The following is a 54795-nucleotide window of genomic DNA, read 5'->3' as shown; positions in this document are numbered from 1 at the left end:
TCCATGAATTTCAGGTAATTGACGTAATACACCACGCCGCCGGCATCGGTATCTTCGTAATAGACACGACAACGATGTGCGAACGGCTCTAGCTCATTTTGCGCGCGCATACTCTAGTGCTAACTCCTCAGCTTGCCAATCCGCCCCGGCAACTGTTTTTCATCGATTATGTCGTATTGCCAGCGCGACTGAGGCATGCCCGCGGATAGGACCACAGAAACGCTGGATAAATCTGTCATTCATCGGCCTGGGCGGAAAAACCCTCGCCACTGATCGATTCGCCCAGGCGATTGGGAATGTTCAGGCCGAAGTGCAGGTAGGCATGACGGGTCACCACCCGGCCCCGTGGCGTGCGCATGATGTAGCCCTGCTGGATCAGGTAGGGCTCGAGCACGTCTTCGATGGTGTGACGCTCTTCGCTGATGGCCGCGGCCAGGCTGTCGACCCCCACCGGGCCGCCGTCGAACTTCTCGATCATGGTCAGCAGCAGGCGCCGGTCCTGGTGATCGAAACCACGCTCGTCGACGTCCAGCAGGTTCAGCGCCATGTCGGCCACCGGCTTGGTGATATGGCCCTTGCCGCGCACTTCGGCGTAGTCGCGCACCCGCCGTAGCAGGCGGTTGGCGATTCGCGGCGTGCCGCGTGCCCGGCGGGCGATCTCGAAAGCGCCTTCGTCTTCAATAGGCAGGCCGAGAATGCCACCGGAACGACTGACGATGGTCGCCAGGTCCTCGGTGTTGTAGAACTCCAGGCGCTGGACGATGCCGAAGCGGTCACGCAGCGGGTTGGTCAGCATGCCGGCACGGGTGGTGGCGCCGACCAGGGTGAACGGCGGCAAGTCGAGCTTGATAGAACGCGCCGCCGGCCCCTCGCCGATCATGATGTCGAGCTGGAAGTCTTCCATGGCCGGATACAGCACTTCTTCGACGATGGGCGACAGCCGATGGATTTCGTCGATGAACAGCACATCGTGAGGTTCGAGGTTGGTCAGCAAGGCGGCCAGGTCACCCGGGCGCTCGAGGATCGGCCCGGAAGTGCTCTTGATCGACACGCCCATCTCCTGGGCAATGATATTGGCCAGGGTGGTCTTGCCCAGGCCCGGCGGACCGAAGATCAGGGTGTGATCGAGGGATTCGTTGCGCCCGCGGGCGGCCTGGATGAACAGCGCCATCTGTTCACGCACCACCGGCTGGCCGATGTACTCGGCCAGGCGCAACGGGCGGATCGCCCGGTCCTGGACCTCTTCACGGTCGCGCCCGGTGGCGGCTATCAGTCGATCGGCTTCAATCACTTAGATCATTCCCTTCAGGCTGCGACGGATCAGCTCTTCGCTGCTCAGGCCCTTGGCATCCACGGCGGCGACCGCCTTGCTCGCTTCCTGGGGCTTGTAGCCCAGGGAAATCAGCGCGCTGACGGCATCGGCCTCGGCGCTGGAAACGCTGGCAATCGGCAGTGGACCATTGGGTACAAGGGCAAACATGGCCGGGGAGGTTTCCCAGGCCTTGAAGCGGTCCTTGAGTTCGACCAGCAGGCGTTCGGCGGTCTTTTTACCAACCCCCGGCACCTTGACCAGGGCCGAAGCATCCTGGGCCTGGACACAGCGTACCAGTTCGTCGACCTCCAGGCCCGACATCAATGCCAGGGCCAGCTTGGGCCCCACGCCATTAAGGCGGATCAGTTCGCGAAACAGCTCGCGCTCGCGCTTTTCATGGAAGCCATACAGCAAGTGGGCGTCCTCGCGCACCACCAGGTGGGTGTGCAAGGTCACCACTTCGCCAACCTTGGGCAGGCGGTACAGGGTGGTCATCGGCACTTCGAGCTCGTAGCCCAGGCCGTTGACGTCGACAATCAGGTGCGGCGGCTGTTTTTCAGCCAGGGTGCCGCGCAAACGTCCAATCACGTTCCGATCCTTCCTCATGGGTACCGGCAAGCGACCGGTCAACCCTAACAGCAAATGCAATGGCCGATGGCATTGCCCAGGCAAAATTTGTTTCAGCAGATGATGCTATCAGAGCCGCAAGCGCCCGCTGCGGCTGCGTGCCGTACCCAGGCCATGGGGCACCAGGCTTGAGCGGGTATGGGCATGGCACAAGGCGATGGCCAGGGCGTCGGAGGCATCAATCTGCGGCTTTTGAGTGAGTTTGAGCAGGTGCATGACCATCATCTGCACTTGCTCCTTGTTGGCCCCACCGGTGCCGGCCACCGCCTGCTTGACCTGGGTAGCACTGTACTCGGCAATCTCCAGGCCTTCTTCGATGGCGGCGACGATCGCCGCGCCGCGGGCCTGGCCGAGCTTGAGCGCCGAGTCGGCGTTGCGCGCCATGAACACCCGCTCGATGCCCATGGTCACCGGGCCATGCTGGCGGATGATCTCGCGTACACCGCGAAACACGATCTGCAGACGCTCCGGCAGCTCGCCGGCGCCGGTACGGATGCAGCCGGAAGCCACGTACTCGCAGCCCCGCCCGCTGTGGCGCACCACGCCATAGCCGGTAATGCGCGAGCCGGGGTCGATGCCAAGAATCAGAGTCATACGTCTTTGCGCCGTAGTAAAAACAGAAGCCGGACCGGCTCGCAGGTGCAATGCAACTGCAGGCAGATCCGGCCTAAGGCCGGTAGGAGCGGGCTTGCCCCGCGATTGCGAACTACCACCCAATCGCATCGCGAGGCAAGCTCGCTCCCACCTAAATGAACAACTTGAGACTAGCCGAGCTGTTCCATGACTTCGTCAGGAATTTCGGCATTGGAGTAGACGTTCTGTACGTCATCCAGGTCTTCAAGCATGTCGATCAGCTTGAGGACCTTCTGCGCGCCGTCCAGGTCGAGTTCGGCACTGGTGGTCGGCTGCATGACGATTTCCGCGTCCGCGGCCTTGAAACCGGCCTCTTCCAGGGCGTTGCGCACGGCATAGAAGCTGTTGAACGAGGTAAACACGTCGAGCGAACCGTCCTCGTTGCTGACCACGTCGTCGGCATCGGCTTCCATCGCCGCTTCCATCAGCGCGTCTTCGTCGACGCCGGCAGCAAAGCTGATCTGCCCCTTGCGCTCGAACAAGTAGGCCACCGAACCGTCGGTGCCGAGATTGCCGCCGCATTTGCTGAAGGCATGACGCACAGCGGCTGCGGTGCGGTTGCGGTTGTCGGTCATGGCTTCGACCATGATCGCCACGCCGCCCGGGCCGTAGCCTTCGTAGCTGAGCTCTTCGACGTTGTCGGCTTCGGCCGTGCCAGCACCGCGGGCAACCGCCCGGTCGATGATGTCGCGGCTCATGTTCGCCCCCAGCGCCTTGTCCAGGGCCAGGCGCAAGCGCGGGTTGGAGGTAGGATCGCCGCCGCCCTGCTTGGCGGCAACGGTCAGCTCACGAATCCACTTGGTGAAGATCTTGCCTCGCTTGGCATCCTGGCGCTCTTTGCGGTGCTTGATGTTTGCCCACTTGGAATGACCTGCCATAACGCACTCCGAATCCTTTGTAACAATGCCACGCCGCGGCCGCGCTCACGCCCGGCCGAGACCTTTAAATTCATGCGCCTTAACGCAAAGGCGCATCCATGTGGATGCGCCCGGGGCCTGCTTACTCAGCCTTGGGCTGTTCGCGCAGACGGATGTGCAACTCACGCAGGGCCTTGGCATCGACCAGGCCAGGAGCCTGGGTCATGACGCACGCGGCGCTCTGGGTTTTCGGGAAGGCAATCACTTCGCGAATCGACTGCGCGCCGGTCATCAGCATCACCAGACGGTCAAGGCCGAAGGCCAGGCCGCCGTGCGGCGGTGCGCCGAACTTCAGGGCGTCGAGCAGGAAGCCGAATTTCTCTTCCTGTTCAGCCGCTTCGATACCCAGCAGACGGAAGACCGCCTGTTGCATCTCTTTGCGGTGGATACGGATCGAACCGCCACCCAGCTCGGTACCGTTGAGGACCATGTCGTAAGCACGCGACAGCGCGGTGGCCGGGTTGGCCTCGAGCTCTTCGGGGCTGCATTTTGGCGCGGTGAACGGGTGGTGCAGCGCGGTGAAGCTGCCGTCGTCGTTCTCTTCGAACATCGGGAAGTCAACCACCCACATCGGGGCCCACTCGCAGGTGAGCAGGTTGAAATCGTTACCGACCTTGATACGCAGGGCGCCCAGCGCCTCGCTGACGATCTTGGCCTTGTCGGCGCCGAAGAACACGATATCGCCGTCGACCGCGCCAACGCGATCGAGGATCACGTTGAGGTTGGCCTCCGGGATGTTCTTGACGATCGGCGACTGCAGGCCTTCAACGCCCTTGGCGCGCTCATTGACCTTGATGTAGGCCAGGCCCTTGGCACCGTAGATGCCGACGAACTTGGTGTACTCGTCGATGCGGCTGCGCGGCATGCTCGCGCCACCTGGCACGCGCAGGGCGGCAACACGGCTCTTCGGATCGTTGGCCGGGCCGCTGAACACCTTGAATTCGACGTCCTTGAGCTGGTCGGCAACGTCGACCAGTTCCAGCGGGTTACGCAGGTCAGGCTTGTCGGAACCGTAGCGGCGCATGGCTTCTTCGAACGTCATGTGCGGGAATTCGCCGAATTCCAGGTCCAGGACTTCCTTGAACAGCTTGCGGATCATGCTTTCGGTCAGGCCCATGATCTCGGACTCATCGAGGAAGCTGGTCTCGATGTCGATCTGGGTGAATTCCGGCTGACGGTCGGCGCGCAGGTCTTCGTCACGGAAGCACTTGGCGATCTGGTAGTAGCGGTCGAAACCGGCAACCATCAGCAGCTGCTTGAACAGCTGGGGCGATTGCGGCAGGGCGAAGAAGCTGCCGGCGTGGGTACGGCTCGGCACCAGGTAGTCACGCGCGCCCTCAGGGGTGGCACGGGTGAGGATCGGCGTTTCGACGTCGAGGAAGCCGTTTTCGTCGAGGAAGCGACGGATGCTGGTGGTGATGCGCGAACGCAGACGCAGCTTCTCGGCCATCTCCGGACGGCGCAGGTCGATGAAGCGATAGCGCAGGCGGGTTTCTTCGCCAACGTCGGAGTATTCGTTGAGCGGGAACGGCGGGGTTTCCGCTTCGTTCAGCACGGTCAGCTCGTAACCCAGCACTTCGATGGCGCCAGAGGCCATGTTGGCGTTGACTGCGCCAGCCGGACGCGGACGCACCTTGCCGGTGATCTGCACCACGTATTCGCTGCGCACGCGATCGGCGGCGGCGAAGCTTTCTGCGCGATCCGGGTCGAAGACGACCTGGGCCATGCCTTCGCGATCACGGATATCGAGGAAAATCACCCCGCCGTGGTCGCGGCGACGATGGACCCATCCGCAAAGGGTAATTTCCTGACCTTCCAGGCTCTCGTTCAGTTGGCCGCAATAATGGCTGCGCATCATGATGGTGGTTTCGCTTCTCGTCATTCGTATGTTCAGTGGAGGCCTTGCAGCCCCAAAGGGCTAATAGTGCAAGACCCTGCCGGTGCAATCAACTCAGTCGGCCTTGTCGCCGCCTGCCAGGTTCTTTTTCGCACCGGTCTTGAAGTCGGTTTCGTACCAGCCGGTACCCCCCAGGCGGAAGCCCGGGGCCGAAATCAGCTTCTTCAGCGCTGGCTGCTCACACGCCGGGCAATCGGTCAGCGGCGCGGCGCTGAGCTTCTGGAGGACTTCCATCTGGTGGTTGCAGGAAGCACATTGATAGTCGTACATGGGCATAGGCGTGTCTCGTTAACCACAGCGCAAGCTGGTTCAGGCAGTAAAGCGCGGGATTATATATGGTTAAGGAGTGCTGTGCAGCCCGGCAACCGACTAGCGTGCCACCGGCAACCCCAGCAAATAGGCCACGCAGACCACGCGGATCAGCCCGCTGAAATTTTTTACCCCGCCATGACGCAGGTGCACCTCACGATCAACGTACGACAGCACGGCGTTGACCGAACACTGGTTGGCCTTGGCAATGCGTTCGAGAATAGTCCAGTAGATCTCCTCCAGGCGCAGACAGGTGGCAAAGCCGTTGAGGCGTACCGACCGTGATAGCGGCTGGGCCAGGCCCATGTTGAAATTTGCCTCGAAAGGATCGACGCCATCCTTGTGCGGCACGCTGGCTGCGCGCCCCGTGCGATTCATCCATGCCGACATAGTCGTACCACGCCACTGTTTAACCGGGAAACAAACCCGCGCGCGTTGAACACGCGGGAACATGTCCTTAATAAAGCGCCGTGTTACGGGGCGATGCCAGCAGACGCACCAACTCTGAACGTAGGAATACTCGGCACTGGAGCCGGTACTTTAAAACACCGGAAAGTGCTTCCGTACTAACCGAAATGCCCGAACCTCCTACAGAAGTTCGGGCATTCAAACAGCATTGGTAAAAACTGCCGGTTACTTGCCTTCGAGTAGCGAGCGCAGCATCCAGGCGGTTTTTTCATGCACCTGCATGCGCTGGGTGAGCAGATCGGCAGTGGGCTCGTCGCTGACCTTGTCGAGCAGCGGGAAAATGCTGCGCGCCGTGCGGGTGACCGCCTCCTGGCCTTCGACCAGTTGTTTGATCATTTCGTCAGCAGGCGGCACGCCCTCTTCTTCCTTAATAGAAGAAAGCCGCGCGTAGATCGAATACGCCCCGGGTGCCGGGAAGCCCAGCGCGCGAATACGCTCGGCGATCGAGTCGACCGCCAGGGCCAGCTCGTTGTACTGCTCTTCGAACATCAAGTGCAAGGTACGAAACGCAGGGCCAGTGACGTTCCAGTGGAAGTTGTGGGTCTTCAGATAAAGTACGTAGGTATCCGACAACAGGCGCGACAAACCATCGACGATGGACTTGCGATCTTCTTCGCTGATACCGATATCGATTGCCATGCAGTTCCCCTTTCCTTAGTGCTTGCTGATCAAGCGGGTACAAACCACTGTACCAAGAGTTTTCCACCCCTGCAGCCTCATGCCTGCGACACAAGGCTGCAGGCCGCGCGACACACGGTTGGCCGCTGATTTGAGAAGCCCGGGGCTTTGCTGTTAAATAGGCAGCGTGCCGCCCGTGCCGATTGTCATTGCCCGGGCGCATAGGCTGGCCTTCTCACGTTTTTGCGCTTTTTTACCCGTGCGCGCCGTGAAGCCAGCTCTTCCTGTGATCCGCCTTATCAATGTGAGCCAACCAACATGTTCAAGATCGTCCACCTGTTGACGGGCGTTGCAGCTTTGCTGCTGTCCTTCATACCCAGCCTCAGAACCGAAGCCATACCCTTCCTGCAGCAACCGGAGGCGGTTTACCTGGCGCTTTTCGGCCTGCTCAACCTGCTCATCGCTCCTGTGCTCGCGCAGCACTACCGGGGCGTGCGCCAGCAACTGCAGCGCGCTGCCAGTACTTTGCTGGTGCTTACCGTGATCCTGCAGACCGTGACCTTGCTGGCCCGTCCGGAGCTTGGCAACCTGCCAGCCCTGGCTTGCGCCCTGCTGGCCACTGTCCTGCACCTGGTTGCCGGCTTTGCCAAAAGCACTGGATCGCGGAACCAGAACACCCAGTACGACATGTCCAACCGCGATACCGGCACGGTGAAGTGGTTCAACACGTCCAAGGGTTTCGGCTTTATCTCCCGTGATTCGGGCGATGACATCTTCGTCCACTTTCGCGCCATCCGTGGCGAAGGCCACCGGGTACTGGTCGAAGGCCAGCGCGTCGAGTTCTCGGTGATGAACCGCGACAAAGGCCTGCAGGCCGAAGACGTGATCGCCGCCCCACGGCGCTGATCGGCAGCAACAAAAAAACCGCGACGGCATCACTGCCCATCGCGGTTTTTCTCGCCCCCGAATCAGTAATGCGGCGGCGGCGCCTCTTCTTCACTGGCCTCGTACTGGCCGACCATCTCTTCATAGCGCTTGAGCAGTGCTGCCATCTGCAACTGCAGGCGCTCAACGACACGTTGCTGTTCGACCAGCACATCATTCAAGGCCAGCAGGGTATCGTCCTGAAAGGCCAGCCGGCTTTCCAACTCGGTCACGCGCGCTTCAAGGGTCATGATTCAAGCCTCCGCGAACTGAAAGTCGTCAACCAATACCTCGGCCAGACGCAAACGGATGTCAGTCAACTGTTGTGGCGCATATTCAACTGCAGGTTTATTCCCCCACACGGGTGCCGGCCAGGCCGGATCAGAACGATGACGAACAATCACATGCATATGTAGCTGGCTAACTACATTGCCGAGGGTTGCCACATTCATCTTGTCGGCGGCAAAGACGTCCTTGAGGATCTGGGCCAGGGCGTTAGTTTCTTTCCAGAGTTGCTGCTGATCGCTGTCATCAAGTTGAAACAATTCACTGATTTCGGCCCGACGCGGCACCAGGATAAACCAGGGATAGTTGCCATCCCTACTCAGCAACAGACGACAAAGAGGAAAGTCCCCCAGGCAAAAGGTGTCTTGTTGAAGACGTTGATCCAGAACAAACACTACGAAATCTCCTACAACAGCTTAATACCTTGCTCACACAACCCTCCGTGAGCCACTGCCAGCAGGATACTCCTGATCGCTCGTCGGGGCATTGCCTGCCGCCTTATTAATGAAGCAATGCACCGATTTAGCCCCTTCCGCTCATCCAAAAGGCCTATGCGTACGCCAGTGTTACGCTGCCCGGCCAAGGAAACGCTACTTTTCGCACCAAAATGAAGCCGTCCGTCGGCGTTTCGCCCAGTGAACATCCACAAACTACTCAGCTTTAGCCTTCAACGGTAACGCTTTGACTTTACGGGCAACTTTTGCCCTTATTCCAACGGGATCGGCCACGGCGAACCAAAAGTTCTTTGACCCCCGGTTTATCGGCACCTGAGGCCCCTGCAGCGGCAGAAAAGTGAAAATTTCGTGAAGCCGTTCGATTTTGTGCACGCTTGTTGCATTGTCATCGGCCACAGTCGGCACGCCCTCTGCAGTGATGCAGCGAGCGGCGACAAATAACAACAGCTGCATGGGTTAACCAGGGAGTTTCGGGGGACAGGGGCTAGATTGTTTTTACCTATCCTTAATCCGCTTGAAACAGCGCTGGAGTTGTACGGCCCGCGAAACCCGGGGCGTGGTTTGCGACAAGGACATAACTGTTAGCGACATGACCGTAAAGTTACCGAAAGGTTCTCAACAGCCATATCGCCAACGCCGGTCAGCGTGATATACATTTCCGCCGACACAAAAAGAAAGAGCCGCGCTGTATAAAAAAACCAAACAGCGACGGCAGTACTCTTCCTAAAAACCAAAGGAGCAAATCACGATGCGCGTGATGAAGTGGAGCATAATCGCCCTGGCTGTTGCAGCCGGCACCTCGCAATTGGCAGTGGCCTCTTCTCAGGATGAGTCCAAGGGTTTTGTTGAAGACAGCAAACTCAATGTCAAAACCCGCATGCTGTACTTTAGCCGTGACTTCCGTAACGTGCCTAACGACGAGCAAAGCCGCGTTGAAGAAACCGGCCTGGGCTTCCTCGGCACCTACCAGTCGGGCTTTACCCAAGGCACCGTAGGTTTCGGTGTCGACGCCATCGGCATGCTCGGCCTGAAACTGGACAGCGGCAAAGGTCGCGCCGGCACCGGCCAGTTCCCGCTGGGCGCAGATGGCCGTTCGCAAGACTCGTTCTCCGAAGGTGGCGCGGCGGTCAAGTTCCGCATCTCCGACACCGTGCTGAAATACGGCACCCAGTTCACCGCCCTGCCGGTTCTGGCAACCGACGACAGCCGCCTGCTGCCTGAAACCGTCGAAGGTTTCCTGATTACCAGCAAGGAAATCAAAGGCCTTGAGCTGAACGCCGGTCACTTCACCGCACTGAATGCTCAATCGCAGTCTTACCACGACAGCATCGGTGGCAAGAACCGCGTTACTGGGATCAAGAACCCTGGCCTGACCCAGGCTGACGTGTTCGGTGGCACCTACGCCTTCACCGACTCTCTGAGCACCAGCCTCTACTACTCCAAGGTCGAAGACTACTGGCGCAAATACTACGCCAACGTCAACTGGGCATTGCCGATCAGCGACAATCAAGGCCTGGTGTTCGACTTCAACATCTATGACACCAAGAGCGACGGCAAGGCCAACGTTACCGCCTTCGATGGTGACAAACTTGATAACCGTGCGTTCAGCCTGTCGGGCGCCTACAACATTGGCGCACACACCTTCACCCTGGCCTACCAGAAGGTTACCGGTGACGGCGACTATGCCTACGGCATTGACGGCGGCGGCACCATTTTCCTGGCTAACTCCATCGCTCGTTCCGACTTCAACGCCGAAGACGAGAAATCCTACCAGGCACGTTACGACCTGAACTTCGCCGAATACGGCGTTCCAGGCCTGAGCTTCATGACTCGTTATGTCAAAGGTACCGGCGCCAACGTCGCAGGCACCGATAACGGCAAGGAATGGGAACGCGACATCGAGGCCAAGTACGTCCTGCAGGAAGGTCCGGCCAAAGACCTGAGCTTGCGCGTACGTCAAGCCACCTACCGTTCCGGCGACGGCGTTTACTACGGTTCGCCATCGATCGACGAACTGCGCCTGATCGTCGAGTACCCGCTGAGCATCCTGTAAGCCCCGGGCTTTCAGTATCCCCAGTACGAAAGAGCCCGGCACTGCCGGGCTTTTTCTTGTCTGAATTCGGGCTGACAACGCCTTCGTGCTCCGGCATCCTGTACGCCACCGAATCGCCCCCGTACAATGCGGGGTCATTTAAAGTCTTAAGCAACCGACAACGGCCTACCATGCGCACCAGTCAATATTTGCTCGCTACTCAAAAAGAAACCCCTTCCGACGCGGTCGTCATCAGCCACCAGCTGATGCTGCGTGCCGGCATGATCCGCAAGCTCGCATCCGGCCTTTATACCTGGCTGCCGATGGGCCTGCGGGTAATGCGCAAGGTCGAAGCCGTGGTCCGCGAGGAAATGAACGCCGCTGGCGCCCTTGAAGTGCTGATGCCGGCCATCCAGCCTGCCGAGCTGTGGCAGGAATCCGGCCGCTGGGAACAGTACGGCCCGGAGCTGCTGCGTCTCAAAGACCGTCACGGTCGCGAGTTCTGCGTGGGCCCGACCCACGAAGAGGTCATCACCGACCTCGCCCGTAACGAGCTCAACAGCTATAAACAGCTGCCGCTGAACATGTACCAGATCCAGACCAAGTTCCGTGACGAGATCCGTCCGCGCTTCGGCCTGATGCGTGGTCGCGAGTTCATCATGAAGGACGCCTACTCCTTCCATGCCGATCCGGCTTCCCTGCAGGAAACCTACGATCGCATGCACCTGGCCTACAGCAACATCTTTACCCGCCTGGGCCTGGACTTCCGCCCAGTGCAGGCTGATACCGGTTCGATCGGTGGCAGCTACTCCCACGAATTCCACGTGCTGGCCGAGTCCGGTGAAGACGATGTGATCTTCAGCGACAGCTCCGACTACGCCGCCAACATCGAGAAGGCCGAGGCCATCCCACGGGAAACCGTGCGCCCGGCGCCGACCGAAGAGCTGCGCCTGGTCGACACCCCGGACGCCAAGACCATCACCCAACTGGTCGACAACTATGGCCTGGCGATCGAAAAGACCGTCAAGACCCTGATCGTCCACGCCGCCGAAGAAGGCAAGCTGATTGCCCTGATCGTCCGTGGCGACCACGAGCTTAACGAAATCAAGGCTGCCAACCTGGCAGAAGTTGCCAGCCCGCTGGTCATGGCCAGCGACGAAGAGCTGCGCGACGCCATTGGCGCCGGCGCCGGTTCCCTCGGCCCGCTGAACCTGCCGCTGCCATGCATCATCGACCGCTCGGTCGCGCTGATGAGCGACTTCGGCATCGGTGCCAACATCGACGACAAGCACTACTTCGGCGTCAACTGGGAGCGCGACCTGCCGGTTCCGCAAGTGGCTGACCTGCGCAACGTCGTCGAGGGCGACCCAAGCCCGGATGGCAAGGGCACCCTGGTGATCAAGCGCGGTATCGAAGTCGGGCACATCTTCCAGCTCGGCACCAAGTACAGCGAGGCACTCAAGTGCCAGGTACTGGGCGAGAACGGCAAGCCGGTAACCCTGAGCATGGGTTGCTACGGTATCGGCGTATCGCGTGTGGTGGCTGCGGCCATCGAGCAGAACTACGACGAAAACGGCATCATCTGGAGCGATACCCTGGCACCCTTCCAGATCGCCCTGGTGCCGCTGCGCTACGAGACCGAACAGGTTCGCGAAGCCACCGACAAGCTGTATGCCGAGCTGACCGCTGCCGGTTTCGAAGTGTTGCTGGACGACCGCGACAAGAAGACCAGCCCGGGGATCAAGTTCGCCGACATGGAACTGATCGGCATTCCGCACCGCATCGTCATCAGCGATCGCGGCCTGGCCGACGGCAACCTGGAATACAAGCACCGCACCGAGCGTGACGCACAGCCGCTGCCAGTGGCCGAGGTGCTGTCGTTCCTGCAAGCCCGCATTCGTCGCTAAGCCAACGCAAGAGTAATCATGTTCAAGCGAAGTACCATCAACCTGGGGGGCGCCGCACTGTGCGGCGCCCTGCTCCTCAGCGGTTGCGCCAACCAGATGTCGCAGCGCAGCGAGCACGAGGAGCGCATCGAGCGCAAGCTGCTCGAACACAGCCTGCAGATCGATGTTGGAGACCCCAAGGTACTCGAGCTGCCGCAACGGCGTGTGCGCATCCACGAACAGAAGAACTTCGAAGTCACCGAGTTCGAAGTTACCCGTCGCTACGATCGCTACACGCCTTACCAACCCTGGCGCGAAGTCTATGAGATTCCGCTGGGTGCGGTGGCGGTGGTGGCCGGTGTCGGCGCCAACGTGGTCAATGTCTTTGCCCTGGGCAACCTGCCCGACAGCGTGACCCATGACTGGTTGAGCTATGGCTTCGACGGCCTCAACCCGTTCATGAACGCCCAGTCCAACGGTCGTGCCCAGCAGAACCTGGCGGGCATCACCGAAGTGCAAAAGGACAAGCGCCAGGAATACACCAGCGTGCCCTGGAGCGAGCGGCCGGTGTCGGTCAAGGCCGGCAAGCTCGACCATGAGCTGACCACCGACCGCAATGGCGTGTTGCACCTGAACCTGCTCGACAGCCCGTTCAGCGAGCAGAACCTGACCCATATCGGCACCCTGCACCTGCAAGTGGTCGATGAAGACAACAACGTGCGTGGCGATGCCAGCCTGCTGATCAGCGCCGGCCTGCGCGGCAAACTGGTGGAAGCCCACGAACTGATTTTCGATGACCTGGAAGACGATGAAGTCAGCCAGTGGGTACATCGGGTCAAGCGCCTGTCAGAGCTGGGCCTGGAAGAAGAAGCCAGTGAACTGGAGCAAAGCCTGATCGAGCTGACCCGCAACGATCCGGAACTGCAACAGGAATTTCTCAAGTCGCTGACCAAGGACGCCGGCCGCCTGGTTGCCGACCCTGGCGCGCACTGACCTTCGCTGTACCCGGAGAGCGCCAGCCTGCTGGCGCTGCCCTCCTCACTCCCGAGTGAACAGCTCCAGCTGTTCATGCGCACCGCGTAAATCCTGCAAGCGCACACCGATCCCCAACAGCCTCACCGGCTTGCCGCCACGGGCAAAGGCCTGGCTGAGCAAGTGCTGATAGCTGCCCAGGTCACGTCCCGCGCCTGACTGCTCTAGGGTGGTCTGGCTGAAATCATGGAACTTCACTTTGACGAACGGCTTGCCCGGGCGATAACTGTCGTCGATGCGGGCCATGCGCCCGGCCAGGGTTTCCAGCAGCTCTGGGAGTTTTTCCAGGCAACTGGCCAGGTCTGGTAGATCGGTATCGTAGGTGTTTTCGACACTGACCGACTGACGCCGGCTGTCATTTTGCACCGGACGGTCATCGATACCCCGCGCCAGCCCCCACAACCGCTCACCAAAGCTGCCGAATTCACGGGCCAGGGCCAGGCGGCTCCAATCGCGCAACTCCAGGCAGGTGATGATGCCCAGGCGACCCATCTTGTCGGCGGTGACCTTGCCTACGCCATGCAGCTTGCTCACCGGCAAGGCCGCGACAAAGTCCTCGACCTCGTTGGGGGTAACCACGAACAGGCCATTGGGTTTACGCCAGTCGCTGGCGATCTTGGCCAGGAACTTGTTCGGCGCAACCCCCGCGGACACGGTGATGTGCAGTTGCTGGGCAACCCGGCGGCGTATGTCGGCGGCAATCCGCGTGGCGCTGCCAGCAAACCAGGAGCTGTCCGACACATCCAGGTAAGCCTCATCGAGCGACAAGGGCTCGATCAGATCGGTGTATTCGCGAAAGATGCCGTGGATTTCCCGCGAGGCTTCTTTATAGGCATCCATGCGCGGCTTGACGATCAGCAGGTCCGGGCACAGCTTGAGGGCATGGTGCGAGGACATCGCCGAGCGCACGCCGAACGCACGCGCCTCGTAGTTGCAGGTAGCAATCACCCCGCGCCGCTCCGCCGAGCCGCCCACCGCCAGCGGCCGGCCGACCAAGCGCGGGTCGTCGCGCATTTCGATGGCGGCATAGAAGCAATCGCAGTCGATATGGATGATCTTGCGTTGAGACATAGGGAGCGTAAGAACAGGTTTAAAGTGATGTAAGCAGTATCTCACCCGCTAGCGGCCCATGCATCACAACTAATTCATTCCCCCCCGGAACCTCTACAAGGCCCGCCCTTGCTGCCTTGCAGCCCTTTTTAGCGGCGCTAAGCGATTGAAGGAGAAAGGATTTCTGCAAATAGACTATTGACAGCCCCGGGTAAAACTGTAGAATCTCATCTCACAGGCGCGGGATGGAGCAGCCTGGTAGCTCGTCGGGCTCATAACCCGAAGGTCGTCGGTTCAAATCCGGCTCCCGCAACCAGATTCAGGAAAGGCCACTCTCACGAGTGGCCTTTTTCTTTGCCCGGAATAAAGTGCCAGGCAATTTTTTATTGTAAATCAACAATTAAGCGTTGACAGCCAAGCTCAACGCTGTAGAATCCGCCCCACAGACGCGGGATGGAGCAGTCTGGTAGCTCGTCGGGCTCATAACCCGAAGGTCGTCGGTTCAAATCCGGCTCCCGCAACCAAACAACAGAAAAGGCCACTTTGAAAAAAGTGGCCTTTTTTGCGTCTGTCTTTCAGCAAATTACCCCCTCCTGCAATCGCGCCCCGCCACTCAGGCAATATGAAACTTCTTTAACTATCCTCAGGTGCTCAGCGGCCCGATCATATCGGACACTACGCCTCCATAGGGATTGGTACTTTGACCGGATACACCCTTCTTTTCGCGCGCAAGCCACGAGGTGGCTGATGCGCACCCAGACGCCAGAAACACAAGCTCCCGTGACCGCCGCATTGCCCAATGCCGAGCAACGCCTGCGCTGGCTCGAACGCCTGAGCAAGTATCGCCAGCCCATTGGCCTGGGCGTGACCTTAGTGCTGTTTGCTGTCGCCCTGATCGCTTGCCGCCATCTGCTCAGCGAGCTGGACATCTATGCCCTGCACGATTCGCTGCTCAGCGTGCCGCCGGCAGCATTGGCTGGGGCACTGCTGGCCACGGTTGCCGGCTTCGTCATTCTGCTCGGCTACGAATGGTCGGCCAGCCGCTATGCCGGCGTCCAGCTACCGACACGTACCCTGGTGATGGGCGGCTTCAGCGCCTTTGCCATCGGCAACGCCATTGGCTTGTCGCTGCTGTCCGGTGGCTCGGTGCGGTATCGCCTGTATGCGCGCCATGGCATCGGCGCCGCCGAAGTGGCGCGCATGACCCTGTTCGCCAGCCTTTCCCTTGGCTGCGCGCTGCCGCCACTCGCAGCCCTGGCGACCTTGAGCAACCTGCCTGCCGCCGCATCGGCCCTGCACCTGGCACCTGCGCTGTTGGCAGCGATCGCCCTGGCGGTACTGGGCCTGAGTGCGGCACTGGTCTACGGGCTTTACCGTCGACGGCTGCCCGAACAATCCCTGGCTGACAACCTGTTGGTGCAGGTTGGCCGGCGTACCCTGCGCTTGCCGGGCGCACGCCTGACCCTGCTGCAGCTACTTATTACTGCCCTGGACGTTGCCGCGGCCGCCACCGTGCTTTACCTGCTGCTGCCAGAGGCACCGCCGTTTGGCGCCTTCATGCTGGTCTACCTGCTGGCGCTTGCAGCCGGGGTGCTCAGCCATGTACCGGGTGGCGTCGGCGTGTTCGAGGCGATCCTGCTGGCAGCCTTTGCCGACAAGCTCGGCGCCGCGCCACTGGCCGCCGCGTTGCTGCTTTATCGGCTGATCTATGTGGTGCTGCCACTGCTGCTGGCCTGCGTCCTGCTGCTGGCCAGCGAAGCCAAGCGCCTGCTGTTTGCCCAGCAAGCGATCAGGGCCGCTTCCGGGCTCGCAGCCCCGGTGCTGGCGGTGCTGGTGTTTCTCTCCGGGGTGGTGCTGCTGTTCTCCGGCGCCACCCCGGAAATCGACGAGCGTCTGGAGCATCTGGGCTTCCTCGTACCGCACCGGCTGATCGACGCGTCGCACTTCGGCGCCAGCCTGATTGGCGTCCTCTGCCTGCTGCTGGCGCAGGGCCTGCGCCGGCGCCTGTCGGCCGCCTGGATCCTGACCACCGTCCTGCTGCTGGTCGGCGCCCTGCTTTCGCTGCTCAAAGGGTTCGACTGGGAGGAAGCCAGCATCCTGACCTTCACCGCCTGCCTGCTGGCGGTGTTCCGCCGCTCCTTCTATCGCCCCAGCCGCTTGCTCGAACTGCCGTTCTCGCCGGTGTACCTGGCGGCCAGCGCCTGTGTACTGGGCGCTTCGGTGTGGCTGCTGCTGTTTGCCTATCAGGATGTGCCCTACAGCCATCAGCTGTGGTGGCAGTTCACGCTCGACGCCGATGCCCCGCGCGGCTTGCGCTCGGCCCTGGGCAGCGCGGTATTGCTGGTGATCGTCGCCCTGACCTGGTTGCTGCGCACTGCACGCCCGGTAATTCACCTGCCCAGCGCCGAAGAGTTGCAACGGGCCAACGCCATCCTGCAAGCCTCCGACCAACCCGACGGCGGCCTGGCTCTGACTGGCGACAAAGCCTTGCTGTTCCACCCCAATGACGATGCCTTCCTTATGTATGCGCGCCGCGGTCGCAGCCTGGTGGCGCTGTACGACCCGATCGGCCCGGCCCACGAGCGCGCCGAAATGATCTGGCAGTTCCGCGACCTGTGCGATGTACACCACGCCCGCCCGGTGTTCTACCAGGTGCGGGCCGAGAACCTGCCCTTCTATATGGACATCGGCCTGACCGCGATCAAACTGGGCGAAGAAGCCCGGGTCGATCTCAAGCGCTTTGACCTTGAAGCCAAGGGCAAGGAGATGAAAGACCTGCGCTACACCTGGAACCGCGGCGGCCGCGACGGCCTGAGCCTGGAAGTCCATGAGCCGGGGCAAGCGCCGCTGGAAGCACTCAAGGCCATCTCCGACGCTTGGCTCACTGGCAAGAACGTGCGCGAGAAAGGCTTCTCCCTCGGCCGTTTCAGCCCGGAGTACCTGCAGCACTTTCGGATTGCCCTGATTCGTTTCGAAGGGCGTCCGGTGGCCTTTGCCAACCTGCTGGAAACCCGCAGCCTGGAGCTGGCCAGCCTCGACCTGATGCGCGCCCACCCCGAGGCGCCAAAGCTGACCATGGAATTCATGATGATCGGCCTGATCCAACACTATAAGCAGCACGGCTATGGGCGCTTCAGCCTGGGCATGGTGCCGCTCTCCGGGCTACAACCACGGCGCGGCGCACCGCTGACCCAGCGCCTGGGCTCGATGGTGTTCCAGCGCGGCGAGCAGCTCTACAACTTCCAGGGCCTGCGCCGCTTCAAGGACAAATTCCAACCGGACTGGGAACCTCGCTACATGGCCGTGCCAGCCGGACTCGATCCGCTGGTAGCACTGGCTGACACTGCCGCCCTGATCGCGGGTGGCCTGACTGGATTGGTGAAACGCTGATGATTCGACGCTACTGGCTGTACCTGCTGGTTCCCCTGCTGCTGGCCTTGCTGGCTGCCGCCCTTGGCTTCTGGCTATGGACCCGGCCCGCGCCCGAAGCCAGCCTTGAGCACCTGAGCCTGGCTGATGGCAGCAGCCTGATCCGGGTCAACCCGGGCACTCGGGCCAAGGCCCGCGTGGCCATCGCCGTGCCCCAGGACCAGGCCCTGAGCGACAAGCAACTGCTCGACCTGAGCCAGAGCGGTGAAGCGCAGATGGTCCAGGTAATCCTGCCGCCGGCCGATTGCAGCAAACAGCAACAGGCGCTGCAGCAAGCCCTGCAACAACTCAAGGGCGCCCCGACCCTGGTGGCCGGTATCGGCCCAGGTGCGGCCCAGGCCTGGAGCTGGCTGGCCAGCCAGAGCGATGACAAGGCCCAGGCCATCTCGGTGGACTTCAACCTCGAACAACCGGGCTGCGCCACGCCGCTGCCCAAGTCTGCCGCCCACGGCCACTGGAGCGTGGCCTGGAACGACAACCCGGATGACGCCAGCGCGGCCTTCGTACGCGACCAGGCCAATGCCGAGACCAGCATCAGCGATTACGACATCCACCTGCCGCAGGTGCTCAAGGCTCAATTGACCCAGGCGCTGGTGGGCGAGGATGGCAACGCCATGAGCATCCCGGTGGTCGAGGTGCCTGCCGGGCAAACCACCGATACCGTGACCCTGTTCCTCTCGGGCGATGGCGGCTGGCGCGACCTGGACCGTGACGTCGCCGGCGAGATGGCCAAGCTCGGCTACCCGGTGGTGGGCATCGACACCCTGCGCTACTACTGGCAGCACAAGACCCCGGAACAGAGCGCCATCGACCTCTCCGAACTGATGCAGCACTACCGGCAGAAATGGGGCACCAAGCGCTTCGTGCTGACCGGCTACTCGTTCGGCGCCGATGTCTTGCCGGCGATCTACAACCGCTTGCCAACCGAAGACCAGAAGCGCATCGATGCCGTGATCCTGCTGGCCTTTGCCCGCAGTGGCAGCTTTGAGATCGAGGTAGAGGGCTGGCTGGGCAATGCGGGTAAAGAGGCACCGACCGGACCGGAAATGGCCCAACTGCCAGCGTCCAAAGTCGTCTGCGTATATGGTGAGGAAGAAGCCGACGAGAGCGGCTGCACCGAGCATACCGCTGTTGGCGAGCGCCTGAAGCTGCCTGGCGGGCATCACTTCGACGAGAACTACCCGGCGTTGGCCAAGCGTTTGATTGGCGATATCGAGAACCGCCAGGGCAAGACCAGTGTCGCCGAGCAGGATTGAAGCGCGCCCCCGGCGCGCAGCTGCAAGCTATAAGCTTCAAGCTGCAAGCTAGAGCCAAGCGCGCAAGGCTCTTGCTTACCGCTTGAAGCTTGTAGCTTGCAGCTACCTATATCTCTACCTGAGTGCCGAGTTCGATCACCCGGTTCAACGGCAAATTGAAGAACCTCAAATTGCCATTGGCATTCTTCAGCAAGAAGGCAAACAGCAGCCCCCGCCAGCGCGACATACCCACCAGCCGCGATGCAATCACCGTCTCGCGGCTGAGGAAATAGGTCGTACGCATCGGGCTGAAATCCAGCCCCTCCAGATGGCACAGTTTCAACGCCGCCGGCACATCCGGCTCGTCCATGAAGCCAAAGTGCAACAGCACCCGGTAGAAACCCTCGCCATACGCCTCGACTTCAAAGCGCTGCTGCGCCGGAACCCGCGGCGTGTCTTCGCTAACCACGGTCAACAGCACCACCTGCGAGTGCAGCACCTGGTTGTGCAGCATGTTATGCAACAAGGCGTGGGGCACGGCATCCGGTCGCGCCGTGAGAAACACCGCCGTACCCTCGACCCGATGCGGCGGCTGCACACGGATACTGCTGATAAACAGCGGCAGCGGCAGGCTGCCCTCGTCCAGGCGCTCGACCAGGATCTGCTTGCCGCGCTTCCAGGTGGTCATCAAGACAAACAGGACAATCCCCGCCAGCACCGGAAAAGCCCCGCCCTGAACGATTTTCGGCACGTTGGCGGCAAAGAACAGGCCATCGACAAAGAGAAAGCCCAACAGAATCGGTACTGCCAGCAGCGGCGGCCATTTCCATAGCAGCAACATCACCGTGGACACCAGCAGCGTGGTCATCAACATGGTGCCAGTCACCGCCACGCCATAGGCCGAGGCCAGCGCCCCGGAAGACTCGAAGCCCAGCACCAGGAGGATCACCCCGACCATCAGCGACCAGTTCACCGCACCGATGTAGATTTGCCCCTGTTCATCGCTGGAGGTGTGCTGGATCTGCATGCGCGGCACATAGCCAAGCTGAATGGCCTGGCGGGTCAGGGAGAAGGCCCCGGAAATCACCGCTTGGGAGGCAATAACCGTGGCCAGGGTGGACAAACCGACCAACGGTATCAGCGCCCAGTTCGGCGCCAGCAGGTAGAACGGGTTGCGCGCCGCCTCCGGATTTTGCAGCAGCAAGGCGCCCTGGCCGAAATAGTTGAGCACCAGCGCCGGCAGCACCAGGGCAAACCAGGCGCGGGCAATGGGTTTACGGCCAAAGTGGCCCATGTCGGCATACAGTGCTTCAGCGCCGGTCAGGGCCAGGACCACAGCGCCAAGAATCGCCACGCCCATGCCCGGGTGGACGATAAAGAAGCGCACGGCCCAGACCGGGTTGAACGCCTTTAGCACCTCCGGGCTCTGGGCAATGCCATGCACGCCCAGAGCGCCGAGCACCACGAACCAGGTGACCATCACCGGACCAAAGAGGATGCCAATGCGCGCGGTGCCATGCTTCTGGATCAGAAACAACGCCACCAGCACGATCAGCGCCACCGGTATTACCCAGTGATCGATGCCGTCAAAGGCCAGCTCCAGGCCCTCTACCGCCGACAATACCGAAATCGCCGGGGTAATCATGCTGTCGCCATAGAACAGCGCCGCACCGATCAGCCCGCAGCCGACCATCAGCGCCTTGAGTTTCGGGTAAGGCGCAGAGGCGCGCCGGGCCAGGGCGGTCAGGGCCATGATGCCGCCCTCGCCCTGGTTGTCGGCACGCAGGATGAACACCACGTACTTGATCGTCACTACCCAGATCAGCGACCAGAAAATCAGACCGAGGATGCCCAGCACCCCATCGTGATTGACCGGTACGCCGTAACCGCCCGAAAACACCTCCTTGAGGGTATACAAGGGGCTGGTGCCAATATCGCCGTAAACCACTCCAACCGCCGCCACCAGCAGGCTCAACGGTTTTGCCACCGAATGCCCGGAATCGGCCTGACTACTTGCCTGAACCATCCATCACTCCCGCCACCAGGCCCCTTGCACCAGACACAGGCACACTGCCGCGAAGCATAGCTGAGCGTTCGTCGTATTTCTGCTGGTCAAGTGACTTTGCGCTCGCTAGAATTGCGCACTTTTTGATCAGAGGCGCCCAAAGCGCCCATCAGGTTTGCCCGCCTGCCCGGCCAGGCAAACCCTTCTATACCGAGGTTAGCCATGTCCACCACTCCCACGCCCACCACGCCCAAGGTCGGCTTCGTTTCCCTGGGTTGCCCCAAAGCCCTGGTCGATTCCGAGCGCATCCTGACCCAGCTGCGCATGGAAGGCTATGAAGTCGTGCCCACCTACGAGGACGCCGACGTAGTGGTGGTCAACACCTGCGGCTTTATCGACAGCGCCAAGGCCGAGTCCCTGGAAGTGATTGGCGAAGCCATCAAGGAAAACGGCAAGGTCATCGTCACCGGCTGCATGGGTGTCGAGGAAGGCAGCATCCGTGACGTGCACCCCAGCGTGCTCTCGGTAACCGGCCCGCAGCAGTACGAGCAGGTGGTCAATGCCGTGCACGAAGTCGTGCCGCCGCGCCAGGACCACAACCCGCTGATCGACCTGGTGCCGCCACAGGGCGTCAAGCTGACCCCGCGCCACTATGCCTACCTGAAGATTTCCGAAGGCTGCAACCACAGCTGCAGCTTCTGCATCATCCCCTCGATGCGCGGCAAACTGGTCAGCCGCCCGGTCGGCGAAGTGCTGAGCGAGGCCGAGCGCCTGGTCAAGGCCGGGGTCAAGGAAATCCTGGTGATCTCCCAGGACACCAGTGCCTACGGTGTCGACGTCAAGTACAAGACCGACTTCTGGAACGGCCGCCCGGTCAAGACGCGCATGCTCGAGCTGTGCGAAGCGCTGAGCAGCCTGGGCGCCTGGGTACGCCTGCATTATGTATACCCGTACCCGAACGTCGATGACGTTATCCCGCTGATGGCGGCCGGCAAGATCCTGCCGTACCTGGACATCCCGTTCCAGCACGCCAGCCCGAAAGTGCTCAAGTCGATGAAACGCCCGGCGTTCGAAGACCGTACCCTGGCGCGCATCAAGAACTGGCGCGAGCAGTGCCCACAACTGGTGATCCGTTCGACCTTCATCGTCGGCTTCCCGGGTGAAACCGAAGAAGACTTCCAGTACCTGCTCGACTGGCTGACCGAAGCCCAGCTCGATCGCGTCGGCTGCTTCCAGTACTCACCGGTCGAAGGTGCCCCGGCCAACGACCTGGGCCTGGAGGAAGTGCCGGACGACATCAAGCAAGAGCGCTGGGACCGCTTCATGGCCCACCAGCAGGCGATCAGCACCGCCCGTCTGCAACTGCGCATCGGCAAGGAAATCGACGTGCTGATCGATGAAGTCGAAGACGAAGGCTCGGTCGGCCGCAGTTTCTTCGATGCCCCGGAAATCGACGGCAACGTGTTCATCGATGGCAACCACGGCTTCAAGCCGGGCGACACCGTTCGTTGCCGGGTGACCGATGCCGACGAATACGACATGTGGGCCGAACCGATCTGATTCGGCGCCGATAAAAAATGCCCTGCCAGCGATGGCGGGGCTTTTTTTTGCAACTATCGTTTCCTCAATCGCCACGAGGAGACCATCACGATGCGCAGGCACATGACCGTGCAGACGCCGAGCCTGCGCGACTACCCGGAGCTGGCGCGAGTGTGGGAAGCGTCCGTGCGCGCCACCCACGACTTTCTCCCTGACAGCTACATCTGCCTGCTGCGCGAGCTGCTACTGAGCCAGTACCTGGATGCGGTGATGCTGATCTGCGCCAAGGACGCCAGCCAGCGTATCCGCGGCTTTGCCGGGGTCGCCGGCGGACGGGTGGAGATGCTTTTCATCGACCCCGAGGCGCGCGGCCAGGGTCTCGGCTCAAAGTTGCTGCGGGTGGCCATCGACGAGCTGCACGCAGAGCAACTGGACGTTAACGAGCAGAACACCCAGGCCCTGGGCTTCTACCTGCGCCAGGGCTTCGAGGTGATCGGCCGCTCAGAAACAGATGGCATGGGTCAGCCCTACCCCCTACTCCACATGAGGCTAATTCGTACGCAGTCTGTCCGCACCGGCTGAAGGCTCGTGTAATCCCCCTCTGAAATGCCGCGAAAGCGCAGATTAATGGCCGGATCGACGAATGTTCCCGGCCCCAAGCCCGTCCAGGCAGTTACAATAGGCACCTTTCCCTGTGTCTACGGCTGTCGTCATGTCTGAACCCATTCGCCTTTCCAAACGCCTTATCGAACTGGTCGGTTGCTCCCGACGGGAGGCCGAGCTGTACATCGAGGGCGGCTGGGTCACGGTGAACGGCACCGTGATCGACGAGCCGCAGTTCAAGGTCACCGAGCACAAGGTCGAACTGCGCCAGGGCGCCAAGGCTGAAGCCCTGGAGCCGGTCACCCTGCTGCTCAACCAGCCTGCCGGGCTCGACCTCGACGACGCCTGTGCCAGCATCAGCGCCGACAGCCTCTCGCCGGAGCACAGTTACAGCCGTCGCCCGCTCAAGGGCCACTTCGCCCGCCTGAGCTGCGCCGCGCCGCTGCAAGAAGGCGCCAGCGGCCTGCAGGTATTCACCCAGGACTGGCGCGTAACCCGCAAGCTCAACGCCGACCTGGCCAAGCTCGAGCAGGAATACATCGTCGAAGTCACCGGCGAAATGATTGCCCACGGCCTGGAGCGGCTGAACCGCGGCTTCACCTGGAAAGGCAACGAGCTGCCGAAAATCAAGGCCAGCTGGCAGAACGAGACGCGCCTGCGCATGGTTGTGAAAAACCCGCCTGCCGGGCTCATCAACCTGCTCTGCAGCAGCGTTGGAGTCACCCCGGTAAGCATGCGCCGGATCCGCCTCGGCGGCGTCGCCATGAGCAAGCTGCCTCTGGGCCAGTGGCGCTACCTGGCAAGCAGCGAAAGATTCTAAGCAACACGGCGCTGCCACTCAGGCCGCGCCCCTGAACAGGATTGTCCCCATGATTCACAACGATGTACTGCGCAGCCTGCGCTACCTGCTGGACGTCAACGACGCCAAGCTCACCGATATCATCAAGCTGGGCGGCCTCACAGTATCCACCGCCGATATCGCCACCTACCTCAAGAAAGAAGAAGAGGAAGGTTTCGTGCGTTGCCCCGATGAGGTCATTGCGCACTTTCTCGATGGCCTGGTGATCTTCAAGCGCGGCAAGGACGACAGCCGCCCGCCGCTGCCGATCGAACTGCCGGTGACCAACAACATCGTCATGAAGAAGCTGCGCGTGGCCTTCGAGCTTAAAGAAGACGACCTGCACGCGATCCTCAAGGCCGCCGACTTCCCGGTGTCGAAGCCGGAACTCAGCGCCCTGTTCCGCAAGGTCGGGCACAACAACTACCGTCCGTGCGGCGACCAGTTGCTGCGTAACTTCCTCAAGGGCCTGACCCTGCGGGTTCGTGGCTGAGCCGGCGATGAACTACAGCGTTGCTCCCATCGGCCACGTGCGCTCCTGCTTCAAGGAAAAGTTCGCCATTCCGCGCCAACCGCAACTGGCGCCGGCTGCCCGTGGCGTACTGGAGCTGCTGCCACCCTACGACAACGGCGAGGCGGTGGCCGGTCTGGAGCAGGTCAGCCATGTCTGGCTGCTGTTCCTGTTTCACCAGGCGCTGGAAGACAAACCGCGGTTGAAAGTGCGCCCACCTCGGCTGGGCGGCAACAAGTCCATGGGAGTGTTTGCCACCCGTGCCACCCACCGGCCCAATGGTATTGGCCAGTCGGTGGTCCGGCTGGAGAAAGTCGAAGCCGGCCGCTTGTGGCTGTCGGGTATCGACCTGCTTGATGGCACGCCGGTACTGGATATCAAGCCCTACGTGCCCTACGCCGATGCCGTGGCTGGCGCGGTCAACCAGATGGCTGACGCGCCACCTGCGCCGATTGCCGTGAGCTGGAGCGATACTGCACTGCCCCAGGCCCGCGAGCATGCCTTGCGCCTGGCCGAGCCGCTGGTGGAGCTGATCGAACAATGCCTGGCCCAGGACCCGCGCCCGGCCTACCAGGTGCCGCCGCCCGAGCGCGTGTACGGAGTGAAGTTCTGGGATGTGCAGGTGCGCTGGCACTACCCGCAACCGGATCAGATCCGGGTGATGGAAGTGGTGCTGGATCTATAGACACAAAAAAAGCAGGCCGAAGCCTGCTTTTTTTGTATTCAATGTCTTACTTCTCGACGAATGCACGCTCGATCAGGTAATCACCCGGCTCACGCATACGTGCCGAGATCTTCAGGCCGAAGCTGTCGAGCACTTCACTGGTCTCGTCGAGCATGCTCGGGCTACCGCAGATCATCGCGCGGTCGTCCTGCGGGTTGATCGGCGGCAGGCCGATGTCGCTGAACAGCTTGCCGCTGCGCATCAGGTCGGTCAGGCGGCCCTGGTTTTCGAACGGCTCGCGGGTCACGGTCGGGTAGTAGATCAGCTTGTCACGCAGCGCTTCACCGAAGAACTCGTTCTGCGGCAGGTGCTCGGTAATGAACTCGCGGTAGGCGACTTCATTGACGTAGCGCACACCGTGGACCAGGATGACTTTTTCGAAGCGTTCGTAGGTTTCCGGGTCCTGGATGACGCTCATGAACGGCGCCAGGCCAGTGCCGGTGCTGAGCAGGTACAGGTGCTTGCCCGGGTTCAGGTCGTCGAGTACCAGGGTGCCGGTAGGCTTCTTGCTGATGATGATTTCATCGCCTTCCTTCAAGTGCTGCAGCTGGGAGGTCAGCGGGCCGTCCGGCACCTTGATGCTGAAGAACTCCAGGTGCTCTTCCCAGTTCGGGCTGGCAATCGAATAGGCGCGCATGAGCGGGCGGCCGTTTGGCTGTTGCAGGCCGATCATCACGAACTGACCGTTCTCGAAGCGCAGGCCCGGGTCGCGGGTGCACTTGAAGCTGAACAGGGTGTCGTTCCAGTGGTGAACACTGAGGACACGTTCGTGGTTCATGTTGCTCATGTACGGGCTCCTGAAGAAAAACGCGGCGCTAAGCGAGAGCGCGATTGCGCAATAGTTTAGTGCCAGCGACAATATCTGTTAAATGAATTATCAAGATATGTCTTATCGGTTATATAGATATGCGATTTACCCTTCGTCAGCTCCAGGTGTTCGTTGCCGTGGCCCAGTACCAAAGCGTCTCGCGGGCCGCCGGGATACTGGCGTTATCGCAGTCGGCCGCCAGTACATCGATCACCGAACTTGAGCGCCAGTCCAGCTGCCAGCTGTTCGACCGCGCCGGTAAACGCCTGAGCCTCAACGCTCTGGGCCATCAACTGCTGCCCCAGGCGGTGGCCCTGCTCGACCAGGCCAAGGAGATCGAAGACCTGCTCAATGGCAAGTCCGGCTTCGGCTCGCTGGCGGTGGGCGCGACCCTGACCATCGGCAACTACCTGGCCACCCTGCTGATCGGCAGCTTCATGCAGATCCACCCGGAGAGCCAGGTCAAGCTGCATGTACAGAACACTGCGCATATCGTGCAACAGGTTGCCCATTACGAAATTGATCTGGGTCTAATCGAAGGTGACTGCAACCACCCGGACCTGGAAGTTCAGCCTTGGGTCGAGGACGAACTGGTGGTGTTCTGTGCACCGCAGCACCCCTTGGCCAAACGCGGCCAGGCGAGCATGGAAGAGCTCACCCATGAAGCCTGGATTCTGCGCGAGCAGGGCTCCGGTACCCGCCTGACTTTCGACCAGGCCATGCGTCACCACCGCTCCAACCTCAACATTCGCCTGGAGCTGGAGCACACCGAGGCGATCAAGCGGGCGGTGGAATCGGGCCTGGGTATTGGCTGCATTTCGCGCCTGGCCCTGCGCGACGCATTTCGTCGCGGCAGCCTGGTGCCGGTGGAAACCCCTGAGCTGGACCTGGCCCGGCAATTCTTTTTCATCTGGCACAAGCAGAAGTACCAGACCTCCGCCATGCGCGAGTTTCTTGAACTGTGCCGCAGCTTTACTGCCGGGGTCAGCCGCAGCGACGAGATCGTTCTGCCGACCATCGCCTAAAGCAGGATCACCGCCCAAGTCAGGCCAACCATGCTCAAGGCCACGAACTGGGCGGCACTGCCCATGTCCTTGGCGTTCTTCGACAACGGGTGGCGGTCGAGGGAAATACGGTCGATCGCAGCCTCCACCGCCGAATTCAGCAACTCGACGATCAGCCCCAGCAAGCACACGGCAATCAGGATTGCCCGCTCGGCGCGGCTGACATCCAGCCAGAAGGCTACCGGGATCAACACGACGTTGAGCAGTACCAGTTGACGGAACGCCGCCTCACCGGTGAACGCAGCACGCAGGCCATCGAACGAATAGCCGGCGGCATTGAAAATACGTTTAAGGCCGGTCTGGCCCTTGAAAGGCGACGACATAGAAGGTCACTTCATCCACTGAAAACGCTGCAGCCTAATGTAGGCGAGATCAAAAAAGCGTGAAGGCCAATGGCCTTAACTGGCTGAAACCGATTCCAGTTGTTGCAGCAGCAAGGCGGCCTGGGTACGGGTCCGTACCCCCAGCTTGCGGAAAATTGCCGTCACATGCGCCTTGATGGTCGCTTCCGACACACTCAACTCGTAAGCGATCTGTTTGTTCAGCAGGCCTTCACAGACCATGGTCAAGACCCGGAACTGCTGCGGCGTAAGACTCGCAAGGCCTTCGCTGGCGGCTTTGGCCTCGGCGGAAACGTCAACTTTCTCGAATGCCTGCGGTGGCCACCAGACTTCGCCATCGAGGACCTTCTGCACGGCATCCTGGATCACTTCCAGCGGACTTGATTTGGGAATGAAGCCGCTGGCGCCGAACTCACGGGACTTGACCACGACGGCCGCTTCCTCCTGAGCCGAAACCATCACCACCGGAATCTGCGGATACTGTCCGCGCAGCAGGACCAGCCCGGAGAACCCGTAGGCTCCAGGCATGTTCAGGTCCAACAGCACCAGGTCCCAGTCGGACTTTTCGGTCAGGCGGGCTTCCAGTTCGGCGATGCTCGCCACTTCAACCAGGCGTACATCCGGGCCCAGGCCCAGGGTAACGGCCTGGCGCAGCGCGCTGCGAAACAGCGGGTGGTCATCGGCAATCAGGATTTCGTATGTGGCCATCGATCTAATGATCCTGTTCTGTGCAGGCGCAGGAAAGGAAGAATAGGCGCCTGGCGGGCAACTCGAGGCTACGGCAACGCCGTATGCCCAAACGGCACATCGAGGCCAGGAAATACAACGTTACAAGCCTTCGTCGTGCCCGAATCGGCGCCAAGGATGCCGAGCCAGGACCGGGTGGTCAAGCGCCCTGCTCGCCCCCCTGGCCGCCAATCTGCCCATTATGCCGCAAAGCGCCGCGCCTGCCCCTTGTACTATAGGAAGGTATGCAAACGCTGGTGCACGGTGTCCTTTTCATCCAGCGGCAATTGATGCTTGGCACTCAGGTAATGGGTGGTGAACACGTCCAGGTAAGCGTCCAGTGCCTCGGCCGCGCGTTGATCACCGGCCAGTTCCAGGCACATGGCCGCTACTTCGGCAGTGCAGAAGTGATCGTCGCGCTTGGAGCGGCGCAGGCGATAGCGCGAAATCTGCTCCGGCTGCAGGCTCAAGACCGGGAAGCGGTTCAGGTACGGGCTCTTGCGAAACATCTTGCGTGCTTCGGTCCAGGTCGCATCCAGCAGGATGAACAGCGGGCGCTTGCCTGGTTCACGTGCCACCTCGTTGACCACCCGCCCTGGCTCGACGAACTCGCCGGGGAAGACGATGTAAGGCTGCCAGTGCGGCTGTTCAAGCAGGGCCAGCAAGGCCTCGTCGACCGCCGTACGCTGCCAGCCGAAGGCCGAGGTGTCGGCAATCAGATCAGCGATCAGCCAGCCGGTGTTGGTCGGTTTTAGTGGCTCGGTATCGTGCATCAACAGGCAAATGCCCGACTCAGCCGGCACTTGCGGGCGCCAGGCGCACAGGCAGTAACTGGGGATCACCCGGCACTGCGGGCAGCGCGGCGCCCGCGAACCGCGGGCAACGAAGGGTTTTACACTGCGCGCCAGGCGCTCGGCGCGCAGGCGCGATACGGCATGGCTCATGACTGGGCACAACGTGGGGCAGAAAAGGATGGCACTGCACGGACTCGGCAAGACGGAAATCCCGTGCAGTTTATCAGAGCCGGCCTACGGGTAGACTGGATTTGCCGTGCAGCTAAAGCAGGGACTCCCTATAATCTTCACCCTGTCGCTACCCGCTGGCATTGCCCTTGCGCCGTGACGGAACACCGTGCGCCGTTGTTGGTCCAATTGCCAGTTACCGAACCAGGAGAGATTCATGCTGCGTTTCATCGTCCCGTCCCTGAGCCTGTTGCTCGCCCTGCCCCTGGCGGCCAATGCCGCGTCCAAGCAGGAGTACGAGCTGAGCCGGATGCTGCAAAAAGTTGCCACGCAGAGCAGCGTCGGCACGCCGCGGGCGATCAACGAAGACATCCTCGACCAGGGCTATACCGTCGAAGGCAAGCAACTGATCAATCACCTGAGCGTACTGCCAAGCCATGCAAAAAAAATGCAGGCTGACCCGAACCGGGTACGCAGCCAATTGGGTGACAGCGTGTGCAAGAACACCGGTTACCGCCTGCTGATGGAAAAAGGCGCGGTGCTGACCTATCGCTTCACCGAATACAAAACCAACCGCCCGGTCAGCGAACAGGCCTTCAATGCCGCCAGCTGCGGCCTGAAACTCAAGAAGTAACAGCTCTAGGCTACCCGCTCCCTGTCGCGCCGCTGTTTTTCATCGGCGCGCAGTTCGGCCACCAGGGCCTGGATATAACGCGAGTGCCGCTCCCCTCCCCCCAGCCGTCGCAGGCACTCCTGTTCAAGACTCAGGTTGTTGGCCTGGGCCGCGCTCTTAAGCAACTGGAATAGCTGCTCGTCGAGCTCAAGGTTAAGCCGTTGCATGCTGCAGCCTCCCTGCATTGCGCTGACTCGCTCTGAGCTTCAGTTAACCAGACCCTCACAATGATTGGATCCCGGCTGACGAGCGGTCCCGCTGCGGCGCGATACTGCGCTGATCATTCGGCATAAACACGCGCCAGGGTCTAGATTGATAGCAACCACCCTGTAATTTTTGGGCAAGCAAAGGGGGTTGCCCGTGGATGCCTTGCGTTGCACCCGAAGCCATGAAGAACAATAAGTTGTATGGACCCATTACCACTGCACTGAGACCTTGCAGGTCTACTGCAATGCTCGGGGGTCACACTCGAGCCACGGCAGCCAGCGACACATGCAGTGTCGCGGCCGGGCAGCCCATTGCCGCCCGGTCAGAGGTTTTGCTGCAGAAGGAGACGTTTGAATGCCTTACCAACCGAACGAACTGCTATCTCGCCACTTCAGCAACAACGGAATTGACCTGAGCAAGATTGAAGAGCAACTGAACCTGGTTGCGCCCAACAGCCCCAACCTGCCGCTTTACCGCGACATGATGCTGACCGTCCTGCGCATGGCCCATGACGACCGCAACCGCTGGAACGCCAAGATAACCCTGCAGGCCCTGCGCGAACTCGATCACGCCTTTCGTACCCTCGAACAGTACAAGGGCCGGCGCAAGGTTACGGTATTCGGTTCCGCCCGCACCCCGATTGAACACCCGATGTATGCCCTGGCCCGGGAACTGGGCGCGACCCTGGCACGCTCCGACCTGATGGTCATCACCGGCGCCGGCGGCGGCATTATGGCCGCCGCCCATGAAGGCGCAGGTGTGGAGCACAGCCTGGGCTTCAACATCACCCTGCCGTTCGAGCAACATGCCAACCCCACGGTCGATGGCACCGACAAGTTGCTGCCGTTCCACTTTTTCTTTATTCGCAAGCTGTTCTTCGTCAAGGAAGCCGACGCCCTGGTGCTGTGCCCCGGCGGGTTCGGTACCCTGGATGAAGCCTTGGAAGTCCTCACTCTGATCCAGACCGGCAAAAGCCCGTTGGTGCCGGTGGTGCTACTGGACTCCCCCGGCGGCAGCTTCTGGCAGGAGGCGCTGAATTTCATCACCCGACAACTTGAAGAGAACCGCTACATCCTGCCTAGCGACATGAAACTGCTGCGCCTGGTGTACAGCGCCGACGAGGCAGTGGAAGAGATCAACCAGTTCTACAGCAACTACCATTCCAGCCGCTGGCTGAAGAACCAGTTCGTGATTCGCATGCAGCATCCGCTTAGCGAGGCAGCGCTGTTTGACTTGCAGGAGGGGTTTGCGGACTTGCGCCTGAGCGGCAATTTCCATCAGCACGCCTATGGCGGCGAGCAGCATGATGAGGCGCGCTTCAGTCATTTGACGCGCCTGGCCTTCGCCTTCAACGGGCGCGATCAGGGACGCCTGCGCGAGTTGGTCGACTTCATCAACCTGTCGGAGAACTGGGCCAAGCCAGAGCCCATGCACACTACCCAGCGGGCACGGGAAGCGTTGAAAGTCACCTGAGCCGTCAGTCGTCCAGCCCTCGGCCGCTCAACAGGCGGCCGACCGATTCCATGGAAAAACCACGGTAAACCAGAAAACGGGTTTGCTGGGCGCGGCTGCGCGGATCGACAGGCAACTGACCGGCAAACTTGCGCTGCCAGACATCCTGCAATAGCGCCGACCAGTCCACCCCGCATTCACGCAGTGCCTGGTCGATGTCACCGCGGTGCAGCCCGCGCTGGCCCAGCTCCTCACGAATACGCGCAGGGCCGTAGCCCGAGCGTGAACGGTAGCTGATAAAGCTTTCCAGGTAACGGGCTTCACTGAGCAGGCCCTCTTCCGTCAAACGGTCGAGTTCCTGGTCAATCAATTCGGCGGGGGCGCCGCGCTGACGCAACTTGCGCGTCAGCTCGACTCTACCGTGCTCGCGACGTGCGAGCAGGTCCATGGCTGTCCGCCTTACGGCGACGGGGGTATCGAGTACGGCGGACATGGGTGCGATCAGTAGCCGGCTTCTTCAGCGTTGGCCAGATCGTCTTCAGGCTCGGCGGCTACCGCAGCAGCCTTGCCAGCCGCTTCAACGGCACCGGCATTGAGCAGCTTGTCGCGGATCTGCTTCTCGAGCGTCGCGGCGATTTCCGGGTTTTCCTGGAGGAACTTGGCCGAGTTGGCCTTGCCCTGACCGATCTTGCTGCCCTGGTAGCTGTACCAGGCACCGGATTTTTCCAGGAAGCCGTGCAGCACGCCGAGGTCGATGATCTCGCCGTTGCGGTAGATGCCCTTGCCGTAAAGGATCTGGAACTCAGCCTGACGGAATGGCGGCGCCACCTTGTTCTTGACGATTTTGACCCGGGTTTCGCTACCAACGACTTCGTCGCCTTCCTTCACCGCGCCGGTACGGCGGATGTCGAGACGGACCGATGCGTAGAACTTCAGCGCGTTACCACCGGTGGTGGTTTCCGGGCTGCCGAACATCACGCCGATCTTCATGCGGATCTGGTTGATGAAGATTACCAGGCAGTTGGCGTTCTTGATGTTACCGGTGATCTTACGCAGCGCCTGGGACATCAGGCGAGCCTGCAGGCCCACGTGCATGTCACCCATTTCGCCTTCGATCTCGGCCTTGGGCACCAGCGCCGCCACGGAGTCGACGATGATCACGTCAACGGCGTTGGAGCGCACCAGCATGTCGGTGATTTCCAGGGCCTGTTCGCCGGTATCCGGCTGCGAGACCAGCAGGTCGTCGACGTTGACGCCCAGCTTGCCGGCGTATTCCGGGTCCAGGGCGTGCTCGGCGTCGACGAAGGCACAGGTAGCGCCTGCTTTCTGCGCCTGGGCGATGACTGACAGGGTCAGCGTGGTTTTACCGGACGACTCGGGGCCGTAGATTTCGACGATACGGCCTTTTGGCAGACCGCCAATGCCCAGGGCAATGTCCAGGCCCAGGGAGCCGGTGGAAATGGCCGGAATTGCCTGGCGCTCGTGGTCGCCCATGCGCATGACCGCGCCTTTACCGAATTGACGCTCGATTTGCCCCAGGGCCGCAGCCAAGGCGCGCTTCTTGTTGTCGTCCATTGAAGTCCTCACGTAATCGATAGGGCCTGACGGCCAGAACACCTGTATAAGTAGCCAGTATTATTCCACAGGGTTTTGTTCCCGCCTACCCCCGATGTGCGATTTACTCTGCACCAAGCTGTAACAAGCCCTCTAGCGCGGCGATTACCGTTTGTCGGCGCACCGCATCTCGGTCGCCATCGAAGTGCCGGCGCTCGCTGCCGACATGGCTGCCATCGGCCCAGGCCAGCCATACAGTGCCCACCGGCTTTGCCGGCGAGCCACCGTCGGGCCCTGCCACGCCACTGACCGCTACGGCAAACCGCGCACCGCTGGCAGCCTGGGCGCCGCGCACCATGGCCTCGACCACCTCCTGGCTGACCGCCCCTACTTGCGCGAACAGCGCTTCGGGCACCGCCAGCTGGCGGGTCTTCTGGCTGTTGGAATAGGTCACGTAACCGGCCTCGAACCAGGCCGAGCTGCCAGGAATGCGGGTAATGGCCTCGGCGATGCCGCCACCGGTACAGGATTCGGCAGTGCTTACCTGGGCGTTGAAACGGCGCAGGTGCTCACCCAGGCGGGCAGACAGTGCAGTGATCGGGTCCATGCCAAGCTCCTCTAAGATCTGCCGACTACCCTACACCAGCTGCCCCCTATTCCACAGCCTCAGCGCAGCAGCCCGCGCACGTACGCCTGGCAGGCGCGCAAAGCGATCAGTCCGCGGTCACCGTCATCGGTGATGGCGATAATTCGTTGAGCATGCGCCGGCTCAAGTCGGGCGCGTACGGGGTCATGAACCACGCTGCCGGGGTCGGAGGCGGCAGGCAGGCCGGCGCAACCGGAGGCAGCGCGCTCGACCAGGACCGACAGCCGCACATCAGCAGTAGCCAGGCGATCACGCAGGCGAGCCTGAGTCTGTTGGGCATCGAGAAGCTCCTGATAATGGTGTTGCTCGCTGACCGCCAGCCGTTGCGCCAGCCCCTGGCGTTGCAGGCGCTCGGCGACCAGTTGCGCGGCAGTGGACTCGGCCTGGGCTTGCCACTCGCGCTCGTGCTGCGCCGCTTGCTCCGCCAACTGCCGGCCCATGCGCCAGCCCTGGACTTGCCAGCTCAGCGCACAGGCCAGCAGCGTCAACAGCAGCCACGCCCCAAGTTGCAGGCGGCTCAACACAGCACCTCTCGGGCCCGCGCCCAGAGCCGCAGGCGATCTTCCAGGCCGTTGAGCCCGCCATTGATATGCCGGGTGATGCGGTTGAACTCGCCGCGGTCAGCCAGTTGGTTGAGCCCACGCGAGTGCCAGAACCAGGCCGCCGATTCGGCCGCCCATTGTGGTTGTTCGAGCAGTTGCGGTTGCTTGAGCAAACGCTCATCAGCAAACAGGGCCATGCTGCAAGCCTGGTAGTTGTTGCGCCCGGTGATCTGGATCAGGCCACGCCCGCAGTACAGCTGGCCATCGCCATCGGCCTGTGGGGTATTGCCCAGGCGCAGGGCCAGGGTGCCGGTATCGTAACGCGCCAGGTAGCGGTCGTTGCCCAGCTCCTTGACGTAGCGCAACTGGCCGGACTCATGGCCGATCTGGGCGAGAAAGGCCGCTTGGCGCCGTGGGGTGTCAATGTCCCATCGGGCCATGGCCAGGTTCAGGGCAGGTAGAAAAACGCCCGCATTCAGGCGGGCGTTGGGGAACACGGCAGCAAGTTGCTCCAGGGTCATATAGGGTTCCTCATCCTTGGGGTTCAAAGGGGCTGCAACTGGACCGTGCGCAGTGCCGGCCGGCTCTTGGCTTGCTTGCCCTTGGCCTTGGCTTTGCCTTTGTTGCCGCCGTTGCAGTCGACCGAGGTTGCCCAGCCACTGGAACTGAAGGTGTGTTCGACCGACTCGATCAGGTACTCGCCGTCCAGCCCCTCCTTGAAGCCCTGGGTGAGGATCAGGCGTTCGGCAAACAGGTCGGTGCGTCCAGCCATTTCCAGGCGCACACTGGCGGTGCTGCGGTTGAATGCCGCCAGGCGCGCCTTGGCAGCCTGTTCGGCAGCAGGCTTGTTGGGATAAATGTGGCGGTTGCTGTGCACCGGCTGCAGCCCGGCGGGCGAGGCATCGTTAGCCAGCTCGACAGTCTTCAGCTCGCCGCTTTTGGGATCCTGGTGACGGGTTTGCACAGCCTTGTGCGTGCCTTTGTCCGCCAGGCGAATCTGCCAGCGACTCACATCGCGACGGTTGATGGTCACCACGCCCAGGGCCTGCCCGCTGGCGCTGTGCCCGGCCTGACGCGACAGCACCAGCAATTTGCCGTCGCCGATCTTGGCCGTGCAGTCATATTGCCTGGCCAGGCGGGTAATAAAGTTGAAATCCGACTCGTTGAGCTGGTCAACCCTGGGCAGCCGCGTGCTCACCGGGCACACCGGCTGCCAGCCATTGCGCGCGGCAATGTCACGCACGATCTGCTGCAGCGGGACATCCTCCCAGCTACCGCTGCGGATGCTCTTGCCGGTACCGCGCATATCGCTGGCCTTGCCGCGGATGACGATGCTGTCAGGGGGGCCCGACAATTCGATCTCATCCACGGTGTAGCGCCCCAGGCGCGTCAATACCTGGCCGGCATAGCCCAGGTGCACTTCGATCATTGCCCCCCTTGCAGGCAGCGTCACCGCGCCATCGCGGTCGTCAATGCGCAGCTCGAACTCGTCGGATTCCATTCCGGGCTTGTCCGAGGTCCGCAAGGACAGCAAGCGGTCGTTGATCAGTTCGGTGATGTCCTTGCCATCGGCAACAAGACGAAACACTGGCTGCATGGTTCAGGCTCCAGAAAAATGACCCCGCGCGCGGCGGGGTCTGGTGATGACAGTTGTCGACAAGCATCAGTCCCACAGTTGCACCGTGGCATCGCTCGCCGCTGGCAGCTCCGGTAGCAAAATCTGCACCCCGGCGCGAAACGGTTGGGGCTGCTCGGCCAGGCCCTGGTTGGCAGCCAGCACAGCTTCGACCGTGCCGTTCAGGTGGCCGTAGTAGTGCTGGCACAAGGTGTCGAGCACATCGCCATCAGCGGTTCTGCAGGTCGTCGCCATAGCTCACAAACTCCAGTGAGAAACCTTGTTTTCGGGGAATGCCACCGGCGAGCAAATTGCTCTGGTCTTCATCGACGCCGGTCAGGCACCAAGTGCCCAGGACTTCGCCGTAACCGCTGGTGAGGGTTAGCGGCTGCAATTTCCGGCCGATACTGCGCAGCGCCTGCAACTGACCGAGCCCGCCCTTGAAACCGGGAAAAATCGCCCCTTTGATGCTGATCTTCTCGTCACCCAGGCCGACTGCCTGCTGGGCGGTGCTGCGCGTCAGGCGCTCCTGCCCGGCCCAACGAAAGCTCGTCTGCCTGCGCAGTTCATCAAACGCGGCGGTGTCGAGGTTGAAGTAATAAGCGGGCGATTCGGGCTTGAGTGGCTGCACAATCAGCAAATGCGGGAACGGCTTGACCGCTTCTGCCGCCGGCGTCACTTCGGGGGCGAAGCTGCTGGTCGGCAGAATATTGGCCAGGGACGGGCTGATCCTGCCCGCCACCCGGTTGATCGCGGCGCTGACCCGGCCTATCTGGGTCTTCACCGTGGCGACGCCGTCACGCACCTGCGCCACCACCGCCACGGCCCGGTCGTATTTTGCCAACGCCTGGTCGACAGTGGCCTGGGCCTTGTTGATCGCACGCAAGCTGCGCTGCAGCTTCGCACCGATGGCGGGCCCGACGAAGGGCAGCGCCTCGAGCTCGGCAGCGGCACCGATGAATTCGGCGGCGGCCTCCTTGACCGGCGCCAGCATTCCGTCCGCGCTGCGCCGCCCTGCTTCGCCCGCCGCCACCAGGGCGCCAAGCCCGGATTGCAACTGGTCCATGTAGGTCATGGCACCTCCTTAAGCAACATGAGGAACGTCGTACAGTTGACGACTGGTGGATTGACGCATCAGATCATCGAACTCCCGCCGGACAATGGCGCCCACTTGCTGAGCAAGCTGAAGGGGATCGCTGATCCCGCCCTGAACCGAAATGGTGGGGGCAAAGGTGATTTGCTGAACCAGTTGCGTTGGCTGGGCTGCGCCTGCTTGCCCTGCACCGGGGACACTGGCAATTGCCACCGGTTCGATGGCTGTCAGCTCCATTGCCCGCACAGCCCTGCCCAAATTGCGCTCTGGCTGATCACTTGGGCGGTCATCGCTGTCTGCAGACCGAGGTGCTGATCTTCCCTGATCAGTCTCTGCTTCGGGGGCAAACCAGGACTTGGCTAGCGCGCTACCGAGCTGGTCACCATACAAACCGCCCAGCAGGGCGCCGATCACAGGGCCCACCACCGGGACCGGAGCACCGAGCGCAGCCCCGGCAAGCGCGCCAGCAAGCCCACCTGCAGCACCTGCGTAGCCCTCGGCTTTCTGTTCGGCCGATTGCGCATACCGCGCCGTGCTGAGCGCTTTGATTCCAGCACCGAGCACAGCCAGACGCGCGACCGCCTTGACCCCGGACCACATACTGCTCGCAATCCCTGGAGCAGATGGCCGAGGAAGTGGATCCTTGGGTGGCTGAGTTAACGTGGCCTTGAACGCCGGCAATGCGCCAACAACAGCCGTGCCCACAAGCGCAATTGACCCGGGACCTTCCATCCTTGGCGGCCTCGAACCGTCGGGTGCGGGTGCTGTCGTTGAGTGCCCGCCTTTACCCTGGTCACCCGGGCATGGCGTGCACTGGCCTTCAGAGGGTGGTGACGGCTTGCAGGCAACAGGTACAAACCAGTTTTTTGTCATCCAGCCCATTAGACTCTGGCTTGCAGGCTCACCATCGGATGGGCTGAGCAAAGGCCCCGGGCTCGCTGTCGGCGAGGACAACCCTAACAGTCTCGCCAGGACTGGCATCAGTTCGGCCTTGGGAGTGTTCGTCGCCTCAGCACGCAGTAACGAGACAGGCGCCAGAGGGACTTTTGAACTGTTCGCAGGTTCGGACGCGATAGGCTCGTCCATGAAGCTTGCCCCCAGTTTCCCCACCTGTCCTCCAAACGACTCCCCCAACCGTCCTCCAAGGCGTTCACCCAGGACAGCACCAATCGGCCCGCCCAATCGCGCCCCAAAGGCCTCCCCGGCCCTCGAGCCTATAAGGCTACCGACACTTTCCCCGTAACTCTCAGCCTTTTCCTCCGGGGTTTGATCACTGCGGTACGTTTTAAAAATCTCGTAGCCAGTCTCGGCATAATCGAGCTTTCTGCTCAGCTTTTCAGCGGCATCGCTTGCTTTGTCTTTCAACGACGGTGGGCGTGCCTGGCTGTTACCAGGAGAAGCCGGGAGCGGATTCTGGCTGGAACCCAGTTGCGCTGTACTTTCGATTTTTTTGCTACCCGCTGACGCGGGAGCAGCGACTGAAGCCGCCTTTCCAGGTTGGACAGCGGTAGTGCCTGACCCACCTTTGCGTGCGCCCTTCGTAAGCGCCAGCATCATCAGGCCCAGAGACAATCCATCGCCCTCGGGCCCTGCTGCTTGCTCTGGATCACTTAGCGTTGAACCTGGTTCAGAGCCTGGCCCAGCCTGTCCGGGCATACCCGGGGTGATGCCCAAACGCGCCTTGGCTGGCTTCAACCCAAGGGCCAACTTCATCAACCCCAGCGACAGCACATCAATACCTGCAACATTAACCACCAACGGGTTGCTGCTTGCCGGCTTGACTGGTCCCGCCACTGCGTGTTCTGCGTTAGCGACATCTTCACTCGATGCTGCATCTTGATCGTATGACCCGCGCACCACCTCCTGCGGCACCTGGGTTTTACCCAGGGTGTTCTGGTCAGACTGCGTCAGCGTTTTGATACGTTCCAGGACCGTGTTGAAAACGGTACCCACCATCAGGGTGACGGTGGTACCAATCTGCGGTTCAAATCCCTGTTTGCGCACGATCTGATCCCCCTTTGCATGGGCTATCTGCTCAATCCGTGAGCCACCAGACCATGTCGTTGAACGACATGGTCATGATTTCGCCGGCGGTAAAATTCAGCTCTTTGGCGAGCCGTTTTGCCGCCGCTTTCTGCAGCCCGGGATCAAAGCTCGTCGTCTTGCACCAGACGAAAATAGCCCGCCTGCAGGCGGCCATAGTCCTTGAGCGACAGGCCCTCAAGGTCCTTGACCCCGACCTCGGCCAGCGAGGCAAAGAGGTTCAGCTCGCGCTGCTCGTCATCGCCACTGGCCGCCGACTGGGCGGTGCGGATGTCGCGCACGGTGGGTGCACGCAGCGACAGGCTGTCGACCTGCATGCCGTTGGCCTCACTGGCCTTGCTCAGTTGAACGACAACGCGTTCGGCACTGACATTCAGCCAGCTCGGCATTTTCGCGGTTTGCGTCATGACGCCTCCTTACAGGCCCAGGGCCGAACGTTGAGCGGCGAGCTGGTCGACGCCATTGATGACGCGCTTCATGCCCAGCGGATCGATTTCGTAGACCAGGCGGCCGTCGACTTCGAGCTTGTAGTAGGTCACGGCCACGTTGTGCTTGATCTCGGCCTTGTCGCCCGGCTTCCAGTCGCCCATGTCGACTTCTTTCAGCGCGCCGCGCAGGGTGACGATGACCGGGGTGACCTTGCCCTTGAGGCCCTTGAAGGCACCGCGGAAGGTGCCGTTGAAAGCCGAGCCGTCGGCCAGGCCGAAGAACTTCAGCGACTCACGGCGCACGCCGGTGGTGACGAAGCCGGCTTCTTGCTTTTCCATGCCCTGGTCGATTTCGATCGCCATGTCCATGCCGCCGGCACGGTGCTCCTCCATCTTCAGGGTGAGCTTGGGCAGGGTCAGGCTGGGGACGTCGCCTTGAAAGCTGACGCCATCGACGAACAGGTTCAGGTTTGCCAGGGTTTCGGGAATCATTGCCATGGTTATTGCTCCTTAAACGGCTTGGTCGAGGACTTCGGTCAACCACTGGTTGGTGACCTCGACGCGGAAATTCGGGTTCTCGGCGGGCGGCACGTCGGTGAAACGGATGTTCCAGTAGACCTTGCCCTGCTCCAGCTGGCTGGCGGTGTTCAGCTCGGGGTCGGCGAACACTTCGAAATTGATGATTGCGCCCTGGGCTTTCAGATCACGCATGAACGCCTGCAGGCCTTCGGTCACGTCCTTGACGTAGGTCGCGGTGATCGAGCGGTCGACCGCCCACTTGTGGCCGTAAAGGATCGCGTCCATGACGATGTCCATGGTCCGCACGCGGGTGACGAAAGCCCACTTCGGGTCGCTGCTCAGGGTGCGGTTGCCCCACAGGCGGAAACCGTCATCGCGGATCACGGTGGTGATGTTGGCGTTGTTGAGCAGGTTGGCGCGGCAGGTGGCGTCGCCATCCAGGTACTCGATCGAGCGGCTGGTGCCGGTGATGCCAACGAACTCCTTGTTCGATGGCGAGGCCCAGAAGCCGTACTCGCTGTCGGTCCAGGCAAACAGACCGGCAACCCAGGCCGACGCAGGTGCATCGAGGGTGGCGCTTTTGCCGGTGTCCCAGTACTGCACACCCGGATCGACCAGGTAGGCACGCTTGGCGCCGAAGTTCTCGGCGTAGGCGATGGCCGCTTCATCGGTGGTGTTCGGGCCATCGATAATGGCCAGGCCGCGCAGCTTGTCGGCCAGGGCCACCAGCGCGGTACCGACCGCCAGGGTCGAGCTGTGCTTTGGCGTCACCAGCAGGCGTGGCTGGGCGTTGAACCGGCTTTTGCCGTCCAGCAATGCCTGCAGGCCGGTGCGTTTGCCGTCGGCCAGCACGCCGCCGATGATCGCCGAAGTCTGCGCAGCCTCTTCTTCGAGCTTGGCCACGCCGCAGGCGACAATGACCGCCTTGGCGCGGCTGTAGATGGCCTGGCAGGCGCGGGTGATTGCCGAGTCGGCGCCGAATGCGGCGACGGCTTCACGCTCGCTGGTGATCAGCACCAGGTCGTTGGCCTTGGCGCTTGCAGTCGGGCCTTCGGTGAAGGTATCGACCAGGCCGATGATCGAAGAAGAAGGCAGCGCGATGGAACGTGCGCCGGTGTCGACGTTGGTTACGGTAACGCCGTGGAAGAATCCACTCATGGGTAAGTCTCCAGAAATGCAAAGGCCCCGCGGTGCGGGGCCTTCAGAGGGTTTGTTGCGGGTAGGAAAAAGCCCCGGCGGTGCGGGGCTTTATTGAGTGTAAGGGGCAAGCCAGGTCGGTGTAGCTGGGCGCGGGTTCTCGGGAAAGAGCTCTGTTTGCGGCCATTCACGCAGCGCTACTCGATAGAGCTGGAGCTCCTGGTACTGATCCGGGCTAAGCGTGGTTTTCCCGGACTCCAGTTCGTCACGATGACGGGCAACTACATCGTCGGTCTCCCTGAGTTGAGCGTCCCGCCACTTCCTCTCTATGCCGGCAATCACCTCAGGCGGCAAAGGTGGGCGCTCTTTGGTCATTGGACGACCGTCTTGATCCGCGTAAATCACTCGACCTTGCGATTGTTCTTCGAGTATACGTGCGTGGTGTTCTGCCGTTATCGAAACACTGTCAGCGGGCCATGTATTGCTGGCCTCATAAGAATTACGTAATTGCGCCGGGTAAAACGCCAACTCACCCGCGGAGAAAACATATTCGCTCATGGTGTACGGTTCCTCTTTATCAATAACCGATTGCGATGTAACTGATGCTGCGCGCATTGGGCGACAACCCCGCATTCGGAACGCCTTCAGATCGGAATGTGACGTTTTGCCTGGTCCACCCAATCACACGAGCAAATGAATCATCATCACCCGTCGCGCCATTGACAGTTGTGGGTATGCACATGAGGCAATAGTTAGGAAATGCCATATGGAAAACTGAGGAATAATTAGCTTCAGCCGGCGTGAATACCGAGCCGTACTGAATGATCATGCCAGTTTGAGCATCCCGCCAAAAACCTGATGCGCCGCCGAAAGCGGAAGTGTTCGCGATGCCCAAAATATTTCGGGCCGAAGGGACGTCGCTCGCGGACATCAGTGACTGCCCAACGGCGCCTGTATGCTCCGTTGTGTAAATCTTTGCATTGGGCCCCCAATGCAAGTCTCCCGCCGCTGACATCAGCAACTGGCGAAACACCCTGTCACCCCAGTGAAATGTAATGGCGGGTGCGTACGTAATAGCACTTTGAGTGGTGCCCACCCGTGCTGTTTCACGAATTTGGATAGCCCCGTTGCGCCAGTCATTCCCAGGTGTTTTGGAATAGAACTCCGGAAACTGATCACTCGAAACACGTACGCCATCCGTTATCCCATATCCCGTAAGCGTCGTGGCTTTTGCTGCCTTGCCCGCCAAGGCATTGGTTATCGTTGAGGCGAAGTTCGGATCATTGCCCAGAGCCAGAGCAAGCTCGTTAAGTGTATCAAGGGCAGCCGGTGCGGCCGCGACCAGGCTATTGATAGCGTCAGTTACAAACTTGGTGGTTGCCGCCTGACTGTTACTGGTCCCGGGGACAGGTGAAGGCACAACCACGGTGCCGGTAAACGTAGGACTCACCAATGGTGCTTTGGCGACCAACAAGTTGTTTACTTGCGCCTGGCTATACGCATCCGTGATGCCATACCCCGCCAGCGTGGTTGCTTTGGCGGCCTTTGCAGCAAGTGCATTGGTCATGGTTACGGCAAAGTTCGGATCGTTACCCAGCGCGTCAGCAAGTTCTTTCAGCGTGTCCAACGTATCCGGAGAGGCCCCTACTAAAGCGGCAATAGCAGCTTTTACAAATGCAGTACTTGCTGCTTGTGTGCCATTTGCGGAAGCCGCGGCGGTAGGTACATTGACCACACCTGAAAATGTGGGGCTGGCCAACGGCGCCTTGCTTGCGAGGCCATTGACCATTGTGCCAGCAAAGTTAGGATCGTTATCTATGGCTGCAGCAAGCTTGTTCAGTTGATTCAACAACCCTGGAGCGCCGTTGACAACACCGTCAATCGCCACCTGGATTGCAGCACTCGTAGCGGCTTTCGTGAACGCATCACCGATGCTGTAACCGGCCAAAGTCGTCGGGGTGCTTCCCTCCACCACAATGCCGCGATCGTTGGTTCTAACCTTGGTAAAAGTACCTGCTACCTTGTTCTTCGGTAAAACGCTCAAGATCGATGAGTCGACATACTCACGAGTCGCAAGTACAACAGACGGATCAATCTTCAACTGCACATTGGCAGTACTGGTCACGATAATGTTGAGCCGCACAACCTGCGTCTTGCCAGTTCCCTGACTGAGCAATGGCTTGAAACTAGGCGCACAATTGGCCACCGCTACCAGATCACCATCGGCGTCATACAGGCCGATTTCCCGAATCCACCACCCCCCCACATCCGGCGGTATCACTTGCTCGGCGATGATGATGCTGTTGTTGTCCGGGTCAACCTTGACCTGGTTGAGCGGCGCCCTTCGGCGTTCGTTGATGAGTTTTTTCTGATCCCTCGACGGGATCGGGTCGGTCAGGTTGGCATCACCAACCCCCATTTGTGCAAAGCTCCACGGCACGCCCAAGGCGTTGGCATTGGCCTGCTTGGCCTCGCCCACCGCCGTGAGGATGGCAAAGAACTGGCTTGTCTGGTCAGTCATGAGTACACGTCCAGGGTTTCAATTTGCTGTTCACGGCCCACAAGGCCATAGCTGCCGCTGACTTCAATGTCGTGAGAGGTCGGCGGATAAATGTCGATTTCATCGCCTTCAGAAAGGCTTATTCCCAGGCGCAGATAGCCACTGCTGGCGAGCGTGATTGCCAGCCCCGTCAGGTGGCGACTGACCGGCTTGGCGTCATCGATTAGCCGGGTCAGCTCCAGGTACATTTGTTCGGAGATTCCGTTCTCCAGTACCCCGACCTGCAGCGCAAAAGTGCCCGGCACGCCTTGCGGTACCGTCTGCCACCACTCCTGCACTTCGATCAGGTAACCCAGCGGCTCCACTACCCGGCGCAGCGCACCAATGGTCCCTTTATGGGCATGTACATAGAGCGCCGAGCGGATCACCGAGCGCTTGATTGCCTCCGGCCAGGTTTCATCCCAGCGGTCCACCGACCAGGCCCAGGCCAGTTGATGCAGCAGGTGCGCCGGGCAGGTGTCGGGGTTGTACAGCGTGCGCAGTGGGACTTCGGTGGTTTCAAAGCCGGCGGCTTCTATGGCCTGTTCGAGATCGGTACTGTTGAGCGGGAGCAGACTGTCCATGTCAGCTTCCCCGCGTCACAGTGATGCCTTCGCACCAGGCCGCTTGCGCCTGGGTCGGGCGGATGTCGGTCCAGTTGTTCAGGTCGACCCGGCTGACGCCGTTGATGTGCAACTGGGCATCCACGCCCGAGCGGGCCACTTCGACCCCCAGGCGCCGGCGCGGGTTGATCCAGGCTTGCAGCCGACGTTTGCACTCGGCAAGCGTTGCTTCGATCTCCGGGCCGTTGCCGCTCATGTGCACCACGGCATCGATGCGGTAACGCAGGATCTGCGCGCCCTGAACCGTCAGGCGGTCACCCACCGGGCGTACGTCGTCATCATTGAGCTTGAGCCGTACGGTCTCCAGCAGCGCGGCTGTGGTGCTGCCATCGCCTTCAAGCGCCAGCACCGTCACCACCACCTGGGCCGGCGACGGGCTTTCGGCGGTGGCATCGGCCACCAGCCCGGAAGCGTTGCGGGCATGCAGGATGTAACTGTTGCGCGGGCCCGCAGTGGTCAGCCCTTCATAGACCAGTTGCACCCGCTCGCGCAGGGCGTCGTCTTCTTCAAGCACCTGCGGCGTTGGCGGCACGCTGCTGGCGTCGGGTGCCTGCACCACCAGGCGCTGCAGCTGTACATTGGCCGCCAATTGATCCAGATCGGCGCCTTGCGCATAGGCCAGCAACAGTGCCTTGGCGGCATCGTTGACCCGTGCGCGGTTGAGCAGCTTGCGATAAGCGCCGACTTCCAGCAGTTTGTTCACCGGGTCGCTTTCGACTGCGGCGTCCCAGCTGTCGCCCATGTGCGACCGGAAGGTCGCCAGGTCAGCCTGGAACAGCACCTCGAAATCGAGGTCTTCCAGAACCTGCGGCGCGGGCAGCGCCGAAAGATCCACACTACTCATGCCGTCACCTCCGGCGTGCTGCAGAAACGAAAACGCCCCGAAGTTCGGAGCGCTCAGGAAAACTGCAGGCGGTCAGTCTATTGTGACGCCAACAATACTCGCGCGAATGGCGTCAATTGCAGTGTCGGCGAGAACTTCTGCCATTGCATGACTGGTCGCTTTAGGAATTTCGTGCCGGCTTTTCAAACGGGCGGTACGAATGGTATGAATCACCGTCTCCAACGCTTGTACATTAGTCAGGATAGCCTCTGTGGCGACTTGCGCAGATACCTCGGCAGCCTCGGCCAATGCCTTTACAGACAGCGGAGTTTCCCCTTCAAAGTTAGCCGCCAAGAAAGCCTTTGCCTCGCGTTCAGCAAGTTGAAACTCGAGCATACGCAACGGGTTTCCGACAAGTATCGAGCGTGAAAGATCTGCGGTCTGCTCAACCTGGTCTTGTGCCGCAATCAAAGCAGCACCAAGCGGCAGGCTCTCGTAGCTGTAGCCAACATAGTTCGTGCCGTTATAGCTGACGGTCAAAAATTCTTTTTGCATAGTATTCTCACAGAGTTAAATAGTTAGTAGTTAGCGTTGCCAAGGGCCTAAGCCCAATTTTCAGTACAATGTTTGAAGAGCTCGATCAGACTTTGCTGATATGCCGAAAACTCACGCAAATCATGCGACCACCTCCAGGCTGGTCGGTTGCGCCAGGTAGACCCCGGTCAACTGCAGCGTGATCTGCCCGCCCACCACCGCCGTGACCCTGACCCGTTCAAGCTTCAGGCGTGGCTCCCAACGGCCCAGTGCGCGAGCCACCTCCGCCTGCACTGCGCTCTTCCAGCCTTCGTTGACCGGCAAATCGACGAAGCGGCGCAGCTTGCTGCCGTACTCCGGGCGCATGCGCCGGCTGCCCAGTGGCGTGGTGAGGATGTCTTCGATGGACTGGCGTAAATGTGCAATGCCGGACAACGGTTGGCCGCTCCGGCGATCCATGCCGATCATTGATGTTCTCCAGGCGTAAAAAAGCCCGCAGTGGGCGGGCTGGTTTTTTAGTGTTTGTGATTGGCGGTGTTGCCGCCGGTGTCGATGATCTTGCCGCCGCCGAGGATGTCGCCGGTTACCCGCAAGGGGCCGTTGATCTGCACCTCGCCGGTCAGTGTGATGCTCGCGGCAGTGGCAGTGATGGCCTGGTCGGTGACCACGGCCGAGCTGCCGCCGACCTTGATGCTGACGGTACCGCTGGGCAGCTCGATGCTGTAGCTGCGGGCCTGCCAGTCATAGACCAGCGAGCCACCATCGTCGAAACGCCAGACCTCGACATGCTCGCGGTTGTCCGCTGGCGCCCCGGCGTTGCCGTAAAGGCCGGGCACGAACGTACCTTGCGCCGGCTCACCGCTTGGGCTGATCAACACCCCTTGCTCGTTAAGGCTCGGTGCACGCCAGTGGCGAGCCTTGCCGGCGGCCTGGCTGTGCCAGCGCAACCAGGCGCTGGTCCAGCCGGCGCCGTCGGACACCCGTACCCGGGCAGCGGCAAGGTCAACGGCGACTACCCGGCAAGGAATCACCAGGCCGGCGAGCATGCGGTCGTGCATGGCGCTGGCATAGTTCATTGCAGGTCCTCCGGCGACTGGTAATCGCCCTCGAAGCCCGGCCCGGTGTCGGGACTGAAGGCAAACGCCAGTGGGCCCGGTTCAACGGGCCATGGCCATTGCTCGGCGCCCAGGTACAGGGCCTGCTCCCATTGCACCGTCCAGCTGATTGATGAATTCGAGCCTGCTGCAGGTTGGAGCACCGAAGCCTGGACATTTTTGGCGGCTTCGACAAAGTCCACCTGCCAGAACTGCTGGCGCAACAAAATGGTCAATTGCGTTGCCAGGGCAGTCACCAACAGCGGTGCCGACGCAGCATTGGCATCAACCAGTATGCGAGCGTCGAAGCTTGCCAGGATGCAACAGCGGCCATCGCCTGGATCTGCTGCAGGTTTAAAGCTGGTTATAGCGTGATACAGCGCAGGAAGCGCCGCGTTCTGGTCCGCTGCGGTATAGGCTGCAACGGTTTCAAGTTGAGGCATAGCGACCTTGATGGTCGCGGTAATCGCCTCGTGCAACGTCGTTAGTTCGTTCACCTGCGCTCCTCGGCAACAATATCGTCGGGCACACGAAATCCGTGCGCCATCGCTCGGTCGGTTTGAGGGAGTTGTGCCTTTATCTGCGGCACGAGGCACCTGCTGAAAGCAGGTGCATTGGATAAGGGACTAGGGGGTAGTCGCGTGATCCGACGGGGTTCTCAAGTGTCGCCACCAGGTCACCACAGCCGCCAGCAGACTCAACACAGCCATCAGCACAGAAACTACCAGCCCGCGTTGCGCGCGCTCCTCGCTAACCAATACAACATGCTTGAGCAGGCTGTCATCAAACAGCAACTGACCGTCGAGCGAGTGCATTTCCCGAACAATCACGTCCTCAGGTATGCGCTCGACCAGCAACGATACATTCGCCTTTTCAGACAGTTGCGAGGATTGCAAAACATCTTTAGGCACATACACAGTTCGCCGCTGGTCTTCGCGTTCACCCGGCAGTCTGAACCTTACCCCCATGCGCATCAGCGATTGATCATAGCTCCACGCCTCGGACCACCCCGTCAGCCGGCCTTCGAGGCCATGCATTTGGAGAGGATTTGCCTTGGTATAGCCCTGAATGCTGCGCATGGATAAAACTGCAAACAACGACGTGACGACTACCAGCACGCAGTAAATCTTGATCTGTGACTTGGGTGGCAACGATCTGATCTGAGAGAACACCGAAGGCATGCGATTCCTTTGCGGACAATGGGCCGTTTTTGGGGCAACACTAGCACACCACAATTCAGTAGTAGCCGTCCTGGCTACCCGAACAACAACCGTAGTTATCCTGGGTCGACACACCGTTTATGGACTCGATGGAGATATCGATCGTGCCAATCGGATAATCCAGTATCGGAATAGTCACAGGAGGCGATACAGCGCCACCTCCATAAATAATACCTCCTCCGTGGCCGGCACCCGCTGACTCAGCATCATCGCGCAAAACACTGGAGATTGTTACGGCATTGGTGGCAGGGTCCCAATGGCTCACCGCAATACGATTACCATGCAGGGCAATAATGTCTGCGAGCGACACCAACGTCAGGTTAGGTGCAATCCAGCGCTCCGGATAAAGCGCATCTGGGGTGGCTTTGAAGTACTGGTTCCAGATTGGCAGAACCGTGGGTCTGGGCGTTCTCGTTGACCAGGGCAAAGCCGCTTTTATCGGTGTTGTATTGATCGATCAGCGAAGTGGTGGCGTTTACGCCTGCGACGCCTCTATCCGCCTTGTCGACCAGGCCGACGATGATTTCAACTTTTCCTGTCATTATTGTTACTCCTTACACGATTGTCTTGAACGCCAATGTCATCCGTAAGCGATCACAATTGACCGAAGGCGATCTTGCGCTGTGGGGCACATGGCCGTTGAAAATGACAATCCTTCCAGGCTTGGGTAAGACTGCCTTGATGACGTTTTCCTTCTGGTGGTCGTAGAACACCAACTCGCGTGTTTCAGCTTCTTCCAGAATGCCGAAAGAAAGCCATTGCGGATGACTGGCCAGCTCATCTTCCGAGTCATGCCGCTCGACCCGCTGTCGGCCTGCAATAAAGGCATGCCAGCATGGCCGGGCGAACGGCGCATCGTTGATTGGCCAGCCGTATCGCCAGGTCGCGCTATTTAGCTGGTTGCTGATCTGGCGCTGCTCATCAATCGTTACAGCGTCGTCAATGACGCAGATGTCCGCGTCGGTAAAAACCTGCGTCATCACCTCACTCCTTGTTGCCAGGGCTATCCATGTTCGGCGATTGCGCCTCAATGCCCAGACGCTTCGCAGCCCAGCGTTCATAAAGGCCGATGGCAACATCGGCGCCGGCCATGGCGGTAAGGCAGCCGAAGGCGCTGGCGCTCCAGATCGACATGCCGCTGGCATACAGCAGCATGACGGTGGACACACCGCAGACCATGCAGGCCCCCGAGCGCAATAAAAGGCGTCGAAAAAGCGCCCAGCCGCGGGCACCGGCCTTGTCCGCGCGCCACATCTCTCCGGAAAGGCCGCCCAGCAGGGCCAGGACGATCACCAGCCAGATCGGCATTTCCAGTAACGTCTGTTGCTCGTTTGTCACTGTCCTGTCTCCTTGGTAGTTCCGCTCGGCAGCTTGCCGGCGGCGTTTGTTGTAGAACCGATCGCTCGGCATTCCAAAAAGCCCGGCCTCCCCAGGCTTTTCAGTAATGCGTTGTCGAACCGCCCGCCACGACTGGTGCGCTGGGCGACTCCGCTTCAAATTGTTCCTCCGGCCGCGGCCACCTGCCCGCCGGATAACTGCTTGTGGTGCTTTACGCTGCACACCCGGGCCAGTTGCCAACCCTCTGAACAGTTCAGGCCTGCTCATCGCTGCCTTTGTCACTGCCGGTGTCGACCGGCTTGAGACAAAGATTATGCACTGATGCATATGCAGTCAATGCATTTGTGGAAATATTTATGCATGAGAAAATGCACCTATGCACGTAGGCCTTAATCTACCTGGCCTACAACACTTTCCTGCAGGCGAAAAAAAACCCGCCGAAGCGGGTTTTCTGAGGACACGGATTACTCAGCGGGCGTACATGCCCCACCAGAACACATGCCCAAGGATGCTGATCTGCTCTTCCTGCATCTGCTGGAAGCTGTAGTCCTCATCAGGGTGTTCGTCGCGGTTGAAGCTGCGCAGGCGAATACCGGTAGGCAGACGGTAGAGCTGCTTGACCCGCAATTGACCGTTGTGATTGATGGCGTACAGGTCGCCATCGACGATGTCGCCGATGGCGCTTTTACCGGCATTGACGCCCACCGTGGCGCCGTCGCGCAACACCGGCAACATGCTGTTGCCTCGTACCGTCACGCACTTGGCCTGGTCAAACTGCACACCGTTGTGGCGCAGGCTGCGCTTGCCGAAGCGCAGGCTGGCCTTCTCGCTTTCTTCGATGACGAATCTTCCTGATCCTGCTGCCAATTCGACCTCGCGAAGAAACGGAATGGACACCTCGTCGTCCTCGACGGGGGTGTCGTCATCCCATAGGCTGATGTCGTTCAACTCTGCATGACTGCGCCCAGGCGCGGCTTCGCGGCTGTCACCGAGCTCAACGCGACCACGCAACTGATCGGTGCTCACACCGAAATATTCGGCGATCTTCGATACATGCTTGTCGGAAGGATCGACGATCTTCTCGCTGAGAATGCGCGACAGGGTGGATTGCGGCACGCCGGTACGCCGGTGCAGCTCCGTGGGGGAGAGACCGTGGCGATCGAGCAGTGCTCTGAGGACGGATGCTACGTTGCGTTTTTGCATAAAATGCATAATGCCGGGACCTTCAATAGAATGCAAACCCTGATATGCACGAATATGCACGGACAAATGGTCGCGCCTGGCCGTTTGCCCTCGGCAGCCCGGATAAAATCCCTGTACCATTGCCCGCTTGCCTTTGGTCTACAACGACACTGCGAGCCAAGTTTTTGCAATGAGCGATCTTTCCGCACACACCCCGATGATGCAGCAGTACTGGAAGCTGAAAAACCAGCACCCGGACCAGCTGATGTTCTACCGCATGGGCGACTTCTACGAGATCTTCTACGAAGACGCGAAGAAGGCTGCCAAACTCCTGGACATCACCCTGACCGCCCGCGGGCAGTCGGCGGGCCAGTCGATCCCCATGTGCGGTATCCCCTTCCACGCGGCCGAGGGCTACCTGGCCAAGTTGGTGAAGCTGGGCGAGTCGGTGGTGATCTGCGAGCAGATCGGCGACCCGGCTACCAGCAAGGGCCCGGTCGAGCGCCAGGTGGTGCGCATCATTACCCCGGGTACGGTCAGTGACGAAGCGCTGCTCGACGAGCGCCGCGACAACCTGATCGCCGCCGTGCTGGGTGACGAACGCCTGTTCGGCCTGGCTGTGCTGGACATCACCAGCGGCAATTTCAGCGTGCTCGAGATCAAGGGCTGGGAAAACCTGCTGGCCGAGCTTGAGCGCATCAACCCGGTCGAGTTGCTGATCCCCGACGACTGGCCCCAGGGCCTGCCGGCGGAAAAACGCCGTGGCGCGCGTCGCCGTGCACCGTGGGATTTTGACCGCGATTCGGCACGCAAAAGCCTTTGCCAGCAGTTCGCGACCCAGGACCTCAAGGGCTTCGGCTGCGAGAAGCTGACCCTGGCCATCGGTGCCGCCGGCTGCCTGCTCGGCTACGCCAAGGAAACCCAACGCACCGCCCTGCCGCACCTGCGCAGCCTCAAGCATGAACGCCTGGACGACACCGTGGTGCTCGACGGCGCCAGCCGGCGCAACCTCGAGCTGGATGTGAACCTGGCCGGTGGCCGCGACAACACCCTGCAATCGGTGATCGACCGCTGCCAAACCGCCATGGGCAGCCGCTTGCTGACCCGCTGGCTGAACCGCCCGCTGCGCGACCTGAAAGTGCTGCAGGCGCGCCAGGGCTCGATTCGCTGCCTGCTCGACGGTTACCGCTTCGAGAAGCTGCAACCGCAGCTCAAGGAAATCGGCGACATCGAGCGTATCCTCGCCCGTATCGGCCTGCGCAATGCGCGCCCGCGAGACCTGGCGCGCCTGCGCGATGCTCTCGGCGCCCTGCCGGAACTGCAAAACGCCATGGCCGAGCTCGAGGCGCCGCACCTGGCGCGCCTGGCTGCCATCGCCGGGACCTACCCGGAGCTTGCCGACCTGCTGGCAAAAGCCATCATCGACAACCCGCCGGCGGTGATCCGCGACGGCGGCGTGCTCAAGACTGGCTACGACAGCGAACTGGACGAGCTGCTGGCCATGAGCGAGAACGCCGGGCAGTTCCTCATCGATCTGGAAGCCCGCGAGAAAGCCCGTACGGGCCTGGCCAACCTCAAGGTCGGCTACAACCGTGTACACGGCTACTTCATCGAGCTGCCGAGCAAACAGGCCGAACAGGCGCCCGCCGACTACATCCGCCGCCAGACCCTCAAGGGTGCCGAGCGCTTCATCACCCCTGAGCTGAAAACCTTCGAAGACAAGGCGCTGTCGGCCAAGAGCCGCGCCCTTGCCCGCGAGAAGATGCTCTACGACGCCTTGCTCGAGAACCTGATCGGCCACCTGGCGCCGCTGCAGGACACCGCTGCGGCCCTGGCCGAGCTGGATGTGCTGAGCAACCTGGCCGAGCGCGCGCTGAACCTTGACCTGAACTGCCCGCAGTTCGTCGACGAGCCGTGCATGCGCATCACCCAGGGTCGCCACCCGGTGGTCGAGCAAGTGCTGACCACGCCGTTCGTGGCCAACGACCTGGCTTTGGATGACAACACCCGGATGCTGGTGATCACCGGCCCGAACATGGGTGGTAAATCCACCTACATGCGCCAGACCGCATTGATCGTACTGATGGCCCACATTGGTAGTTTCGTCCCGGCTGCGGCCTGTGAGCTGTCACTGGTGGATCGCATCTTCACCCGTATCGGCTCCAGCGACGACCTGGCCGGTGGCCGTTCGACCTTCATGGTCGAGATGAGCGAAACCGCCAACATCCTGCACAACGCCACCGAGCGCAGCCTGGTGCTGATGGACGAAGTCGGCCGTGGTACCAGTACCTTCGACGGCCTGTCGCTGGCCTGGGCCGCCGCCGAACGCCTGGCGCAGCTGCGCGCCTATACCTTGTTCGCCACGCACTACTTCGAGCTGACGGTTCTGCCGGAGAGCGAGCCGCTGGTGGCCAACGTGCACCTGAACGCCACCGAGCACAACGAACGTATCGTGTTCCTGCACCACGTGCTGCCCGGCCCTGCCAGCCAGAGCTACGGCCTGGCCGTGGCGCAGCTGGCTGGGGTGCCGTCACCGGTGATCCAGCGTGCCCGTGAACACCTGGGCCGGCTGGAAACCGCCAGCCTGCCCCACGAAACACCTGTCTTGCAGCAAGGTGCACCTGCCGTACCGCACCAGAGTGACCTGTTCGCCAGCCTGCCGCATCCGGCCATCGAGAAGCTCGGAAAGCTGGACCTGGACAACATGACGCCGCGTCAAGCTATCGAAATGCTCTATACACTTAAGACTCTGTTATAACGCGCGCCCGCACAAGCTGATAGAATCCCGCGCGGTTTGGCGGCGCTGCAGGTTACTAGCCTGGCCTGCAGCCGAACAACCAAACCGAGCGGCCCTGTCTGGAAGGGCACCGCTGCCGTCGCCTGAGGAGAGAATTAGAAATGACCTTCGTCGTCACCGACAACTGCATCAAGTGCAAGTACACCGACTGCGTAGAAGTCTGTCCGGTGGACTGCTTCTACGAAGGCCCGAACTTCCTGGTCATTCACCCGGACGAGTGCATCGACTGTGCACTGTGCGAGCCTGAATGCCCCGCCGTCGCCATTTTCTCGGAAGACGAAGTGCCAGCCGGCATGGAAAACTTCATCGAGCTCAATGCCGAGCTGGCGGAAATCTGGCCGAACATCACCGAAAAGAAAGATTCGATGCCAGATGCCGCCGAATGGGATGGCAAGCCAGGCAAGATCGCCGATCTCGAGCGTTAAGCGCGCGGATCAAAAAAAAGGCCCCTCGACAGACTGTGTCAAAACACACTGACAGGCCCTAGACCAAACGCCCCGACTTGTTCGGGGCGTTTGCTTTTGTGCTGAAAGGGCTCTTCAGCCCATCAGTTGCATCATTTTCTAAAGTCCTGGCGCTCAAGTAATGTTTCACCGCCTGGATTTGAAGTTCGATTGGGTGGCACGTACACGGTAATCGAAGCTTCCTCACACGCCTGGAACTGCTGGCCATTTGAGTAGCCCCTATCGGCTGTCACCGTCAGCGTATCCTGCCCTAACTCGGCCTTGGCAGCTTTAGCCATGGGTTCAAGCTGCTTGCGGTCATCGCCATCTTGCGTCACCTCGTGGTGCATAATTAGGCAGTGCTCTGCGTCGACGGCGGTCTGGGTCTTGAAGTCGGGTTTGAGCCGGTTGATCAACCACATCACCTCGATGTTGCGCTGGCACTCGGCTTCCGGGCGCCGGGACGAACGAATGCGCTGGAAATAGCCATAGAGGTAGAGCTTGAGCTGATCAGCGGGGTCGCAAGAGGGACGTCCAGTGGCCTTGGGCTGGGCCTTGTCAAAACCTAACTGCCGCAGATCCAGCCTGGCGACATACAGGTCGATGACTCGAACGAGGTGATCTTCCGGGATCAGTTCCTCCAGCGAGACCGGGAACAAGCTGGTCTGGCTGCGGGACTCTCCTTGTATGTAGGCCATAACGAAAAATGCTCCGTATCTTCCGATACGGAGCATTCTCTTAAAGGGCCGGGCAGATTGCTAGGTTTTCACACAGTCTGTTCGAGGGCCTTTTTTCATGTTTGTTGCGGGCAAAAAAAAGGGGCGGTTTGACCCGCCCACATTTTTTCCGTAGTCCCTTTGTTCCCTTTCATCATCCTGATGAATCGCATCCTGCGATGTCCTTGGCTTTCATCCTTGAGAGCCTGTGTCAGTCCGTAGACACAGGACAAATATTAGCGCTTCCAAGATTTACCACAACCGCACAAAGCTCTCAAAAAGCTGCGGTAACCGTACTGTCACAAAACAAATAATCTATATATATCAATAAGTTAAATAAAAGCGCA

At 60.9% G+C, this 54795-nt stretch carries 60 protein-coding genes, 2 tRNA genes and 1 pseudogene (1 of these 63 only partly in view); 18 read left to right on the top strand and 45 right to left on the bottom strand.

What is annotated here, in order from left to right; genetic code table 11:
- From ybgC to ABIE20_RS09330, 9 genes are all read right to left on the bottom strand, one after another.
- On the bottom strand, nt 1-110 hold the beginning of the coding sequence (gene ybgC / locus ABIE20_RS09370) for a tol-pal system-associated acyl-CoA thioesterase (RefSeq protein WP_045193538.1). The gene continues 346 nt to the left of window position 1, outside the view; only the first 110 of its 456 coding nucleotides appear in the window; the start codon lies at nt 108-110; the stop codon falls past the left edge of the window.
- Nucleotides 111-235: 125 nt separating this feature from the next.
- Nucleotides 236-1291: a Holliday junction branch migration DNA helicase RuvB gene (gene ruvB, locus ABIE20_RS09365; RefSeq protein WP_429504595.1), complete on the bottom strand. Its 1056-nt coding sequence runs from the start codon at nt 1289-1291 to the stop codon at nt 236-238.
- Nucleotides 1292-1900, bottom strand: coding sequence for a Holliday junction branch migration protein RuvA (ruvA, locus tag ABIE20_RS09360; protein WP_010223195.1), 609 nt, complete (start codon nt 1898-1900; stop codon nt 1292-1294).
- Between the two features lie 108 nt (nt 1901-2008).
- Nucleotides 2009-2533, bottom strand: a complete 525-nt coding sequence (ruvC, locus tag ABIE20_RS09355) for a crossover junction endodeoxyribonuclease RuvC (RefSeq protein ID WP_045193540.1) — start codon at nt 2531-2533, stop codon at nt 2009-2011.
- A 170-nt stretch (nt 2534-2703) separates the two neighbouring features.
- On the bottom strand, nt 2704-3450 hold the full coding sequence (locus ABIE20_RS09350; RefSeq protein WP_429504592.1) for a YebC/PmpR family DNA-binding transcriptional regulator: 747 nt from the start codon (nt 3448-3450) through the stop codon (nt 2704-2706).
- 121 nt (nt 3451-3571) lie between these two features.
- Nucleotides 3572-5347 carry an aspartate--tRNA ligase gene (aspS, locus tag ABIE20_RS09345; RefSeq protein ID WP_045193709.1) on the bottom strand — a complete coding sequence of 592 codons (1776 nt, stop codon included), beginning with the start codon at nt 5345-5347 and terminating at the stop codon, nt 3572-3574.
- Between the two features lie 93 nt (nt 5348-5440).
- Entirely contained in the window at nt 5441-5662 is a 222-nt protein-coding gene (locus ABIE20_RS09340) for an FmdB family zinc ribbon protein (RefSeq protein WP_038996655.1), read from the bottom strand.
- A gap of 93 nt (nt 5663-5755) precedes the next feature.
- The gene (locus ABIE20_RS09335; protein WP_429504589.1) at nt 5756-6085 is read right to left on the bottom strand and encodes a ribbon-helix-helix domain-containing protein; all 330 of its coding nucleotides are present in this window, start codon (nt 6083-6085) and stop codon (nt 5756-5758) included.
- Nucleotides 6086-6328: 243 nt separating this feature from the next.
- Nucleotides 6329-6802, bottom strand: a complete 474-nt coding sequence (locus tag ABIE20_RS09330; RefSeq protein WP_045193544.1) for a Dps family protein — start codon at nt 6800-6802, stop codon at nt 6329-6331.
- 297 nt (nt 6803-7099) lie between these two features.
- Here ABIE20_RS09330 and ABIE20_RS09325 point away from each other — a divergent pair, with 297 nt between their 5' ends.
- A complete protein-coding gene (locus ABIE20_RS09325) occupies nt 7100-7687 on the top strand; it encodes a cold shock domain-containing protein membrane protein (protein ID WP_429504588.1) in 588 nt (195 codons plus the stop codon).
- 62 nt (nt 7688-7749) lie between these two features.
- On the opposite strand, the gene ABIE20_RS09320 is transcribed toward ABIE20_RS09325, so the two are convergent.
- The 3 genes from ABIE20_RS09320 to ABIE20_RS09310 form a co-directional block, all read right to left on the bottom strand.
- Entirely contained in the window at nt 7750-7956 is a 207-nt protein-coding gene (locus ABIE20_RS09320; RefSeq protein WP_038996659.1) for a SlyX family protein, read from the bottom strand.
- Nucleotides 7957-7959: 3 nt separating this feature from the next.
- Nucleotides 7960-8385: an HIT domain-containing protein gene (locus ABIE20_RS09315; protein WP_429504587.1), complete on the bottom strand. Its 426-nt coding sequence runs from the start codon at nt 8383-8385 to the stop codon at nt 7960-7962.
- 255 nt (nt 8386-8640) lie between these two features.
- A complete protein-coding gene (locus ABIE20_RS09310; RefSeq protein ID WP_429504585.1) occupies nt 8641-8898 on the bottom strand; it encodes a hypothetical protein in 258 nt (85 codons plus the stop codon).
- A 295-nt stretch (nt 8899-9193) separates the two neighbouring features.
- Between ABIE20_RS09310 and ABIE20_RS09305 the strand changes: the two genes are divergently transcribed.
- From ABIE20_RS09305 to ABIE20_RS09295, 3 genes are all read left to right on the top strand, one after another.
- Nucleotides 9194-10498, top strand: a complete 1305-nt coding sequence (locus ABIE20_RS09305) for an OprD family porin (protein WP_429504583.1) — start codon at nt 9194-9196, stop codon at nt 10496-10498.
- Nucleotides 10499-10668: 170 nt separating this feature from the next.
- Nucleotides 10669-12384 carry a proline--tRNA ligase gene (locus tag ABIE20_RS09300; protein ID WP_429504582.1) on the top strand — a complete coding sequence of 572 codons (1716 nt, stop codon included), beginning with the start codon at nt 10669-10671 and terminating at the stop codon, nt 12382-12384.
- Nucleotides 12385-12402: 18 nt separating this feature from the next.
- Nucleotides 12403-13356 carry a hypothetical protein gene (locus tag ABIE20_RS09295; protein ID WP_429504580.1) on the top strand — a complete coding sequence of 318 codons (954 nt, stop codon included), beginning with the start codon at nt 12403-12405 and terminating at the stop codon, nt 13354-13356.
- Nucleotides 13357-13401: 45 nt separating this feature from the next.
- Here ABIE20_RS09295 and dinB read toward each other — a convergent pair whose 3' ends face one another.
- Nucleotides 13402-14466 (bottom strand): DNA polymerase IV, encoded by a 1065-nt coding sequence (dinB, locus tag ABIE20_RS09290; protein ID WP_123565817.1) that lies wholly within the window; start codon nt 14464-14466, stop codon nt 13402-13404.
- 218 nt (nt 14467-14684) lie between these two features.
- Here dinB and ABIE20_RS09285 point away from each other — a divergent pair.
- The 4 genes from ABIE20_RS09285 to ABIE20_RS09270 all read left to right on the top strand — a co-directional run bounded on the left by ABIE20_RS09285 (nt 14685) and on the right by ABIE20_RS09270 (nt 19130).
- Nucleotides 14685-14761: transfer RNA gene (locus tag ABIE20_RS09285), tRNA-Met, on the top strand.
- Between the two features lie 131 nt (nt 14762-14892).
- Nucleotides 14893-14969 (top strand) — tRNA-Met (locus tag ABIE20_RS09280).
- A gap of 223 nt (nt 14970-15192) precedes the next feature.
- Nucleotides 15193-17835, top strand: a complete 2643-nt coding sequence (mprF, locus tag ABIE20_RS09275) for a bifunctional lysylphosphatidylglycerol flippase/synthetase MprF (RefSeq protein WP_429504578.1) — start codon at nt 15193-15195, stop codon at nt 17833-17835.
- Complete coding sequence (locus ABIE20_RS09270; protein WP_429504576.1) at nt 17835-19130, top strand: virulence factor family protein; 1296 nt, start codon at nt 17835-17837, stop codon at nt 19128-19130. The genes mprF and ABIE20_RS09270 overlap by 1 nt, the downstream gene beginning before the upstream one ends.
- A 106-nt stretch (nt 19131-19236) precedes the next feature.
- Here the strand turns inward: ABIE20_RS09270 and ABIE20_RS09265 are convergent, their stop codons facing one another.
- Nucleotides 19237-21135 carry a potassium transporter Kup gene (locus tag ABIE20_RS09265; protein WP_429504574.1) on the bottom strand — a complete coding sequence of 633 codons (1899 nt, stop codon included), beginning with the start codon at nt 21133-21135 and terminating at the stop codon, nt 19237-19239.
- A 201-nt stretch (nt 21136-21336) separates the two neighbouring features.
- Here ABIE20_RS09265 and rimO point away from each other — a divergent pair, with 201 nt between their 5' ends.
- The 5 genes from rimO to tsaA all read left to right on the top strand — a co-directional run bounded on the left by rimO (nt 21337) and on the right by tsaA (nt 25290).
- Nucleotides 21337-22674 (top strand): 30S ribosomal protein S12 methylthiotransferase RimO, encoded by a 1338-nt coding sequence (gene rimO / locus ABIE20_RS09260; protein ID WP_429504572.1) that lies wholly within the window; start codon nt 21337-21339, stop codon nt 22672-22674.
- A 90-nt stretch (nt 22675-22764) separates the two neighbouring features.
- Nucleotides 22765-23235: a GNAT family N-acetyltransferase gene (locus ABIE20_RS09255; protein ID WP_429504570.1), complete on the top strand. Its 471-nt coding sequence runs from the start codon at nt 22765-22767 to the stop codon at nt 23233-23235.
- A gap of 130 nt (nt 23236-23365) precedes the next feature.
- Nucleotides 23366-24076 carry an rRNA pseudouridine synthase gene (locus tag ABIE20_RS09250; RefSeq protein WP_429504568.1) on the top strand — a complete coding sequence of 237 codons (711 nt, stop codon included), beginning with the start codon at nt 23366-23368 and terminating at the stop codon, nt 24074-24076.
- 49 nt (nt 24077-24125) lie between these two features.
- Nucleotides 24126-24587 (top strand): DUF1456 family protein, encoded by a 462-nt coding sequence (locus tag ABIE20_RS09245; RefSeq protein ID WP_429504566.1) that lies wholly within the window; start codon nt 24126-24128, stop codon nt 24585-24587.
- 7 nt (nt 24588-24594) lie between these two features.
- Nucleotides 24595-25290 carry a tRNA (N6-threonylcarbamoyladenosine(37)-N6)-methyltransferase TrmO gene (gene tsaA / locus ABIE20_RS09240; RefSeq protein WP_429504564.1) on the top strand — a complete coding sequence of 232 codons (696 nt, stop codon included), beginning with the start codon at nt 24595-24597 and terminating at the stop codon, nt 25288-25290.
- A gap of 46 nt (nt 25291-25336) precedes the next feature.
- On the opposite strand, the gene fpr is transcribed toward tsaA, so the two are convergent.
- On the bottom strand, nt 25337-26116 hold the full coding sequence (gene fpr, locus ABIE20_RS09235) for a ferredoxin-NADP reductase (RefSeq protein WP_003222277.1): 780 nt from the start codon (nt 26114-26116) through the stop codon (nt 25337-25339).
- Nucleotides 26117-26235: 119 nt separating this feature from the next.
- Here fpr and ABIE20_RS09230 point away from each other — a divergent pair, with 119 nt between their 5' ends.
- Nucleotides 26236-27162 (top strand): LysR family transcriptional regulator, encoded by a 927-nt coding sequence (locus ABIE20_RS09230; protein WP_010224761.1) that lies wholly within the window; start codon nt 26236-26238, stop codon nt 27160-27162.
- Here ABIE20_RS09230 and ABIE20_RS09225 read toward each other — a convergent pair.
- From ABIE20_RS09225 to ABIE20_RS09215, 3 genes are all read right to left on the bottom strand, one after another.
- Entirely contained in the window at nt 27159-27524 is a 366-nt protein-coding gene (locus ABIE20_RS09225; RefSeq protein WP_038996675.1) for a diacylglycerol kinase, read from the bottom strand. The two genes, ABIE20_RS09230 and ABIE20_RS09225, sit on opposite strands and share 4 nt — an antisense overlap.
- Before the next feature lie 75 nt (nt 27525-27599).
- Nucleotides 27600-28250 (bottom strand): response regulator transcription factor ErdR, encoded by a 651-nt coding sequence (gene erdR, locus ABIE20_RS09220; protein ID WP_429504561.1) that lies wholly within the window; start codon nt 28248-28250, stop codon nt 27600-27602.
- Between the two features lie 251 nt (nt 28251-28501).
- A complete protein-coding gene (locus tag ABIE20_RS09215; RefSeq protein WP_429504559.1) occupies nt 28502-29212 on the bottom strand; it encodes a tRNA-uridine aminocarboxypropyltransferase in 711 nt (236 codons plus the stop codon).
- Nucleotides 29213-29447: 235 nt separating this feature from the next.
- On the opposite strand from ABIE20_RS09215, the gene ABIE20_RS09210 reads away from it, so the two are divergent.
- Nucleotides 29448-29864: a quorum-sensing-regulated virulence factor family protein gene (locus ABIE20_RS09210; RefSeq protein ID WP_429504557.1), complete on the top strand. Its 417-nt coding sequence runs from the start codon at nt 29448-29450 to the stop codon at nt 29862-29864.
- A 5-nt stretch (nt 29865-29869) separates the two neighbouring features.
- Here ABIE20_RS09210 and ABIE20_RS09205 read toward each other — a convergent pair whose 3' ends face one another.
- Complete coding sequence (locus ABIE20_RS09205; protein ID WP_429504555.1) at nt 29870-30070, bottom strand: hypothetical protein; 201 nt, start codon at nt 30068-30070, stop codon at nt 29870-29872.
- A 394-nt stretch (nt 30071-30464) separates the two neighbouring features.
- Here ABIE20_RS09205 and ABIE20_RS09200 point away from each other — a divergent pair, with 394 nt between their 5' ends.
- Nucleotides 30465-31583 (top strand): LOG family protein, encoded by a 1119-nt coding sequence (locus ABIE20_RS09200; protein ID WP_429504553.1) that lies wholly within the window; start codon nt 30465-30467, stop codon nt 31581-31583.
- A gap of 4 nt (nt 31584-31587) precedes the next feature.
- On the opposite strand, the gene recX is transcribed toward ABIE20_RS09200, so the two are convergent.
- From recX to ABIE20_RS09075, 25 genes are all read right to left on the bottom strand, one after another.
- Complete coding sequence (gene recX, locus ABIE20_RS09195) at nt 31588-32055, bottom strand: recombination regulator RecX (protein WP_045193567.1); 468 nt, start codon at nt 32053-32055, stop codon at nt 31588-31590.
- Between the two features lie 8 nt (nt 32056-32063).
- Complete coding sequence (gene recA / locus ABIE20_RS09190; RefSeq protein ID WP_123565803.1) at nt 32064-33137, bottom strand: recombinase RecA; 1074 nt, start codon at nt 33135-33137, stop codon at nt 32064-32066.
- A gap of 103 nt (nt 33138-33240) precedes the next feature.
- Nucleotides 33241-33723 carry a CinA family protein gene (locus ABIE20_RS09185; RefSeq protein ID WP_429504550.1) on the bottom strand — a complete coding sequence of 161 codons (483 nt, stop codon included), beginning with the start codon at nt 33721-33723 and terminating at the stop codon, nt 33241-33243.
- Between the two features lie 59 nt (nt 33724-33782).
- Nucleotides 33783-34283, bottom strand: coding sequence for a lysis protein (locus ABIE20_RS09180; protein ID WP_429504548.1), 501 nt, complete (start codon nt 34281-34283; stop codon nt 33783-33785).
- Nucleotides 34280-34825: a glycoside hydrolase family 19 protein gene (locus tag ABIE20_RS09175; RefSeq protein WP_429504547.1), complete on the bottom strand. Its 546-nt coding sequence runs from the start codon at nt 34823-34825 to the stop codon at nt 34280-34282. The genes ABIE20_RS09180 and ABIE20_RS09175 overlap by 4 nt, the downstream gene beginning before the upstream one ends.
- A 23-nt stretch (nt 34826-34848) precedes the next feature.
- Complete coding sequence (locus tag ABIE20_RS09170; RefSeq protein WP_429504545.1) at nt 34849-35901, bottom strand: phage late control D family protein; 1053 nt, start codon at nt 35899-35901, stop codon at nt 34849-34851.
- 66 nt (nt 35902-35967) lie between these two features.
- Entirely contained in the window at nt 35968-36174 is a 207-nt protein-coding gene (locus ABIE20_RS09165; RefSeq protein WP_429504543.1) for a tail protein X, read from the bottom strand.
- Nucleotides 36149-36994, bottom strand: coding sequence for a phage tail protein (locus tag ABIE20_RS09160; RefSeq protein WP_429504541.1), 846 nt, complete (start codon nt 36992-36994; stop codon nt 36149-36151). The genes ABIE20_RS09165 and ABIE20_RS09160 overlap by 26 nt, the downstream gene beginning before the upstream one ends.
- Nucleotides 36995-37003: 9 nt before the next feature.
- On the bottom strand, nt 37004-39016 hold the full coding sequence (locus ABIE20_RS09155) for a hypothetical protein (protein WP_429504539.1): 2013 nt from the start codon (nt 39014-39016) through the stop codon (nt 37004-37006).
- 143 nt (nt 39017-39159) lie between these two features.
- Complete coding sequence (locus ABIE20_RS09150; protein WP_045193580.1) at nt 39160-39462, bottom strand: phage tail assembly protein; 303 nt, start codon at nt 39460-39462, stop codon at nt 39160-39162.
- Nucleotides 39463-39471: 9 nt separating this feature from the next.
- Nucleotides 39472-39981: a phage major tail tube protein gene (locus tag ABIE20_RS09145; RefSeq protein ID WP_045193582.1), complete on the bottom strand. Its 510-nt coding sequence runs from the start codon at nt 39979-39981 to the stop codon at nt 39472-39474.
- 12 nt (nt 39982-39993) lie between these two features.
- Nucleotides 39994-41160 (bottom strand): phage tail sheath subtilisin-like domain-containing protein, encoded by a 1167-nt coding sequence (locus ABIE20_RS09140; RefSeq protein WP_429504537.1) that lies wholly within the window; start codon nt 41158-41160, stop codon nt 39994-39996.
- A 90-nt stretch (nt 41161-41250) separates the two neighbouring features.
- Entirely contained in the window at nt 41251-41697 is a 447-nt protein-coding gene (locus ABIE20_RS09135) for a tail fiber assembly protein (RefSeq protein WP_429504535.1), read from the bottom strand.
- Between the two features lie 19 nt (nt 41698-41716).
- On the bottom strand, nt 41717-43660 hold the full coding sequence (locus ABIE20_RS09130; protein WP_429504533.1) for a phage tail protein: 1944 nt from the start codon (nt 43658-43660) through the stop codon (nt 41717-41719).
- The gene (locus tag ABIE20_RS09125) at nt 43657-44262 is read right to left on the bottom strand and encodes a phage tail protein I (RefSeq protein ID WP_429504531.1); all 606 of its coding nucleotides are present in this window, start codon (nt 44260-44262) and stop codon (nt 43657-43659) included. The genes ABIE20_RS09130 and ABIE20_RS09125 overlap by 4 nt, the downstream gene beginning before the upstream one ends.
- A 1-nt stretch (nt 44263) precedes the next feature.
- The gene (locus ABIE20_RS09120; RefSeq protein WP_429504529.1) at nt 44264-45145 is read right to left on the bottom strand and encodes a baseplate assembly protein; all 882 of its coding nucleotides are present in this window, start codon (nt 45143-45145) and stop codon (nt 44264-44266) included.
- 72 nt (nt 45146-45217) lie between these two features.
- The gene (locus ABIE20_RS09115; RefSeq protein WP_429504527.1) at nt 45218-45679 is read right to left on the bottom strand and encodes a hypothetical protein; all 462 of its coding nucleotides are present in this window, start codon (nt 45677-45679) and stop codon (nt 45218-45220) included.
- A 120-nt stretch (nt 45680-45799) separates the two neighbouring features.
- On the bottom strand, nt 45800-46126 hold the full coding sequence (locus ABIE20_RS09110; RefSeq protein WP_093386612.1) for a GPW/gp25 family protein: 327 nt from the start codon (nt 46124-46126) through the stop codon (nt 45800-45802).
- Between the two features lie 47 nt (nt 46127-46173).
- Nucleotides 46174-46734, bottom strand: coding sequence for a phage baseplate assembly protein V (locus ABIE20_RS09105; protein ID WP_429504525.1), 561 nt, complete (start codon nt 46732-46734; stop codon nt 46174-46176).
- A complete protein-coding gene (locus ABIE20_RS09100) occupies nt 46731-47231 on the bottom strand; it encodes a hypothetical protein (protein ID WP_429504523.1) in 501 nt (166 codons plus the stop codon). The genes ABIE20_RS09105 and ABIE20_RS09100 overlap by 4 nt, the downstream gene beginning before the upstream one ends.
- Before the next feature lie 147 nt (nt 47232-47378).
- Nucleotides 47379-47933: a hypothetical protein gene (locus tag ABIE20_RS09095; protein ID WP_429504521.1), complete on the bottom strand. Its 555-nt coding sequence runs from the start codon at nt 47931-47933 to the stop codon at nt 47379-47381.
- A gap of 359 nt (nt 47934-48292) precedes the next feature.
- Complete coding sequence (locus tag ABIE20_RS09090) at nt 48293-48514, bottom strand: hypothetical protein (RefSeq protein WP_429504519.1); 222 nt, start codon at nt 48512-48514, stop codon at nt 48293-48295.
- Between the two features lie 12 nt (nt 48515-48526).
- Nucleotides 48527-48952: a 2OG-Fe(II) oxygenase gene (locus ABIE20_RS09085; protein WP_429504517.1), complete on the bottom strand. Its 426-nt coding sequence runs from the start codon at nt 48950-48952 to the stop codon at nt 48527-48529.
- Between the two features lie 4 nt (nt 48953-48956).
- Entirely contained in the window at nt 48957-49310 is a 354-nt protein-coding gene (locus ABIE20_RS09080) for a phage holin family protein (protein WP_429504515.1), read from the bottom strand.
- Nucleotides 49311-49778: 468 nt separating this feature from the next.
- On the bottom strand, nt 49779-50522 hold the full coding sequence (locus ABIE20_RS09075) for a LexA family transcriptional regulator (RefSeq protein WP_429504513.1): 744 nt from the start codon (nt 50520-50522) through the stop codon (nt 49779-49781).
- Between the two features lie 160 nt (nt 50523-50682).
- Here ABIE20_RS09075 and mutS point away from each other — a divergent pair, with 160 nt between their 5' ends.
- Nucleotides 50683-53250: a DNA mismatch repair protein MutS gene (mutS, locus tag ABIE20_RS09070; protein WP_195885959.1), complete on the top strand. Its 2568-nt coding sequence runs from the start codon at nt 50683-50685 to the stop codon at nt 53248-53250.
- Between the two features lie 140 nt (nt 53251-53390).
- On the top strand, nt 53391-53714 hold the full coding sequence (fdxA, locus tag ABIE20_RS09065; protein ID WP_043863281.1) for a ferredoxin FdxA: 324 nt from the start codon (nt 53391-53393) through the stop codon (nt 53712-53714).
- Nucleotides 53715-53854: 140 nt separating this feature from the next.
- Here fdxA and ABIE20_RS09060 read toward each other — a convergent pair.
- A pseudogene (locus ABIE20_RS09060) lies at nt 53855-54430 on the bottom strand (transposase); the annotation flags it as partial.
- Nucleotides 54431-54795 lie beyond the last annotated feature (365 nt).

The sequence above is a fragment of the Pseudomonas sp. 2835 genome, from assembly GCF_050435905.1.
GTDB lineage: Bacteria > Pseudomonadota > Gammaproteobacteria > Pseudomonadales > Pseudomonadaceae > Aquipseudomonas.
The sequence above is the reverse complement of the archived record's forward strand: the minus strand, read 5'-3'. Positions and strand labels throughout refer to the sequence as shown.

Coding starts and splice junctions, on each gene's coding strand:
- mprF (WP_429504578.1), top strand. CDS start 15,193: ATGCGCACCCAGACGCCAGAAACACAAGCTCCCGTGACCGCCGCATTG.
- ABIE20_RS09150 (WP_045193580.1), bottom strand. CDS start 39,462: ATGACGCAAACCGCGAAAATGCCGAGCTGGCTGAATGTCAGTGCCGAA.
- ABIE20_RS09085 (WP_429504517.1), bottom strand. CDS start 48,952: ATGACGCAGGTTTTTACCGACGCGGACATCTGCGTCATTGACGACGCT.
- ABIE20_RS09185 (WP_429504550.1), bottom strand. CDS start 33,723: ATGGACCCGATCACTGCACTGTCTGCCCGCCTGGGTGAGCACCTGCGC.
- ABIE20_RS09300 (WP_429504582.1), top strand. CDS start 10,669: ATGCGCACCAGTCAATATTTGCTCGCTACTCAAAAAGAAACCCCTTCC.
- fdxA (WP_043863281.1), top strand. CDS start 53,391: ATGACCTTCGTCGTCACCGACAACTGCATCAAGTGCAAGTACACCGAC.
- aspS (WP_045193709.1), bottom strand. CDS start 5,347: ATGATGCGCAGCCATTATTGCGGCCAACTGAACGAGAGCCTGGAAGGT.
- ABIE20_RS09230 (WP_010224761.1), top strand. CDS start 26,236: ATGCGATTTACCCTTCGTCAGCTCCAGGTGTTCGTTGCCGTGGCCCAG.
- ABIE20_RS09265 (WP_429504574.1), bottom strand. CDS start 21,135: ATGGTTCAGGCAAGTAGTCAGGCCGATTCCGGGCATTCGGTGGCAAAA.
- ruvC (WP_045193540.1), bottom strand. CDS start 2,533: ATGACTCTGATTCTTGGCATCGACCCCGGCTCGCGCATTACCGGCTAT.
- recX (WP_045193567.1), bottom strand. CDS start 32,055: ATGTCCGCCGTACTCGATACCCCCGTCGCCGTAAGGCGGACAGCCATG.
- ABIE20_RS09335 (WP_429504589.1), bottom strand. CDS start 6,085: ATGTCGGCATGGATGAATCGCACGGGGCGCGCAGCCAGCGTGCCGCAC.
- ABIE20_RS09105 (WP_429504525.1), bottom strand. CDS start 46,734: ATGAACTATGCCAGCGCCATGCACGACCGCATGCTCGCCGGCCTGGTG.
- ABIE20_RS09175 (WP_429504547.1), bottom strand. CDS start 34,825: ATGACCCTGGAGCAACTTGCTGCCGTGTTCCCCAACGCCCGCCTGAAT.
- ABIE20_RS09270 (WP_429504576.1), top strand. CDS start 17,835: ATGATTCGACGCTACTGGCTGTACCTGCTGGTTCCCCTGCTGCTGGCC.
- rimO (WP_429504572.1), top strand. CDS start 21,337: ATGTCCACCACTCCCACGCCCACCACGCCCAAGGTCGGCTTCGTTTCC.
- ABIE20_RS09205 (WP_429504555.1), bottom strand. CDS start 30,070: ATGCAACGGCTTAACCTTGAGCTCGACGAGCAGCTATTCCAGTTGCTT.
- erdR (WP_429504561.1), bottom strand. CDS start 28,250: ATGGCCACATACGAAATCCTGATTGCCGATGACCACCCGCTGTTTCGC.
- ABIE20_RS09255 (WP_429504570.1), top strand. CDS start 22,765: ATGCGCAGGCACATGACCGTGCAGACGCCGAGCCTGCGCGACTACCCG.
- ABIE20_RS09120 (WP_429504529.1), bottom strand. CDS start 45,145: ATGAGTAGTGTGGATCTTTCGGCGCTGCCCGCGCCGCAGGTTCTGGAA.
- mutS (WP_195885959.1), top strand. CDS start 50,683: ATGAGCGATCTTTCCGCACACACCCCGATGATGCAGCAGTACTGGAAG.
- ABIE20_RS09320 (WP_038996659.1), bottom strand. CDS start 7,956: ATGACCCTTGAAGCGCGCGTGACCGAGTTGGAAAGCCGGCTGGCCTTT.
- ABIE20_RS09135 (WP_429504535.1), bottom strand. CDS start 41,697: ATGAGCGAATATGTTTTCTCCGCGGGTGAGTTGGCGTTTTACCCGGCG.
- ABIE20_RS09125 (WP_429504531.1), bottom strand. CDS start 44,262: ATGGACAGTCTGCTCCCGCTCAACAGTACCGATCTCGAACAGGCCATA.
- ABIE20_RS09145 (WP_045193582.1), bottom strand. CDS start 39,981: ATGGCAATGATTCCCGAAACCCTGGCAAACCTGAACCTGTTCGTCGAT.
- ABIE20_RS09310 (WP_429504585.1), bottom strand. CDS start 8,898: ATGCAGCTGTTGTTATTTGTCGCCGCTCGCTGCATCACTGCAGAGGGC.
- ABIE20_RS09330 (WP_045193544.1), bottom strand. CDS start 6,802: ATGGCAATCGATATCGGTATCAGCGAAGAAGATCGCAAGTCCATCGTC.
- ABIE20_RS09340 (WP_038996655.1), bottom strand. CDS start 5,662: ATGCCCATGTACGACTATCAATGTGCTTCCTGCAACCACCAGATGGAA.
- ABIE20_RS09075 (WP_429504513.1), bottom strand. CDS start 50,522: ATGCATTTTATGCAAAAACGCAACGTAGCATCCGTCCTCAGAGCACTG.
- ABIE20_RS09225 (WP_038996675.1), bottom strand. CDS start 27,524: ATGTCGTCGCCTTTCAAGGGCCAGACCGGCCTTAAACGTATTTTCAAT.
- ABIE20_RS09250 (WP_429504568.1), top strand. CDS start 23,366: ATGTCTGAACCCATTCGCCTTTCCAAACGCCTTATCGAACTGGTCGGT.
- ABIE20_RS09160 (WP_429504541.1), bottom strand. CDS start 36,994: ATGACCTACATGGACCAGTTGCAATCCGGGCTTGGCGCCCTGGTGGCG.
- ABIE20_RS09115 (WP_429504527.1), bottom strand. CDS start 45,679: ATGCAAAAAGAATTTTTGACCGTCAGCTATAACGGCACGAACTATGTT.
- ABIE20_RS09130 (WP_429504533.1), bottom strand. CDS start 43,660: ATGACTGACCAGACAAGCCAGTTCTTTGCCATCCTCACGGCGGTGGGC.
- recA (WP_123565803.1), bottom strand. CDS start 33,137: ATGGACGACAACAAGAAGCGCGCCTTGGCTGCGGCCCTGGGGCAAATC.
- ABIE20_RS09110 (WP_093386612.1), bottom strand. CDS start 46,126: ATGATCGGCATGGATCGCCGGAGCGGCCAACCGTTGTCCGGCATTGCA.
- ABIE20_RS09215 (WP_429504559.1), bottom strand. CDS start 29,212: ATGAGCCATGCCGTATCGCGCCTGCGCGCCGAGCGCCTGGCGCGCAGT.
- ABIE20_RS09325 (WP_429504588.1), top strand. CDS start 7,100: ATGTTCAAGATCGTCCACCTGTTGACGGGCGTTGCAGCTTTGCTGCTG.
- ABIE20_RS09165 (WP_429504543.1), bottom strand. CDS start 36,174: ATGGCGACGACCTGCAGAACCGCTGATGGCGATGTGCTCGACACCTTG.
- ABIE20_RS09095 (WP_429504521.1), bottom strand. CDS start 47,933: ATGCCTTCGGTGTTCTCTCAGATCAGATCGTTGCCACCCAAGTCACAG.
- ABIE20_RS09170 (WP_429504545.1), bottom strand. CDS start 35,901: ATGCAGCCAGTGTTTCGTCTTGTTGCCGATGGCAAGGACATCACCGAA.
- fpr (WP_003222277.1), bottom strand. CDS start 26,116: ATGAGCAACATGAACCACGAACGTGTCCTCAGTGTTCACCACTGGAAC.
- ABIE20_RS09295 (WP_429504580.1), top strand. CDS start 12,403: ATGTTCAAGCGAAGTACCATCAACCTGGGGGGCGCCGCACTGTGCGGC.
- ABIE20_RS09140 (WP_429504537.1), bottom strand. CDS start 41,160: ATGAGTGGATTCTTCCACGGCGTTACCGTAACCAACGTCGACACCGGC.
- ABIE20_RS09305 (WP_429504583.1), top strand. CDS start 9,194: ATGCGCGTGATGAAGTGGAGCATAATCGCCCTGGCTGTTGCAGCCGGC.
- ABIE20_RS09350 (WP_429504592.1), bottom strand. CDS start 3,450: ATGGCAGGTCATTCCAAGTGGGCAAACATCAAGCACCGCAAAGAGCGC.
- ABIE20_RS09200 (WP_429504553.1), top strand. CDS start 30,465: ATGCCTTACCAACCGAACGAACTGCTATCTCGCCACTTCAGCAACAAC.
- ABIE20_RS09245 (WP_429504566.1), top strand. CDS start 24,126: ATGATTCACAACGATGTACTGCGCAGCCTGCGCTACCTGCTGGACGTC.
- dinB (WP_123565817.1), bottom strand. CDS start 14,466: ATGTCTCAACGCAAGATCATCCATATCGACTGCGATTGCTTCTATGCC.
- ABIE20_RS09090 (WP_429504519.1), bottom strand. CDS start 48,514: ATGACAGGAAAAGTTGAAATCATCGTCGGCCTGGTCGACAAGGCGGAT.
- tsaA (WP_429504564.1), top strand. CDS start 24,595: ATGAACTACAGCGTTGCTCCCATCGGCCACGTGCGCTCCTGCTTCAAG.
- ABIE20_RS09210 (WP_429504557.1), top strand. CDS start 29,448: ATGCTGCGTTTCATCGTCCCGTCCCTGAGCCTGTTGCTCGCCCTGCCC.